Below are 57671 nucleotides of genomic sequence, written 5' to 3'. Positions count from 1 at the left end.
TCGACGGGCGACCCTCGGCGCCCTTCGACGCGTTGTGGGCGGGTTCGTCGTCGTCGGCGAAGGACAGCTTGGCCGCGTCGGGGCTCACCGACGGTGCGTCGGAGGCGGGGAAGCTCTCCTCGTTGGCCTCGTCGACACCATTGTGGGCAGGGGTGTTGCCCTCTTCGACGTAGTTGTGGATGTCCTTGCGGAACGCATTCTTGGCGTCCCAGAGCTCGATGCGGTCCTGCGGGCGCTTCGGGCCGGCGATGGACGGGACGACCGTCGACAGGTCGAGCTCCATGTACTCGGAGTACTGGGCCTCTTCCGCGTCCTTTTCCAGCCACATGCCCTGTTCCTTGGCGTAGGCCTCGACGAGGTCCAGGGTCTCCTGCGAGCGACCGGTCAGCTTGAGATAGTTGACGGTCTCGGAGTCGATCGGGAACATCGCGCAGGTGGAGCCGAACTCGGGGCTCATGTTGCCGATGGTGGCGCGGTTGGCCAGCGGCACCTCGGCGACGCCGTTGCCGTAGAACTCGACGAACTTGCCGACCACGCCGTGCTTACGCAGCATGTCGGTGATGGTGAGTACCACGTCGGTGGCGGTGACACCCGGCTTGGTGGCGCCGGTCAGCTTGAAGCCGACCACGCGCGGGATCAGCATCGACACGGGCTGGCCTAGCATCGCGGCCTCGGCCTCGATGCCGCCGACGCCCCAGCCGAGCACGCCGAGCCCGTTCTCCATGGTGGTGTGCGAGTCGGTGCCGATGCAGGTGTCGGGGTAGGCGACACCGTCGCGCACCATGACCGACCGGGCAAGGTGCTCGATGTTGACCTGATGGACGATGCCGGTGCCCGGCGGGACGACGCGGAAGTCGTCGAAGGCGCCCTGGCCCCACCGCAGGAACTTGTAGCGCTCTTCGTTGCGCTGGTATTCGATCTCGACGTTGCGTTCGAAGGCCTGTGCGTTGCCGAAGGCCTCGATGATCACGGAGTGGTCGATGACCATCTCGGCGGGGGCGAGTGGATTGACCTTGTCCGGATCCCCACCGAGCTGCTTGACGGCATCGCGCATGGTCGCGAGGTCGACGATGCACGGCACGCCGGTGAAGTCCTGCATGATCACGCGGGCCGGGGTGAACTGGATCTCGATGCTCGGATCGGCGTTCGGATCCCAGTTCGCGATCGCCTCGATGTGTTCGGAGGTGATGTTGGCACCGTCTTCGGTGCGTAGCAGGTTTTCGGCGAGGACCTTGAGCGCATAAGGAAGCTTGCCGGTGCCCTCGACGGCATTCAGTCGGTAGATCTCGTATGAATTGTCGCCCACCTCGAGGGTGCCCTTGGCGCCAAAGGAATCGATACTCACGTCTTGTCCACTCTCCTCAACGTGCCGGCGGGCTGCGCCGGCCTGCTCATCCGACGGGCTGCGTCGGTGGTTACAGCAACGTGTGACCTCGCTGCGTTGGCTGCCACCGCCCGATGTCCGACCAGCGTTGACGCTGTTCGTCGGCAGGTGGCGACAGTTCCGATGTTAACAGTACGCACGTACTGTTAACAAACAGCCTCGCTCGCCTCGTGTCGGATCGGGGCGCGCGAAGCCGACCCGGGATTCTCCGGACCATCCCATTCTGTCGTACGGTGCTGCAGGAGGTTTGGTGGGCCACCGCTGTGCGTGCGAATTTAATGCTCGCGAAACCTTGCCGGCGAGCTGATGCCTTGCGTGTCGCGGTGTGCGACCCTCAGGTGCCCAGAGATGTGAGGATGGCCAGATGAGTCCGGATGCGACGACGCAGCATGTCTTGGCCCTGCCGCCGATGGGCGTGATGGCGCCCTCGGTCATTCCCGAGAGCGTGGACATGCCCGCGATCCTGCGCGACATCCAGGAAGACGGCGTCGCCGCGCCGGCCGGCCAGGTCGCCGGCCTGCGCGCAGTGGTCGCCGAGGCTCAGGCCGATGGGCAAGAGGTCAGCTTCGTGGTGATCGATCGGCCCCTGAAGTTCGAGTACTACCGCGATATCGCCACCGATCTCCAAGCCGACGTCGGTGGGACCGTCATCGTGCTCGGTCCACAATCGGTGGGCAGTGCTTCGCCGCACTTCAGTCGCGTCCAGCAGGAAGAAGCGACCGACAATCTGACCCTGACCGATCCGCCACTCGCCGCGCGTCAGATGTGGGATCAGATGAACGAGCCGTCTCTGAACTGGACGGTCATCAGCCTGCTGCTCATCGTCATCGTGGTGGCCGGGGCGGCCATCGCCCGGCTGCGATCGACCCGTGCGGACCGCCGGGGAGCCGGTGGCGAGGGTGCGGCACCGGTGGAATCGACCGCGCAGGCGTCCGGCACCACCGACCTCTCGCGCGACCTACCCTGACGCGACCGCGTCGGCCCACTCCGTCGCAGACGCGCGTCCACTTCGGTGGAGAGGTAGCCCATACATCGCTTCGCCCGCATCAGTTGTAGGCGGCACGCCCGGATGCGCTCTTCGTTGCCGATTCGAGACCTTTGTCGATCGGCGCCCTTTCGGCAGTTCACGGCATTTTGCCTGGTAATCACGCCAATGTAATTCGTGACTGCTGTTTTCCGATGTGTTCGATGTGACGTACGGTTCTGTTGTCACGAGTGGTGCCCAAGTGATGGAGGGCACCACGAGTGGTGCATGGTGCACGTCGCGAGGCGGGTCGGGATCGGGCAGGCACCCATCACTTCACAGCGCGCGGACCGCGAGGTCGCATCCGCTGTGGCGGGTAAGCCGCGAACGACGAGGGAGAACTGGTGAGGCGAGCTACTACCGGCGTGGCGCGCGGTGGGTCACCGGCGCCGCGAGCGCAACGGTCCCGCCGACGCGCGATTGCGGCCCGGGTCGGCGCATTGCTGGCCATCACGGTGCTCGGGTTCGTAGGAGCCGGACAGGCCCAGGCAGCGCCGAAAACCGGAGCACAATCGCAGGTCTCCGGTCTGATCAATCAAATCGCCAAGGCGAACCAGAATCTGGCCGATCTCGACAACGCGGTCGCAGTCCGTCAGGAAAACGTCAATCGCGCACTGGTGGACTACCAGAACTCCGTGGCCGCCGAACACTTGGCGAGTGTCGCCGCGAAGTCGGCGAAACGTTCCCTTTCCGACGCGCGGCGCAAGGTCGCCGAGGCGCAGAAGGCCTTCGACGAGTTCGCGCGCGACGTCTACCGGCAGGGGAGTGCTCGCAGTTCCATGGCCGAGTACGTCTCATCGGACAACCCCGGTGCCGTACTGGACCGGATGACCGTCATCGACCGACTCGGCAAGCAGCAGCGCGACACCATCGAGCGGCTCGAGGTGGCCCGAAACCAACAGGCCAACCGGGTCTCCGCGGTCCAGGCGACGCAACGCCAGGCAGCATTCGCCACCCAGAGCGCAGCCAACCGCAAGGACGACGCGCTCGCCGCGGTCAGCCAGGCGCGTTCGGCGGTCGCCTCGGAGCAGCAGCGTCGGTCCGCCCTCATCCAGAAGCGCGACAAGGTCCAGCAGTCGCTCGACAAGATCCGGGGTGTCGCGCCGCGACGTACGGTCGAGGGCCCCACGGCCGGCGAGCTCTTGCAGAACCTCTTCCCCGATTCGCCGCAGACACCCGCGGCGCCCGGCGCGCCCGCGGAGCCCGGCGGCGACAACCAGGCCTTGGCCGTGGCGGCCACGGCTGCGGCCAAACTCGCTCTCGATGTCGGTCAGAAGGTGCTGGCCGAACTCGTCGGGCAACAGCAGATGCCGCATTCAGAACTCCTCGACGAGCTCGGCATCGGCGGTTCCGACATGACCGGTAGCGGCCCCGACTCGCTGAGCTCGGTGATCGGCAACGGCAGCCTGGGTTCGCTGTTCGGCAGTTCGTCCGGTGGCGGCGGCGGCATGGTAAGGCCCGGTCTCCGCGGTCCCCAGGCCATCGAGATCGTCGTGAATCGGGCGCTCTCGCAGCTCAACGTGCCATATGCGTGGGGTGGCGGCGACGCCAACGGTCCCACCCGGGGCATCCGTGACGGGGGTGTCGCCGACAGCTACGGCGACTACAACAAGATCGGGTACGACTGCTCGGGACTGATGATCTACGCCTTCGCGGGCGTGGGCATCGAACTGCCGCACTACACCGGCTACCAGTACACCTCCGGTCCACAGTTCCCGCTGTCGCAGATGCAACGCGGCGACATGATCTTCTACGGCCCGAACGCCAGCCAGCACGTCGCGTTGTACCTCGGCGACAACAAGATGATCGAGGCGCCGCAGTCGGGCAGTGTCGTCAAGGTCTCGCCGCTGCGCACCGCGGGAGCGATGCCCAACGTCGTTCGCCTGCTCTGAATCGACGCTGCCGGTCGCGGCACCTTCTTGGCCGCAGTTCAGCCAACGCGACTACGCTGGCACCGACAGGCCGCCCGGACGGGGCAGGTCCTACTGAGGCACGGCGCACGTGACCCGAGATTGCGCACGCAGATGGAACAGGAGTACCGGTTGACCTCATCGCAACCCCCGGCCGATTCCGCGGGCGGAGTCGGCCCCGACGGATCGGTCATGTTGTCCGACAGTGACGTCAAGCTGCTCGAACGCGCGATCTACGAGGTGAAGCGGGTCATCGTCGGGCAGGATCAGCTCGTCGAACGCATCCTCGTCGGCTTGCTGGCACGCGGACACATCCTTCTCGAAGGTGTGCCGGGCGTCGCCAAGACCCTCGCGGTGGAGACGTTCGCGACCGTGGTGGGTGGCACCTTCTCCCGCGTTCAGTTCACGCCGGACCTGGTCCCCACCGACCTCATCGGCACGCGAATCTACCGGCAGGGCAAAGAGGAGTTCGACACCGAACTCGGTCCCGTGGTGGCCAACTTCCTGCTCGCCGACGAGATCAACCGAGCCCCCGCCAAAGTGCAGTCCGCGCTGCTCGAGGTGATGGCCGAACGGCATGTGTCCATCGGCGGCACCACGTACCCGATGCCGGATCCGTTCCTGGTGATGGCCACCCAGAACCCCATCGAGAACGAAGGCGTCTACCCGCTGCCCGAGGCACAACGCGATCGCTTCCTGTTCAAGGTCCTCGTCGACTACCCGTCGGTCGAGGAAGAGCGCGAGATCGTCTACCGGATGGGCAACGTGCCGCCGTCGGCATCGCAGGTCCTCGACCCGGAGGCGATGATCCGGCTGCAGCGCACGGCGGCGAACGTCTTCGTTCATCACGCCCTCGTCGACTACGTCGTCCGGGTCATCAACGCCACTCGCCGTCCCGCCGAGTTGGGCCTGAGTGACGTCGCGGCGTGGCTGTCCTACGGGGCATCGCCGCGCGCGACTCTGGGTATCGTCGCCGCCGCCCGCGCGCTGGCCCTGGTCCGCGGCCGCGACTACGTGATCCCGCAGGACGTCGTCGAAATCGTGCCCGATGTGCTCCGGCATCGACTTGTGCTGAGCTACGACGCGCTCGCCGACGAGGTCGATGCCGATCAGGTGATCACCCGGGTGTTGCAGACAGTGGGACTGCCACAGGTCGGCGCACAACCGGTCAACACCGGTCCGGCGCCGGGACAACATCCGACTACCCCTGGGCCACAACAGCATCCGGGTCACCCGAACGGCGCGACGGTGAACCAGACGCCACGGTATGCCGGCCAATAGCGATCTGCCGTCGCTCGGTGCCGGCCTGCTGTCCGAACCGCAGCTGACCGCTGCGCTCAAGACGCTCGAGCTGACCGTGCGGCGCAAACTGGACGGCGTCCTGCAGGGCGAACACCTAGGTCTGATCCCCGGCCCGGGTTCTGAACCCGGCGAGGCGCGGGCCTATCAGCCCGGCGACGACATCCGACGGATGGAATGGTCGGTGACCGCGCGGACCACCCAGCCACACGTACGACAGATGATCGCCGACCGTGAGCTCGAGACATGGCTGGTGGTCGATGCGTCGGCAAGCCTCGATTTCGGCACAGTCAACTGCACCAAGCGCGACCTCGCGGTCGCGGCCGCGGCAGCCATCGTCCACCTCACCTCGGGCGGCGGCAACCGGCACGGTGCAATCGTCGTGACCGGCGATCAGGTGGTGCGGATACCGGCCCGCGCCGGCCGGGCGCACGCGCAGAATCTACTCAAGGCGCTCGCGACCACCACGCGGGCGTCGAGCGGCGTGCGGGGCGACCTGCACGCCGGTATCGAGGCGCTTCGCCGACCGCAACGTCGACGAGGTCTCGCGGTCGTCGTCAGTGACTTCCTCGGCCCGATCGACTGGGAGCGGTCGTTGCGGGCCATCGGTGCCCATCACGAACTGCTCGCGGTCGAGGTCCTCGACCCGCGTGATCTGACGCTGCCCGACGTCGGTGAGGTGAGTTTGGCCGACGCGGAGTCCGGCGAGGTGCGCGACATCACGGTCACCCCCGCGGTGCGGCGTGACTTCGCTGCCGCGGCCCGCGATCACCAACTGAAGGTGCATCGAACGGTCCGCAGCTGCGGCGGGCCGGTGCTGAGTCTGCAGACCGACCGGGACTGGATCACCGACACCGTCAAATTCGTCGCGCAGCGTCGGCGCGGCCTGGCCGCCGGGGTCGGGTGAGCGGGTGTCGATTCTCGCGAGCCCGTGGTGGCTCCTGTTGCTGCTCGTCGTGGCCGGGCTGGCCGCCGCCTACATCTACGTTCAGCGGCTGCGGCGCAAGCGTGCGCTGAAGTTCGCCAATCTGGACCTGCTCAATCAGGTCGCGCCGGCGCAGCGCAACCGCTGGCGCCACGTTCCCATCGCGCTGCTCTTGGTGGCGCTCACCCTGCTCGTGGTCGCAGTGGCCGCGCCCCAGGCCGACCGACGCGTGCCGCGGAACAAGGCGACGGTGATCCTGGTGATGGACGTGTCGCGATCGATGAACGCGACCGATGTCGCGCCGTCGCGTATCCGCGCTGCGCAGGACGCGGCGCGCACCTTCGCCGACGAACTGACCGACGGCATCAACCTCGGTCTCATCTCCTACGCCGGTACCGCGTCGACCCTGGTGTCGCCGACGCCTGACCACAACGCCACCAAGGCTGCGGTCGACAAACTGCGGCTCGACGACCGCACGGCGACAGGGGAGGGGATCTTCGCGGCCATCCAGCAGATCAAGACCCTCAATGCGGTGCTCGGTGGGGACGAGGCGGCGCCGCCCGCACGGATCGTGCTGCTCTCGGATGGAAAGGAAACCGTCCCGGACGACCCGGACGATCCGCGTGGCGCATTCACCGCCGCGCGCAAGGCGAAAGAGGAGAAGATTCCGATCTCGACGATCTCCTTCGGCACGATGACCGGAACGGTTGACCTCGAAGGTGATCAGGTGCCGGTGCCCGTCGACGACGATTCGCTGCGCAAGATCGCGAACCTCTCGAGTGGTCAGTTCTTCACCGCGGCCAGCCTCGACGAGCTCAACAAGGTCTACGAGACCCTGCAGCAGCAGATCGGTTACGAGAAACGCCGTGGGGACAACTCCCGGCCATGGCTGATCGCCGGTACGTTGTTGGCGCTGCTCTCGGCGTTCGCCGCGCTGGCCATCAACCGACGCCTGCCCTGAGCCGCGCGACCGATCAAACCCATCCCACCGCCTCTGGCGCAGAGCACGAACGGATAAGTTGGCCCACATGGCAGACAGCAACGAAGCTCAGCAGGTCTCTCGCTCGGTCCTGGTGACCGGTGGCAATCGCGGTATCGGCCTCGCCGTGGCGCGGCGCCTGGCCGCCGACGGACACAAGGTGGCGGTCACCCATCGCGGCTCCGGTGCCCCCGACGGGTTGTTCGCAGTGCAGTGCGACGTCACCGACAACGCATCGGTCGAACGGGCGTTCGACGAGGTCGCCGAGCATCAGGGTCCGGTGGAGGTGCTGGTCGCCAACGCAGGGATCACCGACAACATGCTGCTGATGCGACTGTCCGAGGAGTCCTTCGAAAAGGTTGTCGACGCGAACCTCACCGGTGCATTCCGCTGCGCCAAACGCGCGACGAAGGGCATGCAGCGCGCCAAGTGGGGCCGGATGATCTTCCTCGGCTCGGTCGTCGCGACCTCGGGCATTCCGGGACAGGCCAATTACGCTGCCTCGAAAGCCGGACTGATCGGGCTGGCACGGTCGATCGCCCGCGAGGTGGGTTCACGCAACATCACCGCCAACGTCGTCGCCCCCGGCTTCATCGACACCGACATGACCGCTGCGATGGAGGACCGCTACGTGGAGATGGCCAAGCAGGCCATCCCGCTGGGCCGGACCGGCAAACCCGAAGACGTCGCCGCCGCGATCAGCTTCCTCGCCTCCGACGAAGGTGGTTACATCACCGGCGCCGTGCTGCCCGTCGACGGCGGCATGGGCATGGGCAACTGACATCGATGGCACGCCGAACCCACCACCTCAGATTCAGGAGCGAACCGTGACCGGAATTCTCGACGGCAAGACCGTCCTCATCACCGGCATCATCACCGATGCCTCGATCGCCTTCCACGCTGCCGCGATGGCTCAGGAGCAGGGTGCGAAGGTCATCATCACCGGTATTCCCGAGCGGTTGCGGTTGATCGACCGGATCGCCAAGCGCCTGCCGCAGGAGGTGCCGCCGGCCATCGGCCTCGACATCACCAGCGAGGACGACCTGGCCGCGCTCGCCGACCGCATCGGTGAACATGCCCCCGAAGGTGTGGACGGCGTGATGCACTCCATCGCGTTCGCTCCCCGCACGCTGATGGGGCCGGATGCCAAGCCGTTCCTGGAGGGTCCGGGACCTGACGCCGCCAAGGCATTCGAGATCTCCGCGTGGAGCTACGCCTCGCTGGCCCGCGCCGTGCTACCGGTGATGAACGAGGGTGGCTCCATCGTCGGTATGGACTTCGATCCACGCACCGCCCTGCCGTATTACAACTGGATGGGCGTGGCCAAGGCCGCACTGGAATCGGTGAACCGCTATGTTGCCCGGGAAGTGGGCACCGCCAAGCGGATCCGATCGAATCTCGTTGCGGCCGGGCCGATCAAGACGTTGGCGGCTAAGGCCATCGCGGGCACTGCCACCGACGATGCGAAACAGCTCAACATGCTCAACACCTACTGGGACGGTGCCTCGCCGATCGGCTGGGACGTCGAGGATCCGACCGTGGTCGCGAAGTCCGTGTGCGCGCTGCTGTCGGACTGGCTACCGGCCACCACTGGCTCGATCGTCTACGTCGACGGCGGCGCCAGCCACAACACCTGGTTCCCGGAGAACTTTTCGGCACAGTGAGCGATTCCGGAGAGGCTTTCGACGCCGTCCTGTTCCTCAGTTTCGGGGGACCGAACGGACCCGAGGACGTGATGCCGTTCCTGGAGAACGTCACCCGGGGCCGGGGCGTGCCGCCCGAACGTCTCGAGGCGGTGGCCGAACACTACCTGCACTTCGGTGGGGTGTCGCCGATCAATCGGCTCAATCTCGAGATGATCGACGCCCTGCGCGCGGTGTTTACCGCACGCGGCATTGGCCTGCCCGTGTACTTCGGCAATCGCAATTGGCATCCGTTGGCCGAGGACACCGTCGAGAAGATCTATCGCGACGGTCATCGCCGGGTGCTGGTCTTCCCCACGTCGGCATGGGCCGGGTACTCCGGGTGCCGTCAGTATCACGAGGACATCGCGCGTGCGCTCGCCGCCCTCGGGCAGCGCGTGCCCGCGAGTATCGACGACGACCCGATCCTGCTGCGCAAGATCCCGCAATACTGGGATGCCGAGGCGATGATCGCGGCCGCTGCAGACGCGATCGGACGAGCACGTGGAGAGCTGCCGGCCGTCGACGTCGCACCGCGACTGGTGTTCACAGCGCACTCGATTCCGTTGTCCGCGGACCGCGCGGCCGGCCCGGCCGCGGACGGGGGAGGGCTGTACTCGCGTCAGGTCGCGGCCGCCGCACGCGCGGTGGCCACCCGAGCCGGCTACCGTGAATTCGATCAGGTATGGCAGTCGCGTTCGGGGCCACCGCAGGTACCCTGGCTCGAACCGGATATCTGCGACCACCTGGAAAGTCTCCGGGCCCAAGGTGTTCGGCAGGTTGTCGTGCAGCCGGTGGGTTTCGTCTCGGATCACCTGGAGGTGGTCTGGGATCTCGACAACGAGGCTGCCGAGAAGGCGCGGGAGATGGGCTTGGATTACGTCCGTGCCGACACTGTCGGCACCGACCCGCGCTTCATCGAGATGATCGCCGATCTGGTGGCCGACTACGCCGACGGCGGTGGGGATTTGACGGCGCTGGGGTGTGCCGACAACGGCCGAACATGCCGCTCCGAGTGCTGCGTGCCGGTGTCACGACCGTCCGCCGCGCCTGGCGCAGTGGAGCCTACTTCGGCCGGCGATACTCGGCGATCACCTGATTGACCGCCGTCGCACGGGCGGACCGCGCCAGCGCACCGAGTCGGCGTAGGCGGGCGTCGGCGAGTTCGACGTGTCCCGCGGTCATCCCGAATGTCGGTGCCTGCGCGCCGGCGAGGGTGACGATTGCCTCCACACGCGCCGCCGAGTCGATCACCCTACCGGCCCGCGCGTCGTCGTGGGGTGGCAGCGTGATCTGGTGGCGCGCAGTGAGCATGGCCAAAGCCGAGCGCAGTGCGGACGGATTCATCCGGATTCCGCTGCTGCCCAGCGTGCCCACGATGTCGGCGGTCTCCCGGACAGCCTCTCGCAGGTCGTATTCGATCTGGCCCAACGAGTCCGACGCGGCGGCGGCCACCGGGCGGTCGTACCGGTGCGCCGACCATCGACACGTCTCGCCGACCAAGGTCGGTACCAGACCAAGGGTGGTGCCGTCGGATTGTTCCTCCACCAACAGAATCTCCCCGGCGATCAGCGCCGCGGCGGTGGCCGGACCCGGCGGCAGGCCTTGCGGATCACCGGCCGTCGGCAGCCGCACCGACAGTCCCTGGCCGCCACGGAGCAGGGCGAGGAGTCCGAGACGGGCGTGTTCGTCGGGCCCGTTGGTGTCGGCGGTGCGGACGACATCGTGCCGGTCGGCGAACTCGCTGAGGGTGTCGGTCACGTCGTCGGGCGCGCAGCGACCCGCCAACCACGCCGCGGCCCACGTTCCCAGCGCACAGCCGGGCCACGCGGGTGGTCCGGAGGTGATGAGGTCAGTACTGGTCATGGCTTCTCCACGATAGGTGAGTCACTGGATGGCAGCCGACTCGGCGTGCCCGCGCCGAATCGGCGGCGCGGGGTTCTACGGTGGCTCATCGTGAGCGAAGACCGATACGGACGTGATGTGCTGGCGAACCCGCGCCGCGCCAAACCTCGTGCACCGGAGGTCGCCGCCGAGCGCGATCTGGTCGTCGAGGACGCGGCGACCGGATTCTGTGGTGCTGTCGTCGGCCTGGAGAAGAGTTACTCCGGTGATCTCGTGCGGTTGGAGGACCGCCATGGCATCACCCGGGTGTTCCTCATGCATCCCGCCGCATTCCTGATCGACGGTCGGCCGGTGACCCTGGTGCGCCCGCGTACCCGGGGACCGCAGGTCTCGTCTACCACCGCGTCGGGGTCACGGTCGGCGCCACGCACCCGGGCCAGGACGGCACGGGCCAGTCGGATATTCGTCGAGGGGGTGCACGACGCGACGCTGCTCGAGCGGGTCTGGGGCGACGACCTGCGCGCCGAGGGTGTCGTCGTGGAGAGTCTCGACGGTCTCGACAATCTCGCCGGAGTGCTCGCCGAGTTCGGGCCGGCACCGCATCGCCGTGCGGGCGTGCTCGTCGATCACCTGGTCGCGGGATCCAAGGAGATGCGGTTGACCGGTGCCGTCGGCGAGCACGTGTTGGTGTGTGGGCATCCGTTCATCGACGTGTGGGAGGCGGTGAAGCCGGCGTCGGTCCGCATCGAAGCCTGGCCGCAGATCCCGCGCGGAATCGACTGGAAGACAGGCATCTGCAGCCAGTTGAGGTGGGGTACTCCGCAGGACGGGTGGCGTCGGGTACTGGCCGGTGTCAACGACTATCGCGACCTGGAGGTCGAACTTCTGCGCTCAGTCGAAGAGCTCATCGACTTCGTCACCGCCGCCGACGGGGATCAGTGACCGCTGCCCGATTCGGGCGAAACGCGCCGCCTGTGGTCTCTGGCACACTGGAGACATGACCGCACTGCTGTGGTTGGTGGCCGCGATGCTCCTCGTGATCGCCGAGATGTTCGTCGGCGATCTGGTCCTGCTCATGCTCGGTGGGGGTGCATTGGCGACGGCGGGTGTGAGCTTCGCGCTGGACACACCGATCTGGGTGGACGGTGTCGTGTTCGCGGTCACCTCGGTGCTGTTGCTCGGCGTGGTTCGCCCGGTTGCCCGGCGGCACATGCTCAATCGGCCCTCGGTGCTCACCAACACCGAAGCCCTCGAGGGGCGGCACGCGGTTGTCACCGAACGGGTGGACGAACACGACGGCCGGGTCAAGATCGGCGGTGACGTGTGGTCGGCGCGGACCCTCGATCCCGGTGAGGTCATCGAACCGGGTATCGAGGTCACCGTGGTGCAGATCGACGGTGCAACCGCGGTCGTATGGAAAGGCTGACCGGATGGAAGGGTTGACGTAGCTCATGGAGTACATCGGACTGATCGTGGTCGCCGTGCTGGTACTGCTCGTGGTGGTGGTGCTCGCGAAGTCGGTGGCCCTCATCCCGCAGGCCGAGGCCGCGGTCATCGAACGACTCGGTCGCTACACCCGTACCGTCTCGGGTCAGCTGACCCTGCTGCTGCCCTTCATCGACCGCATCCGCGCCCGAGTGGACATCCGCGAACGCGTCGTGTCGTTTCCCCCGCAACCGGTGATCACCGAGGACAACCTCACGCTGTCCATCGACACCGTCGTCTACTTCCAGGTGACCAATCCGCGGTCGGCGGTCTACGAGATCGACGACTACATCGCAGGTGTGGAGCAATTGACCATCACCACGCTGCGCAATGTCGTCGGCGGTATGACGCTCGAGGAAACCCTCACCTCCCGCGACTCCATCAACGGCCAACTGCGCGGTGTGCTCGACGAGGCCACCGGACGCTGGGGATTGCGTGTGGCCCGTGTCGAGTTGAAGAGCATCATGCCGCCGCCGTCGATCCAGGAATCGATGGAGAAGCAGATGAAGGCCGACCGGGAGAAGCGCGCGACCATTCTCTCGGCGGAGGGACAGCGTGAGTCGGCCATCAAGACCGCCGAGGGCAACAAGCAGAGTCAGATCCTCGCGGCCGAGGGCGCCAAGCAAGCCGCGATCCTCGGCGCCGAAGCCGATCGGCAGTCGACGATCTTGCGCGCGCAGGGCGAACGAGCCGCGTCGTACCTCAAGGCGCAGGGTGAGGCCAAGGCGATCGAGAAGACTTTTGCGGCGGTCAAGGCCGCCAAACCCACGCCCGAATTGTTGGCCTACCAGTACCTGCAGCAGTTGCCCGAGATGGCGAAGGGCGAGGGCAGCAAGGTGTGGGTGGTGCCGTCGGACTTCGGCTCGGCGCTCCAGGGCTTCGCCAAATCGTTCGGAGCACAAGGCGACGACGGTGTGTTCCGCTACGAGCCGACTGCCGACGAGCCGTCGGCGATCGACGAATCCGAGACCGAAGACTGGTTCTCGCTCGCGTCGGATCCGAAGGTGGCCCAGGCGGTCGCCGAAGCAGAGGCAGTGGCACGCAAACCGGTGGCGCCCGAGGTCACCGCACGGGCCACCCGTGCTCTGTCCTTCGAAGCCGAGCGGCAGCGGGGCGCGAGTCCGGCAGAGGATCTGTCCGACGCCGGTGATGAGAGCCCCACCAGCCGCTGAGAACGTGGCTTTACATTGCTCCCCGTGGAGCGTGTCCTCACATTGCTCCCTGAGGAACGAGGCGCCAGCCGAGTGTCACGAAGGGGCCGACACCGGCAGCCGCGCATCGAGGATCAGTCCGGTGATGCCGACCGCGAAGAAACACGCGCTGAGCACGAGCAGCAACGGATTGCGTTGCCCGGCCATCGCATCGCCGAGCAGAACCACCGCAACGGTCCCGGGAGCCATGCCGACGACGGTGGCCAACAGGTAGGGAATTGCGCGGACCGACGACAACGCCGAACAATAGTTGGCCACGGAGAACGGGCAGGCGGCGATCAGGCGCAGTGACCCCACGGCCAACCAGCCCCGCCTGCGTAGCCGGTATTCCACCGAGCGCACCACCGGCTTGGTCAGATAGGGCCGTACCCGCTCGCGGCCGATTCTGCGCACCAACCAGAACGACACCATCGCCGACACGGTCGAGGCGATCATCGCGCCGGTGATCCCGACGACCGGGCCGAACAAGATCCCCGACATGACGGTGAACGGGGACCGGGGGATCGGAAAGACGGTGATGGCGGCGTAGGCGCCGAAGAAGGCCCAGACGAAGGCGGGGCCGAGACCTTCGCCCCAGGTCCGGACTGCGGCGATCGACGGGATCGGGATCAGGTAGGAACCCACCAGCACCAGCGCTACCACTGCGGTCAGGGTGAGCGCGGGGCGCACCACCCGCCGATCGATGCGGCGACGCGTCGTCGAGCCGGACGCCGCGTCGTCGGACGGGCGCCGGTGGGCGGCGGTGGCAGGCTCGGATGGCACCGCAACACTCTAGCTGCGCAGGGGCAGTGTGCCTTGTCACAACAGCCCACCCGTGTGGGCCGAGCGAGCGTTCGGCTAAAGTCGGGTACGCGCTCGACCCGAGCATCACGGAGGTGCCAAGCCCCATGTCGCAGACCACTGCGTCGACATCCGACCGGCCCGACCGGTCGCTCGATGAGGTCTATCAGTCCTGGTCACAGGCTGCAGCCGCGGTCGTGGCGAAGTCTCGACGGACGACCGTCGAGGAGTTGCCCGCCACGGCCGAGGAGCTTCTGTCGACCGAAACCATCGACGGATTGCGTATCCGTCCGCTCTATACGCGCAAGGACGAGACCGCTGAGTCCGGCCTGCCGGGTGGGTTTCCGTTCGTCCGCGGTGCGGACCCCGACCGCGACGTGACCCTCGGATGGCGCGTCACCGAGCGGTTCGGTGATGACGACACCCCGCCGGGTGAAGTGAATCGGCAGATACTCGAAGCTCTGGAGAACGGCACCAGCGGTCTCTGGCTGCGTATCGGTGGTGCGCTGACCGTCACCGATCTCGATGCCGTGCTCGACGGGGTCTACCTCGACCTCATTCCGGTGACCGTGGACGCCGGAGCCGACGGCATCGCCGCTGCCCGCGCGCTCCTCGAGCAGCAACAACGAGCCTCGGCCGCACCCGAGGCGCCGACGCCCACCGTCGCCACCATCACTTCATTCGGTTTCTCCCCGCTCACCGCAGCATTCTCCGGCCGACCCGATGCGGACGTCGATGAAGCCACCGCCATCGCTGCCGAAGCGATCGCGGGCGTCCGTACCTTCCGGGTGGACGGCACCGATTTCGCGACCGCGGGCGCCGACCACGGATTGGAACTCGCACTGATCGTCGCCGCTGCGGTCACCCACCTGCGTGACCTGACCGCAGCGGGGATGTCGGCGGCGGACGCCCTGAATCAGATCACCTTCGCCGTGTCAGCGGGTGACGACCAGTTCGCCACCATTGCCAAGTTCCGTGCCCTGCGCAGGATCTGGTCGCGCGTTGCCGAGGTCGTCGGTGCCCCCGATGCCGGCGCGGCCGCGACCCACGCCGTCACGGATCTGTCGATGCAGACTCAGCGTGATCCGTGGGTGAACATGCTGCGCACCACGATCGCGGCCTTCGGAGCCGGAATCGGTGGCGCAGACCAGGTCACCGTCCTCGGCTTCGACGCCGCGATTCCGGCCGAACACCGCACGTCCAGTGCCACCTTCTCGCGCCGGATCGCTCGCAACACCCAACTGTTGCTGCTGGAGGAGTCCAACATCGGCCGCGTGCTCGATCCGGCCGGCGGCTCCTGGTTCGTCGAGACCCTCACCGACGAGATGGCCGCCAATGCATGGACGGTATTCGGTGAGATCGAGGCCGCCGGCGGCTACCGTCGGGTTCTCGAGTCAGGGTGGATCGGCGATCGCGTCGGCGCCTCCTTGGCGCGCCGTGACGAGTCGGTCGCCCACCGCACCATCGCGGTGACCGGCGTCAACGAGTTCCCGAACCTCGACGAGAAACCACTGGGTGCGCCGACCGCGGACACCGCAGACCTACCGCTGGGCACGCCACGGCTCGCACGGGTCGGACGGGTCTTCGAGGAGTTGCGGGATCGATCCGACGGCGTCCTGGCCGCTACCGGTGCGCGTCCGTCGGTGCTGATGCTGCCCCTCGGGTCGGTGGCCGAACACAATGCGCGGACGACCTTCGTCGCCAATCTGCTGGCAGCCGGCGGGATCTCGGCGATCAATCCGGGACCCGTCAGCGCGGACGAAATCGGCGAACTGGTCCGCGAGCACCAGGCCTCGATCGCGGTGCTGTGCGCGAGCAAGCAACGCTACGCCGACGACGGCGCGGCCGCTCTGGCCGCTGCGCGGGCAACCGACCTGTCCTCGGTCCTGATGGCCGGGCCGGAGAAGGAGTGGCCGGATGATCAACGGCCAGACGGGTCACTGCGCATCGGTATCGATGCCGTCGCCACCCTCCGCGGACTTCTCGATCAGCTGACCAACGCATCGGCGGGAGCGACATCATGACCCAGACCGAACCAACCCGCGCCGCCGAGGATTTCGGTGCCGTACCGAGTTTCGCCGGGGTCGACCTCAACTCGACCACCCCCGGTGGCGATCTGTCGCGGGGACCCGCCTTGGAGCGTCTGGCGCAGGCGCAGGGTCAGTCCGTCGACGAGATCACCTGGAGCACTCCGGAACAGATCGATGTCGCACCGATCTACACCCGGTCCGATCGCGATTCGGTGACCGCCGACGACGAGCATCCCTACCCGTTGGACTCTGTCCCAGGTGAGGCGCCGTTCATCCGCGGCCCGTACCCGACGATGTACGTCAACCAGCCGTGGACCATCCGCCAGTACGCCGGGTTCTCCACCGCCGCGGAGTCCAACGCGTTTTACCGCCGCAACCTGGCGGCCGGCCAGAAGGGCCTGTCGGTGGCCTTCGACCTGGCCACCCACCGCGGCTACGACTCGGATCATCCTCGGGTCGCCGGCGACGTGGGCATGGCCGGCGTGGCCATCGACTCGATCCTCGACATGCGTCAACTCTTCGACGGCATCGACCTGGGTTCGGTCTCGGTGTCGATGACGATGAACGGTGCGGTGTTGCCGATCCTCGCGCTGTATGTCGTTGCAGCAGAGGAACAGGGGGTGCCGCCGGAGAAGCTCGCCGGGACCATTCAGAACGACATCCTCAAAGAGTTCATGGTCCGCAACACCTATATCTATCCGCCGAAGCCGTCGATGCGGATCATCTCGAACATCTTCGAGTACACCAGCCAGAAGATGCCGAAGTTCAACTCGATCTCCATCTCCGGCTACCACATCCAGGAGGCAGGTGCGACCGCCGATCTGGAGTTGGCGTACACCCTCGCCGACGGTGTCGAGTACATCCGCGCCGGACTGGAAGCCGGGCTCGACATCGACAAGTTCGCGCCGCGGCTGTCGTTCTTCTGGGGTATCGGCATGAACTTCTTCATGGAGGTCGCCAAACTGCGTGCCGCGCGACTGCTGTGGAGCGAGCTGGTCGCCGAGTTCTCTCCGAAGAATCCGAAATCGCTGTCGCTGCGTACACATTCACAGACCTCCGGTTGGTCGCTGACCGCGCAGGACGTGTTCAACAACGTCGCGCGCACGTGCGTCGAGGCGATGGCGGCGACACAGGGGCACACCCAGTCGTTGCACACCAACGCGCTCGACGAGGCCATCGCGCTGCCCACCGACTTCTCGGCCCGCATCGCGCGCAACACCCAGTTGCTGTTGCAGCAGGAATCCGGGACCACCCGTTCGATCGACCCGTGGGCCGGCTCGAACTACGTCGAGTGGTTGACGCACCAGCTGGCGCAGAAGGCGCGCGCGCACATTCGTGAGGTCGAGGAGACCGGCGGGATGACGCAGGCCATCAACGAGGGGCTGCCGAAGTTGCGCATCGAGGAGGCGGCTGCCCGCACCCAGGCTCGTATCGACTCCGGACGTCAGCCGCTCGTCGGCGTAAACAAATACCAGGTCGCCGACGACGAGGAGATCGAGGTCCTCAAGGTCGAGAACTCGAAGGTGCGTGCCGAACAGCTGGAGAAGCTGCAGCGGCTGCGTGCCGAGCGTGACGAGACCGCTGTGCAGGCCGCCCTGGCCGATCTCACCCGCGCGGCGGCGTCCGACGAGGGTGGGCTGGAGAACAACTTGATGGCCCTGGCCATCGAGGCCGCTCGCCACCAGGCGACCGTCGGTGAGATCTCCGAGGCGATGGAAAAGGTCTATGGTCGCCATCAGGCAGAGATCAAGACCATCAGCGGGGTGTATCGACATGAGGCGGGCGAGGTGAAGAGCGTCGACGCGGCGACCGAGGTCGTCCGGCAGTTCGCCGACGCCGAGGGACGTCGGCCTCGTGTGCTGGTCGCCAAGATGGGACAGGATGGTCACGATCGCGGTCAGAAGGTGATCGCCACCGCGTTCGCCGACCTCGGCTTCGACGTCGACGTGGGCCCGCTGTTCGCCACCCCCGAGGAGGTTGCCGCGCAGGCGGCCGACAACGACGTGCACGTGGTGGGCGTTTCTTCTCTCGCAGCCGGTCACCTGACCCTGGTGCCGGCGCTCAAACAGGCACTCGCCGACGTCGGCCGGCCCGACATCATGATCGTGGTGGGCGGCGTCATTCCGCCCGGTGACTTCGACGAGCTCTACGCGGCAGGTGCGTCGGCGATCTTCCCGCCGGGCACTGTGATCGCCGACTCGGCGGTGGAACTGGTCACCAAGCTCGCCGCCGGTCTGGGACACGAACTGGCCGGGGTCGCCGCCGAGTGACCTCCGACCCCAACGGCGCGACGGCGGCCGCGCGACGGCGTATCGACGTCGACGCGCTCGAGAAGGGCGTGCTCGACGATCGGCGCGCCGACCTCGCGCGTGCCATCACACTCGTCGAGTCCACACGCGCCGATCATCGAGCGGCCGCTCAGGAATTGCTGTTGCGGCTGACACCACGGTCGGGCCGGTCGTTCCGGGTCGGGATCACCGGGGTGCCCGGGGTGGGCAAGTCGACGACGATCGAGGCCCTGGGCATGCATCTGATCGACCAGGGCCACAAGGTCGCGGTGCTGGCGGTCGATCCGTCGTCGACGCGGACCGGCGGATCGATCCTGGGCGACAAGACCCGAATGGGTCGACTCTCGACGAACCCGAACGCCTACATCCGCCCATCGCCCACCTCCGGCACACTGGGCGGCGTCGCGAAGGCCACACGCGAGACGATCGTGCTGGTCGAGGCCGCCGGATTCGACGTGGTGCTCGTCGAGACCGTCGGGGTGGGACAGTCGGAGGTGACGGTCGCCAACATGGTGGACACCTTCACCTTCCTCACGCTGGCGCGTACCGGGGATTCGTTGCAGGGCATCAAGAAAGGCGTGCTGGAACTCGCCGACGTCGTGGTGGTGAACAAAGCCGACGGCAAACACCTGAACGAGGCCAAGGGTGCTGCGCGAGAGTTGACGAACGCGCTGAAACTCATCTATCCGCACGACGCGCTGTGGGTTCCGCCCGTGCTGACGATGAGTGCGCTCGAGCAGACCGGCGTCGCCGAGTACTGGGACGCGGTGTGCGAACACAACCAGACCCTCTCGGACGCAGGCGAGTTCGCGGCCCGCCGAAATCAGCAGCAGATCGACTGGACCTGGGCGATGGTGAACGATTTCGTGCTGACGCGCCTGGCCGACAGCCCGCAGGTGCGCGCGATCCGGCGCGACGTCGAGCAGCAGGTGCGCACGGGCGATCTGACGCCGGCGCTGGCAGCCCAACAGATCGTCGACGCGTTCGATCAGCGTGACGAGTGACCACCGGAATGTAGCGCCCGGCCGGCGGGGGCGGTGTCAGCTGATGAGTGGCGCGAGGGTCTGGCCGAGAAGTGACACCCGCCCGGGCACGTGGCCGTTGGCCGGAGCGTTGACGGTGAAACCGTCCACGCCGGTGGCCAGCAACTCGGCGTAGCGGGCGCCGACCTCATCCGGATCGCCGACGACGGCGGATCCGCGGCGCACCTCGGCAGCCGGATTGCGGGCCAGATATGCCTCGTACTCCGCGACGGCCTCGTCGTGGGTGGGTGCGATGCATGCCGAGGTCTGGAGGCTGACGCTGATCTCCGACCGGTCGCGGCCGAGGCGTGCACAGTGCCCGGCCAACGCCTCGAGTTTGCGACCGATGTCCTCTACGGCGCAGATCAGGTTCGACTCGTCGGCGTACTGGGCGACCAACCGCAACGTCTTACGCTCACCGCCGCCGCCGATCATGACCGGGATCTTTGACAGCGGTGCAGGCACATTGACGGCCTCGTGCGCGCGATACCACTTGCCGTCGAGACTCGGCCGAGCGCCGTCGAACATGCCCAGCACGATCTGCAAGGACTCCTCGAGCTTCTCGAACCGATCGGAGAAGCTGCCGAACTCGAAACCGAGGGAATCATGTTCGAGTTCGAACCAGCCGGCACCGATGCCGAGCTGGCCGCGGCCACCCGACACGATGTCCAGTGCGGTGACCGTCTTTGCGAGCAAGGCGGGATTACGGTAGGTGTTCCCGGTCACCAGCGACGACAGACGAACCGTCGAGGTGTGCTGAGCGAGCGCCGACAGCAACGTGTAGCACTCGAACATCGGCTCGTCGGGTTCGCCCAGGATGGGCAACTGGTAGAAGTGGTCCATCACCAGAACGGTGTCGAAGCCCGAGTTCTCGGCGTCGACCGCCTGGGCGACGACAGTGCCGAACAGCTGGTCGGGCGCAACGCCGGGATAGGTGAAATTGGGGATCTGATAGCCGAGTCTGGTCACACCTCGACGCTACGCCCGCACCCGACCTCAGTGCACCGGATCGATGCCCCCTCCGGTCACGATGCCCGGATTGCCTGATTGGGCAACCGATTTGGCGAAACCGCCGATCGTCTCGATCAGGTCGTCGAGCACGGCCTCGACGTCGGTCGACGTGGCGATACGGGCATTGGGCTCACCGGTCATGGAGCGTTCGTCGGCGACGGTCATTCCCCGGGTGAGCCTTCCGACCAACTCGACGTCGACCCGCGCCGGTACCGTCTCCACGATGTCGGGAGCCAGCGCCACCATCACCGCGAACGGGTCGTGCAGGTGGGCGAGGTAGCCCTCGTCGTGGGCGTGGTGGAACTCGAGATAGAAGCGCAGGGCGTCGACCAGGTGACGGATCACCTCATTGTCGGCAACGGATCGCAATCCTGGTTCGTCGGTGGGATCGGGACATTCCACCGGCTCGCTGCCGGCCGCCGCGGCCAGTCGGACGAGATGATCGGGGGTGAGCGCCACCGACTCCGTCAGATCCAGAGGGCACACGATCGGGGCGCCGACACCCTCCGAACCACACGCCGCGAACACCTCGGCGGCCGCCTCCGGGTCGACCGCGATGTTCCATTCCGATGTCGGCGTCGTGTTGCCGTGCACGTGGAACGCGCCGCCCATGATCACCAACCGGGCGAGGCGGCCAGGCAGCGCCGGGTCACGACGGATCGCGGTCGCCAACGACGTCAGCGGTCCGGTCACCACGCCGATAAGCTCTCCCGGGTGTGTCGCCGCAGCCTCGATCCACGCATCGGCGGCATCGGTGGTACTCGGGCCGGCGGTGGCCACCGGGAGTTCGGCGTAGCCGACGCCCAACGGCCCGTGGGTGTCCTCGGTCGTCATGAGTTCGGCCACCAGCGGTACCGGCGAACCCACATGGACCGGCACATCGGTCCGGCCGCACAACTCGAGCCACGCGAGATTGTTGGCCGTCACCACATCGACGGGTACGTTTCCGGCGGTTGAAGCTATCCCGACCACGTCGGCGTCGCGTCGTGCCAACAGATAGAGCAGCGCCACCGAATCGTCGATGCCGGTGTCACAGTCGAGGAACATGCGGATCACGTGACCATTGTCGCCTGTGGCGAGTAGTCGTCCACCTTCGCTGGCGCGCGCCGAAGGGCCGACATCGTGAGATTCGCCTCATCTGGTCCGGTCACGACGAGATCACGGCGGTGCGCGCGTCGTCGGTGGTGGACATGCGGCGTGTCATCCGTACGGTCGGTGCCATGACGCCTCAACTCATCGCTTTCGAATGGACGGAGACTAATCGCGAGTGGCTGATCGAGAACCCGATCCGGATCGTCGCGTACGTGGTGGTGGCGCTGATCGTGCGCTACCTGTTGCACCGGGTCATCGACCGGATGACGCGGCGGCCCAAGCCCGCGGCGCCGGACACCTCCGTGGAGTCGCGCAGACCGCCCCTGATCCGGCACCTGCGTGATCGGACTCCCGCCGGCGTCCGCGGAGGCGCAGCGGCCGCCGAACGCCGTGCGCAGCGTGCTCAGACCATCGGGTCGGTACTCAAGTCGACCGTGTCCATCATCCTGCTCGTGTGGGTGGTGCTGTCGATCCTCAGTGTGCTCGGCGTCAACATCGCACCGTTCATCGCATCCGCCGGGGTCGTCGGGTTGGCGATCGGCTTCGGCGCGCAGAACCTCGTCCGAGATTTCGTCTCCGGAGTGTTCATGCTGTTGGAGGATCAGTACGGCGTCGGTGACATCGTCGACCTCGGAGAGGCGATCGGCGAGGTGGAGACAGTCGGTCTGCGGATCACCACGCTGCGCGACATCGACGGCACGCTCTGGTACGTACGTAATGGCGAGATCCTGCGCGTTGGCAACATGAGTCAGGAGTATGCGGTGGCACGCATTGAGGTTCCGGTCTCGTTGTCGGCCGACATCGACCTCGCACAGCAGGTGGCGCTCGAGGCCGCCACCGCGTCTGTCACCGCGCCGGAGGTCGCCGACGACGTCCTCGGGCAGCCGGAGATGCTTGGCGTGCAGGAGGTGTCGCCGGACATGGTGACCCTGCGGATGACGCTCAAGACCAAGGCGAACTCGCAGTGGGCGCTGCAGCGGCGCATCCGCAAGGACATCCTGCGCGCCTACGAGGAACACGGCATCGAGCTGCCGTACCCGAAGGGGCGCCTCGCCGGTCTACTCGGAAACGGAAACGGCACACCGTGACATGCCCGCCCTGACGAACAGGAGAACCCCGGTCGATGACCGGGGTTCTCTTAGTGGTGTCCGAGGGGGGACTTGAACCCCCACGCCCGTTAATAGGGCACTAGCACCTCAAGCTAGCGCGTCTGCCATTCCGCCACTCGGACCTGCGTTCGCAGCGGGGACAACCTTAACCGAGGTTGCCCGTCTATCCCAAATCCCGTAGGAGTGGGGTGTGACTTCCCAGCGTGCGGGTGCCCGCGCAGTCGACGAAGTGGTCGACATCGTCAGTCAACTCATCCGATTCGACACCACCAACACCGGCGAGCCGGACACCACCAGGGGTGAGGAAGAGTGCGCCAAGTGGGTCGCGCAACAACTCGAAGAGGTCGGCTACACGACTCAGTATGTTGAGTCGGGGCGTCCGGGACGCGGCAACGTGTTCGCGCGATTGGCCGGCCCGCCGGACGCCGAGCGCGGCGCTCTTCTGATTCACGGGCATCTCGACGTGGTGCCCGCCGAGCCGTCCGACTGGAGCGTGCATCCGTTTTCCGGATCGGTTTCCGACGGCTACATCTGGGGTCGCGGCGCCGTCGACATGAAGGACATGGTCGGGATGGCCCTGGCATTGGCCCGACAGTTCAAGCGAGACGGGACGGTGCCGCCACGCGAACTCGTCTTCCTGTTCACCGCCGACGAGGAGGCCGGTGGCACGTGGGGTGCCCACTGGCTCGTCGACAACCGTCCCGATCTCTTCGAGGGCATCACCGAGGCGGTCGGTGAGGTCGGCGGCTTCTCGTTGACCGTCGACCGGCCCGACGGCGAGCAGCGCAGGCTCTACCTCGTGGAGACGGCCGAGAAGGGTCTGTCCTGGATGCGGCTGACGGCGAGCGCGAAAGCCGGCCACGGATCGTTCCTGCACGACGACAACGCGGTGACCGAGATCGCCGAGGCAGTGGCACGGATCGGCCGACACACCTTCCCGCTCGTCATGACCGAATCGGTCAGCGAGTTCCTCGCGGCGGTGGGTGAGGAGACCGGCCTCGACCTGCGGCCGGACGCCCCTGACCTGGACACCACGTTGTTCAAGATCGGCAACATCGCCCGCATCATCGGCGCAACCCTGCGGGACACTGCGAACCCGACGATGCTCAAGGCCGGCTACAAGGCGAATGTGATCCCCCAGAAGGCGGAGGCCGTTGTCGACTGTCGGGTGCTGCCCGGACGCCAGGCCGCCTTCGAGAAGGAGATCGACGAGCTGATCGGGCCCAACGTCACGCGCGAATGGGTAACTCATCTCGACTCGTACGAGACGACCTTCGACGGCCACCTCGTCGATGCCATGAACGATGCGATCCTGGCCCACGATCCCCAGGGCAGAACGGTGCCCTACATGCTCTCCGGGGGCACCGATGCGAAGGCATTCGCCAAGCTGGGTATCCGCTGCTTCGGTTTCGCCCCACTGCAACTTCCGCCCGAACTCGACTTCGCCGCGCTGTTTCACGGCGTCGACGAGCGGGTACCGGTCGATGCGGTCGTTTTCGGAACCAGAGTCTTCGAACACTTCTTGATGCACAGTTGACCAGGCGCGTCCCGCGCTCACGTGAGAAAGGTGATCCATGTCGTCCAACCCGTACGATTCCCTTCCGAATCTCCCCGGTTTCACACTGACGTCGCAGAGCTTCACCGACGGCCAACCCTTGCCGAACAAGCAGGTCAGTGGCCTGATGGGGGCCGGTGGCGAAGACTTGTCGCCGCAGCTGAGTTGGTCTGGGTTTCCTTCCGGCACCAAGAGTTTCGCCGTCACTGTGTACGATCCCGACGCACCTACAGCCTCCGGGTTCTGGCACTGGGCGGTCGCCGACATCCCGGTCTCGGTGACCTCGCTGGACGAGGGTGCCGGCGATGAGGACGCAAGCGGATTGCCGCAGGGTGCTGTCACCTTGGCCAACGACGCGGCGATGAAGCGTTTCGTCGGTGCTGCACCGCCTCCCGGTCACGGACCGCACCGCTATTACGTGGTCGTGCACGCGGTCGACGTCGAGTCGCTGGGACTTCCCGAGGCCGCCACACCCGCCTATCTCGGGTTCAACCTGTTCTCGCACGCGATCGCCCGGGCCACGCTGGTCGGTACCTACGAACAGCCCTCGGAAAACGTCTGACACCCCGTCGTTTTCGTAGTACGGACCGGCGTCTTCTGTCCGGTCCGTACTACAAGATCGGGGTCAGGAGTTGCTGGCGTCGCTGCCGACCGCGTCGGCCAAGGATGCGAAGCCACCGGCGCGTACACGTCGGGCGATCCCCTCGTGGATCTCTTTGGCCCACAACGGTCCGCCATAGATGAATCCGGTGTAACCCTGCAGCAGGCTCGCGCCCGCGCAGATACGCTCCCATGCCTGATCGGCGGTCTCGATGCCACCCACACTGATCAGCACGACCTCGGTGCCCGTGCGCGCGTACAGACGACGCAGGACAGCCAGGGAACGGTCGGCCAGCGGCGCCCCGGACAACCCGCCGGCGCCCAGCGCGGCGACCTCGTCGGCCGGCGAGGTCAGCCCGCCGCGGGAGATCGTGGTGTTGGTGGCCACGATCCCCGACAGCCCGAGTTCAACGGCCAGATCGGCTACCTGATCGATGTCCTCGTCGGCGAGGTCGGGGGCGATCTTGACCAGCACCGGCACCGTGACCTCCTCGAGGACGGCCTGCAGGATCGGTCGCAGCGAATCGACGGCCTGCAGGTCACGCAGTCCCGGCGTGTTGGGAGAGCTCACGTTGACCACCACGAAGTCGGCCAGTGGTCCCAAAGCGCGAGCGCTGAAGCGGTAATCGTCGACGGCGTCCGCAACCGGGACGACCTTGGTCTTGCCGATGTTGGCCCCGATTGGCACGGCGATCGGACCCGGCCGCGGGCCGGCCAGGTGTGCGGCCGCAACCGTGGCGCCAGGGTTGTTGAAGCCCATTCGGTTGATCAGCGCGCGGTCGGCAGGTAGACGAAACAATCGGGGCGTCGGGTTTCCGGGCTGAGGTCGACCGGTGATGGTGCCGATCTCGGCATAGCCGAATCCCAGTTGGCCCCAGGCGTTCACCGCTGATGCCGACTTGTCGAAGCCGGCCGCGAGACCGAGCGGGGCGGGGAAGTCGACGCCGAAAACGCGCTGACGCAGAACCGGATCGTGCGTGGCGAACACCTTGGCCGTGAGGTCGCGGAGTCCCGGAGTGCGCCCGGTGATCCCGATGATGCGGGCCGCGATCGTGTGGATGCGCTCCGGTGACAGCAGGAACATCGCCCGCAGCACCACCGGATACAGGACGCGGTTGACCCGGCTCAGCATGCGGTTGCGTCCGAGTCGGGGTAACCGGGGACGCCAACCGTTCGCTGTCGGCCGTTTGGCTCGCCGTCACCGCGCGCCCGCGGGGGTTTGCGCCGCCGCAGGAGCACCTTACGAGTCCCGTCGGAGTATCGGCGAACGCGTTTGAGTTCCCACCCCCCGAACTCGGCCTCGATCGACAAGCGCATCGATGCGGTCACCCGGGTCACATCCGGCGGCAGGGTGAGCAACACGCATTCGTGCTCGTCGGTGGACACCTCCCAACCCTGGGGGTGGCGCGAACCGAACCTGGCCTCACGCGACATCGTCACTCACCGTTTCCGATGATCTGGAGACCACCTCGCTGCGAAAGCACGTAGACGGTGCCAGTGGCGTCGTCGACGGCGATGGTGTCCGGTTGGGCGACCGCCTGGAGCCGTCGCATCTCTGCGGGCTCCCCACCGGACAGGTCATAGGCCACCACCTCGTTGTTCGCCGTCGTCGACACCCACATCAGGTTGCGTTCGTCGTCGTAGTCTACGGCGTAGGGCCCGCCCGGGACCGGATAGCGGAATCGCATGACCAGCGGGGATCCGAAGAACCCGATGATCTCACCGTCGCGGGTGTTGGCCACCAGCACCCGACCGAAGTGATCGACAGTCGAGTTGGTCGCACCGTTGCCGGCGCGCAGGGCAGGCCCGAGATCGCCGTCGGTGAGGTTGATGGGGGTCACCGACGATTGTGCGCGGTCGAGGACGACGACCTGTTCGCTGGACAGGTCGGCGCTGTCCGGGGCCACCGTGATGTCGTCGACCCGCACGAATCCGTCGATCTCGCGCACCGGCGACAGGTCGGTGTCGAGTACCAACACACGCCCGTCGGCGGTGCCGACCAGCACGTCGCCGTTCGCGGTGCGGGCCAGCGCGGTCGGGTCGTTCGTGTCGACCTCGGTGGTCGTGACCGTGCCGTCGCCGGCCACTTCGACGACGACCCCGGGACCCACCCCGAGAAAGGCGCCGTCGCCGGAGCCGATGAGCCTGGCCAGAGCCGGGGTCTGGACAGGCTGCGGGGCCGCGGTGGGGTCGTTCGCCCGCAAGCGCAGCACTGTGGTGCCCGCGGGGTCGAGGACTGCGACGAGGTCACCGGACAGGGCGAGACCGCGACTTCCGACCGGGGTGGCCACCACGGTGCCGGCGGGGGAGGCCGCCGCGCCGGCCGGGGCGGGCGACGCGCTCGCCGGTGTGACAGTGGGCACATCGGGTGTCGACGAGTCGTCGCCGGAACCACACCCGGTCAGTAATACGGTCGCCGCGATCACGCACAGCGCTCCGAGACGCAGGCGAGACCGCTGCACCTGCGGAGATGGTCTGGGCACGGTCGTGGATCTCGGCAGACGCATGCCACCATCTTGCGGGAGGCCCGCTCGGACCGATGATCGGGGTCGGCGACCAGACCGCGCCGGATCCGCCGGTGATGCCAGGGTTCGGGTCGTGCGGCGGCACGGTGTGGGCCACGGTTTCCCGTAGCATCTGCGGCCGTGAGCGACACCATGACCTGGGCCCAGGCGATCGTGCTCGGCGCGCTGCAGGGCGTCACCGAGTTCTTGCCGATCTCGTCGTCGGGACACCTACGGATCGCCTCCGAGTTGATGTTCGGTGACGACGCCGGGGCATCGTTCACCGCGGTCAGCCAGTTGGGCACCGAGGCCGCGGTTCTTGTGTACTTCGCGCGCGACATCATCCGCATCGTGGCGGCCTGGTTCCGTGGGCTCACCGATCGCGCCGAGCGCGGACTGGATTACCGGATCGGGTGGTACGTGATCTTCGCGACGATCCCCATCGGTGTGCTCGGCTTCCTGTTGAAGGACCAGATCCGCACCGTGGGCCGAAACCTGTGGCTCGTCGCCACGGTGTTGATCGTGTTCGCCGGCGTGATCTGGCTCGCCGAGCGCTACGGCACCAAGCAGCGTTCCATGCAGCAACTCACCCTGCGAGACGGCCTGGTGATGGGTCTGGCCCAGTGTCTCGCGCTGATCCCGGGTGTGTCGCGCTCGGGCGCCACCGCGAGCGCCGGTCTGTTCCTCGGCCTGGAACGCGAGGCTGCTTTCCGCTTTTCGTTCTTGCTCGCCATCCCAGCGGTCACCGCGTCCGGACTGTTCAGCCTGCCGGACGCCTTCGACCCCAGCGGCGAAGGTATGGAAGCGACCGGTCCACAACTGCTTGTCGCGACACTGGTCGCGTTCGTGATCGGCTACGCATCGATCGCCTGGCTGCTGCGGTTTGTCAGCTCGCACTCGATGAACTGGTTCGGCGCCTATCGGGTGATCCTCGGACTCACCGTGATGGGTCTGCTGTCGGCGGGCGTGATCAGCGCGACCTGAGGCACGACCGATACCGGTCGCCGGTGACGCCTATGGTTGAGACATGACCGTGATTCTGGTGCGACACGGACGTTCGACCGCCAACACTTCGGGGGTGCTCGCCGGCCGGACGCCCGGGGTGGGTCTCGACGACAAGGGCCGCGACCAAGCACAGGCTCTGGTCGATCGTCTCGGCGTCTGTATCGGCGAGATCGCGGCCGTCGCCCGGTCGCCGCTGGAGCGCTGTGCGCAAACTGTGGCTCCGCTGCTCGCGACCTTGCAGACCGAACTCGGGCGTGACGTCCCCGAGGTGGTGGTTCCCGATCTCGCCGAGATCGACTACGGGGCGTGGACCAACCGGCCGCTCAAGGACCTCGTCACCGAACCCCTCTGGAAGACCGTGCAGCAGCAACCGTCGGCGGCGGTCTTCCCCGACGGCGAGGGCCTCGCGGCGGTGCAGTCGCGTGCTGTCGCCGCCATCCGTGACCTCGACCGTCGCTACGGTGGAGACGACGGCAGCGGTGTGTGGATCGCATGCTCGCACGGAGACGTGATCAAGTCGATCATCGCCGACGCCATGGGGACACATCTCGATGCATTCCAGCGCGTCGTCGTCGAACCCGCATCGATCAGCGTCATCCGTTACGGCTCCACCCGGCCCTATGTGCACACGGTCAACTCCACCGCCGTACTGTCGGTGCCCGCCCCACCGAAACGACCCGTGGACTCACCGGAGCATCACACGGGGGAGGCTGCGGCGGCCGAAGACGCGGTGGTGGGTGGCGCCACCGGCGTCGACGGCCACCACCGCGACGCCCACGCTGACGAGACCTCGCTGGCGCGCGGATAATGGACCAGACAGTCAAGGAGGTGTGATGTCACGCGCGATTCACGTGTTCCGCAGTCCGGATCGATTCGTCGCCGGCACCGTCGGTCAGCCGGGGGACCGGACGTTCTACCTCCAGGCCGTACACGAGAGCCGGATCATCAGTGTGTTGCTGGAGAAGCAACAGGTCGCGATCCTGGCGGACCGTATCGGTGCGTTGCTCGAGGAGATCCACCGACGATTCGGGACACCGGTGCCGCCGGAGATCGAGCGCGTCGGTGACCTGAGCCCGCTGGTGATGCCGGTCGACGCCGAGTTCCGGGTGGGCACCATGGGACTCGGATGGGATGCCGAGTCCGAAGCCGTCGTGGTGGAGTTGCTCGCGATCACCGAGGGCGAATTCGACGAGAGTGTCGTTCTGGACGACACCGATGAGGGGCCCGACGCGGTCCGTGTGTTCCTGACCACCGACGCAGCCCGGGAGTTCGCTGCTCGGTCCTCGAGGGTCATTTCGGCGGGGCGTCAGCCGTGCCCACTCTGTCATGAGCCACTGGATCCGGACGGGCATCTCTGTGTGCGCACCAACGGATACAAGCGAGGTGCGGAGCTGTCCAAGTCGCTGGACTTCGTCGACCCCGACGTGTTCCGGAACCTGGCGATGCAGGATGACACGGACTACCTGGAGACCGATCCGGACGACGAGGCCGACCCCGGCTCGGACAACCAGGACTGATGTGACCGTCGGCGAACCGACAGATGCGGGCGGTGGCCAGGCGGAGGCGCGCTCGACTTCAACGCCGCGCGGCGATGCGCCCACCATCCCCACTGCAGACCCGTTGCGCGACGGCGAGCTGGTCATTCTGGGACGCATCCCCACCGCGAGCAATGCAACCCTGGTGTGCGATGCCGTCCTCGACGGCGCCGAGGTGCGCTGTGTCTACAAGCCGGAACGTGGCGAGGTGCCGTTGTGGGATTTTCCGGACGGCACGCTCGCCGGCCGGGAGGTGGCGTCCTTCTTGATCTCCGACGCGCTCGGCTGGCAGGTCATCCCGACCACCGTGTATCGCGACGGCCCGCTGGGCCGGGGGATGGTGCAGCGCTGGGTGCTCACCGCAGACAACTCCGATCCCGGCACCCGACACGATCCGGCGCAGGAGTTGCCCACTCCCAAGGTCGACCTCGTGGATCTGTGCCCGGCCGATACGGTGCCGGTCGGATATCGGCCGATCGTGCGGGCGCTGGACGGGATGGGCGAACCGGTGGTGCTGGTGCACGCCGACGACCCACGATTGCAGCGGATGGCGGTCCTCGACGTCATCCTCAACAACGCCGACCGCAAGGGCGGGCACGTTCTGGAGGGACTCGACGGCGGTGTGTACGGGGTGGACCACGGGATCTGTCTGCATTCCGACGACAAACTGCGCACGGTCCTGTGGGGATGGGCCGGCGAGACCATTCCCGGGCACCTGGTCGCCGACCTCGCCGGCCTCGCCGATCACCTGGCCACGTCTGATCACCCGGTGACCACAGAGCTGGGTGAACACATCACCGAGATCGAGATCATCGCGCTGGCCGAGCGAGTGACAGAGCTCGCGACCCGCGGCACGATGCCGCACCCACCGGGACACCGACCCATTCCCTGGCCGCCGTTCTGAACGGTCCTGTTCACCTGGCTGATCAGGCCGGGCTCACGGTCGGAATCGGCGGGCCAATACAGTGGACCCATGCAGTCTTGGCCTGACCCCGCCCTGCCGGTGATCCCGGGTACCGGGCCGGCACTTCGTCTTCATGACACCTCCGATGCACAAGTCCGCCCGGTCAGCCCCGGCGCCACCGCGACCATGTACGTGTGCGGGATCACCCCGTATGACGCGACCCACCTGGGCCACGCCGCCACCTACGTGACCTTCGACGTGGTGAACCGGGTGTTGCGCGATCTGGGCCACGACGTGCACTATGTGCAGAACGTCACCGACGTCGACGACCCGCTGTTCGAGCGAGCCGACCGGGACGGTGTCGATTGGCGTGACCTCGGGGCGCGGGAGACCCAGTTGTTCCGTGAGGACATGTCCGCCCTTCGGGTCTTGCCGCCGCGTGACTACATCGGGGCCGTGGAATCCGTCGATGAGGTGATCGAGGTGGTTGACAAACTGCTCGCCTCCGGCGCGGCGTATGTCGTCGACGACGCCGAGTACCCCGACGTGTACTTCCGGGTCGATGCCACCGAGCAGTTCGGATACGAGTCCGGATATGACCGCGCCACGATGGACCGCTTTTTCGCCGAGCGTGGTGGAGATCCCGACCGAGCCGGAAAGCGCGATCCGCTCGACGCGTTGCTGTGGCGCGCGGCGCGTCCCGGTGAACCGTCGTGGGATTCGCCGCATGGCCCGGGGCGACCAGGCTGGCACATCGAGTGCTCGGCCATCGCGTTGAACCGGCTCGGTGTCGAGTTCGACATTCAGGGCGGTGGCAACGATCTGATTTTCCCGCATCATGAGTTCTCGGCCGCGCACGGTGAGGCCCTGACCGATTCCCGGCGGTTTGCCCGGCACTACGTCCACACCGGGATGGTCGGCCTCGACGGCGAGAAGATGTCGAAGAGTCGCGGCAATCTGGTGTTCGTCTCGCACCTACGCCGTGACGGGGTGGATCCGGCCGCGGTGCGGCTGGCGTTGTTGTCGGAGCACTATCGTGGCGATCGGATGTGGACCGACGGCGTTCTGGATGCGGCCCGCGAGCGCCTGCGTCGCTGGCGGGCGGCGGTGACCGCTCCGAACGGTCCCGATGCCGCGTCGACCATCGCCCGCGTGCGTCAGCATCTGGCCGACGACCTTGACACCCCGAAAGCGCTGGCCGCGATCGATGCCTGGTGCAGCGATGTCGACCTCGGTCTCGGCAGCTCGGCCCAGGCGCCGGCGGACATGGCGCGGGCCGTCGACGCACTCCTCGGCGTCGACCTCACGTAGGCGACCGGCCGCGCATTGTGCCGCTGATTCGGGTCGAAAGGCGACTCGGATTCACGGCACTTTCTCCCCGCCTGGGCAAACACCCCCGGCGAATTGCCCGGCATTGCCTTGTAAGGTTCTCCCGTGGCACGCACGCAGGAGATCGCACCCGAGACCACCGCGGGCGTTTGGACGGTGGTGACCCGTACCTCGACCTATCTGCTGGATTTCGAGGAGATGACCCTTCTCCGAGCCCCCGGCGTCGGCGGCACTGACAGCGAGGAATGGGCCGTCAGCCGACTGCGGCGAGACTCCGAGGACATCCCGCTGCTGGGTGTGAAATCGTGCCGGATCGGCGAGTCCGCCCAATTCTGGGTGCGCGCCGCCGACGATCCGGACGTGCGGACCTGGCGGATCACCACTCCGGTGGTGTCCATCGAGCGCATCGGCTGAACGGGATTCTGCCGGATCGTGCTCGGCTCCTTCTGATGGCCGAGGACCCTCTTCCTGCAGGTTGAGGACCCTCTTTCTGCTGGCCGAGGACCCTCTTTCTGCTGGCCGAGGATCCTCTTTCTGCTGGTTGAGGATCCTCTTTCTGCTGGTTGAGGACCCTCTTTCTGCTGGCCGAGGACCCTCTTTCTGCTGGTCGAGTAGCTGCGAGGCGCTAGCCGAGCAGCGTATCGAGACCCCCGCACCGAGCCCCCGCACCGATCACCGGAACGAGCCAGGCCCCGAACCCGGGCCCGGGCCACGGCGCTTGAGGTACCGCTCGAACTCGGCGGCGAGCGCATCGCCGTCGATCTTCGCCATCACCTCATCGGCGTCCATCTCCGCGTCCCCGCGCTCCTCGAGTCCCCGGACGTAGTCGGCGATGTCCTCGTCGTCCTCGGTCATCTCGGTGACCGCCTGTTCCCACTCCTCGGCCTGCTCGGGCAACGTACCCAGCGGTACCTCGATGTCGAGGACCTCCTCGACACGGTTGAGCAAGGCCACAGTCGCCTTGGGGTTGGGTGGCGTCGACACGTAGTGCGGGACGGCGGCCCAGAAGGACACCGCCGGCAGCCCCGCCTGCACGAACAGGTCCTGCAGCACCCCGGTGATCCCGGTGGGACCCTCGTAGCGGCTTTCGGCGAGGTTGAACCGTGCCGCGGATTCACTGCTGTAGGCGGCGCCGGTGACCGGTACCGGACGCGTATGAGGGGTGTCGGCAAGCAGCGCGCCGAGCATCACCGTCGTCTCCACCTCGAGGTCGCGGGCGAGGTCGACGATCTCCGCGCAGAAGCCGCGCCAACGCATGTTCGGTTCGATCCCGCGAACGAGTACGATGTCACGGTCCGCACCCTGGGGGGTGCAATACGAGACGGACGTGGTGGGCCAATCGATCCGGCGGGTCACCCCATCGATCTGCTTGACGATCGGCCGGTTGACCTGGAAGTCGTAGTAGTCGTCGGAATCGATGTCGGCCAACGAGACGGCATCCCAGGTCAGCGCCAGATGCTCGATGGCGCTGCTCGCCGCGTCCCCGGCGTCGTTCCACCCCTCGAACGCGGCCAACAACACAGGCCTGCGCAGCTGGGGAAGGTTCGACCTCTGCTCAGCGTTCACTGAACCAGCCTACGACCGAACCCCGAGAGAGGGCGAACTACGCTGTCATCCATGTCGACCCGCATCACCGACCCGGACAATCGGGCTCGCTCGCCGCGCCCGTCCGATTACGACACGACGTTGCTCACCGCCATGTCGCGTCGCGTGCTGATCGGCGACGGTGCCATGGGCACGATGTTGCAGGCCGCCGATCTCACCCTCGACGACTTCAACGGCCTCGAGGGCTGCAACGAGATTCTCAACGACACCCGCCCCGACGTCCTCGCCGACATCCATCGTGCCTATTTCGAGGCCGGGGCTGACGCCGTCGAGACCAACACCTTCGGCTGCAACCTGTCCAACCTCGGCGACTACGACATCGCCGACCGCATCCGGGAGCTCGCCTACAAGGGCACCGGCATCGCCCGCGGAGTGGCCGACGAGATCGGTCCGTCGGCCGACGGCACTGCACGGTTCGTGCTCGGATCGATCGGACCGGGTACGAAGTTGCCCAGCCTCGGACACACCACTTTCGACGTGATCCGCGATGCCTATTACGAGTGCGTCACCGGCATGCTGGAGGGTGGCGCCGACGCCGTCCTGGTGGAGACCTCGCAGGACCTGCTGCAGGTCAAGGCCGCGGTTGTCGCCGCCCGGCGCGCGATGAGCGACATGGGCCGTCACATCCCGATCATCAGCCACGTGACCGTGGAGACCACCGGGACGATGCTGCTCGGATCGGAGATCGGTGCGGCACTCGCGGCCATCGAGCCGCTCGGCGTGGACATCATCGGTCTCAACTGCGCGACCGGGCCTGCCGAGATGAGTGAGCACCTGCGCTATCTGTCCAAGCACGCCCGCATCCCGGTGTCGGTGATGCCCAACGCAGGTCTGCCGGTGCTGGGCGCCAACGGGGCCGAGTATCCGTTGCAGCCCGATGAGCTGGCCACCGCCCTCGGCGATTTCGTGAGCGATTTCGGGTTGTCCTTCGTCGGCGGATGCTGCGGCACGACCCCCGAACACATCCGACACGTCGCCGAGCGGGTCGCTGAGATGACACCCGCCGAGCGCACGCCCGATCATGTCTCGGAGACGTCGTCGCTCTACAGCGCGGTGCCGTTCGACCAGGACGCCAGCTTCCTGGTGATCGGCGAACGGACGAACACCAACGGGTCCAAGGCTTTCCGTGAGGCGATGATCGCCGAGGACTATCAGAAGTGCCTCGACATCGCGAAGGACCAGACGCGCGACGGCGCGCACATGCTCGACCTGAACGTCGACTACGTCGGTCGCGATGGTTCGGCGGACATGACCGCGCTGGCCGGTCGGTTCGCGACCTCGTCGACGCTGCCGATCATGCTGGACTCGACCGAGCCCGAGGTGATCCAGGCGGGTCTGGAATCACTCGGCGGCCGTTGTGCGGTCAACTCGGTGAACTACGAGGACGGCGACGGTCCCGAGTCGCGTTTCACCCGCATCATGGAGTTGGTGGTGGAGCACGGCGCGGCCGTCGTCGCGCTCACCATCGACGAGGAAGGTCAGGCCCGCACCGCCGACTGGAAGGTGCGCGTCGCCGAGCGGCTCATCGCCGACATCACCAGCAACTGGGGACTCGCCGAAGAGGACATCATCATCGATGCCCTCACCTTCCCGATCTCCACCGGACAGGAAGAAGTCCGCCGCGACGGTATCGAGACCATCGAGGCGATCCGGCGTCTGCACGAGGCCCATCCGGAGGTGCACTTCACCCTGGGCATCTCGAACATCTCGTTCGGCCTGAACCCGGCCGCCCGGCAGGTGTTGAACTCGGTGTTCTTGCACGAGTGCGTGCAGGCCGGCCTCGACACCGCGATCGTGCATGCGTCGAAGATCCTGCCGATGGCGCGGATCCCGGAGGAGCAGCGTGAGGTTGCGCTGGATCTGGTGTACGACCGCAGACGCGACGGTTACGACCCGCTGCAGAAGCTCATGGAGTTGTTCGAGGGTGTGTCGGCGGCATCGGCGCGCGAGTCGCGGGCTGCCGAGCTCGCCAAACTGCCTCTGTTCGAGCGGCTCGAGCGCCGCATCGTCGACGGCGAACGCAATGGTCTCACCGAGGACCTCGACGAGGCGATGACCGAGAAGCCGCCGCTGGTGATCATCAACGAGACATTGCTGTCGGGTATGAAGACCGTCGGCGAGCTGTTCGGTTCCGGTCAGATGCAGCTGCCCTTCGTGTTGCAATCCGCAGAGGTCATGAAAACCGCTGTTGCGCACCTGGAACCGCATATGGAGTCCACAGGCGAGGACGGCAAGGGCCGCATCGTGCTCGCGACCGTCAAGGGCGATGTGCACGACATCGGCAAGAACCTCGTCGACATCATCCTCTCCAACAATGGCTACGAGGTGGTCAACCTCGGCATCAAGCAGCCGATCAACACGATTCTGGAGGCGGCTGCCGACAAGCGCGCCGACGTGATCGGTATGTCCGGGCTGTTGGTGAAGTCGACCGTGGTGATGAAGGAGAACCTGGAGGAGATCAATGGCCGCGGGGTGGCCGACAGCTACCCGGTGCTGCTCGGCGGCGCCGCGCTCACCCGCACCTATGTCGAAAACGATCTCGCCGAGATCTACGAGGGTGATGTCCACTATGCGCGGGACGCTTTCGAGGGTCTGCGTCTGATGGACGAGATTATGGCGACCAAGCGGGGGGAGGGGCCCGACCCCGACAGCCCGGAGGCGCTCGCCGCGCAGAAGAAGGCGCAGGAACGCAAAGCGCGGCATGAGCGTTCCAAGCGGATTGCGGAGAAGCGCAAGGCCGCCGAGACACCGGTCGAGGTCCCGGCACGCTCGGATGTGGCCGCCGACAACGCGATCCCGACACCACCCTTCTGGGGCACCCGGATCGTCAAGGGGGTACCGGTCGCCGAATACCTGCAACTGCTCGACGAACGTGCTCTGTTCTTAGGGCAGTGGGGGTTACGCGGCGTCCGCGGGGGTGAGGGCCCGTCATACGAGGAGCTCGTCGACACCGAGGGACGGCCACGACTGCGGTACTGGATCGACCGGTTGTCGACCGAGAATATCCTGCAGCACGCCGCTGTCGTCTACGGCTACTTCCCGGCGGTCAGCGACGGCGACACGGTTCATGTGCTCACCGAGCCACGCCCCGATGCACCAGTGCGGCACAGCTTCACCTTCCCGCGCCAGCAACGTCCCCGATTCCTGTGCGTGGCCGACTTCATCCGGTCACGGGAGGACTGCGAGAGTGTCGGGCAGGTGGATGTGCTGCCGTTCCAGCTGGTGACGATGGGTCAGCCGATTGCCGACTTCGCGAACAAGCTGTTCGCTGACGACGCCTACCGCGATTACCTCGAGGTGCACGGCATCGGTGTGCAGCTGACCGAAGCGTTCGCCGAGTACTGGCATCAGCGAGTACGTGGTGAACTGACCGTCGAGGGAGCCTCCTTCGCGGGCGAGGACCCGGAGAACGCGCAGGGCTTCTTCGATCTCGAGTACCGCGGTGCGCGTTTCTCGTTCGGCTACGGTGCGTGCCCGGATCTCGAGGATCGGGCCAAGATGATCGACCTGCTCGAACCGGGCCGCATCGGTGTGGAACTGTCCGAGGAACTGCAACTGCATCCCGAACAGTCGACCGACGCCTTCGTGCTGCATCACCCGGAGGCCAAGTACTTCAACACCTGAGGTACGTGACGCCGCGCAGTGCGGTCAACGTGCCGGTATCCGCAACATTCACCGCACTCCGCCGTCATCGAGGTGCCGGCGGGGTGAGGGAAGCTGCGCTCGATCTCGACGGTAGGTGTGCGCGACTCAGTTGTGCATCTACAATAGTTGTATGAATACAACTGAGCGGGGTGTCGGCGGTGCGGAAGCCGAGGCGCCGGAGACCGCACCATCGGCCACCGAGTTGTGGTTCACCATGAACAGTCTGGTGCGCGACCACGCCGCAGAGTCGCGAAGTCGGATTGATGCCCGTATCGACATGCCGTTCAGCAGGTTTCGCGCATTGCGCCGGGTGGCGACACGTGAACTCACGCAATCCGAGCTGGCCCGGCGTCTGGGCATCGACGCACCCGCGACGAGCGTGATCGTCAACGACCTCGTCGATCGCGGTCTGGTGTCCCGAGAACCACGCGCCGACGATCGCCGGTTCAAAGTCGTCGCGATCACCGATGCGGGGCGAGCCGTGGTGGATTCCTTGGTGAGCGACCCGGCGATCGCCCCGGACATGTTCGACGCCCTCGACGAGGCTCAACGTCGCGAACTCGCCGGCCTGCTCGGTCTGCTGCGCGCCCGGGCCGACGCATGAGCGGGGCAACCGTCACCCGCGGCGCATCAGAGGCCGGCGAATTGAGTCGGCGGCGACAGTTGGCGGTCCTCGCCACCTGTTGTCTGAGTCTGTTCATCGTCGGGATCGACACCTCTGGCGTCAACGTCGCGCTTCCGGCCATCGGTGCGGCTCTCGGCGCATCGTCGTCGCAGCTGCAGTGGGTCATCGACTCCTACACGTTGGTACTCGCCAGTCTGCTGATGCTCGGCGGCTCCCTGGGTGACCGGCTCGGTCGCAAACGAGTGTTCCAGGTCGGCCTCGGCGTTTTCGGCATCGGATCCGTGCTGTGCTCGCTGGCCGCGACACCCGAAATGCTCATCGGCGCCCGGATGCTGCAGGCGATCGGGGGCGCGATGATGAACCCTGTCGCGATGTCGATCATCACCAACATCTTCACCGAGCCCCGCGAGCGGGCGCGAGCCATCGGACTGTGGGGTGCGGCCATCGGCGTGAGCATGGCCCTCGGTCCGCTGGTCGGCGGCATTCTCGTCGACGGGATCGGCTGGGAGGCGATCTTCTGGCTCAACGTGCCGGTGTGTGTCGTCGCGATCACCCTGACCGCCGTTCTCGTCCCCGAGTCCAGGGCGCCGCACATCCGGCGCCCCGATCCGGCAGGCCAGATCCTCATCCTGGTGTTTCTGGCTGCGCTGACCTACGGCATCATCGAGGGCCGAACACTCGGGTGGTCGTCGGTGCCGGTGTCGGCTGCGTTCGTGCTGGCGGCGACTGGCCTGGCGGGTCTGATCGTCGTCGAATCGCGACGGCGCGAACCACTGCTGGACCTGCGATTCTTCCGCAGCGTCCCATTCAGCAGTTCTGTCATCGGCGCGATCGTGGCCTTCAGTGCGATGGGTGGCTTCCTGTTCCTGAACACGCTCTATCTCCAGCAGGTCCGCGGCCTGACTCCCCTGCAGGCGGGTTTGATGACCTTGCCCATGGCGGTGGCCAACGCGGTGTTCTCACCGCTGTCGGGGCGGCTGGTGGGCGACCGTGGCGCGCGCCTCCCGATGGTCGGCGCCGGCCTCATGGTGCTGGTGAGCGGCGTGATGTTGACGCGCGCCGGCACCGAGACGAGCATGTGGTACCTCGGTTGCGCCTACCTCGCATTGGGCGTCGGGATGGGGCTGGTCAACGCCCCGATCACCAACGCAGCGGTCTCGGGTATGCCCCGCGCGCAGGCCGGGGTCGCCTCGGCCATCGCCTCGACGAGTCGGCAGGTCGGTATCTCGCTCGGCGTTGCGGTGTTCGGCGCCGTCGCGTTCTCCGGTGTCACCGGATCGGTGGTCGATGATCTGGCCGACGCCGCGCATCCGGCTTGGGTGTTGATGGCGCTCTGTGGTGCGGCGCTGGTGGCCGTCGGGTTCGTGTCGACCACGAGGTGGGCGACTGCCACCGCCGAGCGAACGCGCGAACGCATCCAACGCGACCCGATGTGAGCACGCACCCGCGTCCGACGCCCCGACGGTTCATGATGAGCCGCCCGGATGGACACCAGCACCGATCTCATAGCTCGCTGACATCGGGTTGCCAGGCTGTGGCAGGACAGTGGTCGCATGGCATCCCCAACCCTCGCACCAGCGCCGCCGGCGAGCGCAGAGCACACCGCCGAAGCCGCACGCACGACGCCGCCACGGTGGCTCCGCTGGGCCACCCTCATCACGCTCATCGTGGTGGCGCTGGTCATCCGCATACAGTTCCTCGACATCGAGACCCTTGACTATCGAGCCTTTCTGAGCCGCTGGTACGAGACTCTCGACACGCAGGGCTTCGGCGCATTCCGGGAGAAATTCGCGGACTACAACTACCCCTACCTGTATCTGATCTGGATACTCACGGCGCTCAACATGCCGGCATTGATCGGCATCAAGGTCATCTCGATCGCCTTCGACGTCCTGCTGGCTTTCTTCGCCTACCGCATCGTCGCGCTGCGCACACCACGATTCTCGCTGCGGGCGTTGGCGTTCGGCATCGTGTTACTGCTGCCGTCGGTGATCGCCAACAGCGCGTACTGGGGGCAGGCCGATGCCATCTATTCGGCGTTCGTGCTCGGTGGCGTGTACTTCCTGATGAGGGCGATGAGGGCTACGCCGCAGTCGTCACGAATGAACTCGATCTGGGCATGCGTCATGTTCGGTGTCGCGATCGCGTTCAAGTTGCAGGCGGTCTTCGTCATGCCGGTGCTGCTGTGGTTGCTGATCCGACAGCGCCTGCCGTGGTACAGCCTGCTCGCCATCCCGATCGTCTACGTGCTCCTGGACCTGCCGGCTCTGGTCGCTGGGGCTCCGTGGCACGAGGCTCTCACCGTGTACCTCGATCAGACAGGCTCCTACCAGCAGTTGACTCTGGGCGCGGCCAACCTCTATCAACTGATTCCGGTCTCGGGCGACGTCACCTGGCTGGCCCAACTCGGTATCGCAGTTGCCGCCGCGATCATCGTCGCGTTCCTAGTGTGGTCGGTATGGAAGCGCCCGGCGGTCACCCCCACGTCGATCCTCGCGGTCGCGACGGCGTCCTCGGTGCTGGTGCCATTTCTGTTGCCGGCCATGCACGATCGATACTTCTACACCGCGGAGATCCTCAGCGTGGTACTGGCCTTCTACCTACCGCTGCGGTTCGTGCTCATCCCGATCCTGATCCAGGCTGCGGCGATCGGGGTGTATCACGCATCGCTCACGGGCGACCAGGGACAGCTGATGGGTGGACCGGGCGGCGGGGCCGCGGCGCGACCCGGCGGGCCGGGCGGCGGCGCCGCATTCGATGGCACGGTGGCCGGCGGGCCGGGTCGCGGCGACAGGGGTGCGTCGTCGGGGCCGGGATCGTCGGGCCAGGGACCGTCGCGCGGCGACGATGGCTACAGTTCGGGTCGCGGCGACGCCGCGTTGTCGATCTACGCCTCGATGATGGGTCTGGCCGCGCTCGGGGTGGTGTACGCGGTGTTCGATATCGTTCGGCGCGGTCGCGCTCGGAACGAGCGGGATACCGGGAGTCCCTTTCGAAATCGCCTCTGAACTGCGGTGATCATTCTTGTCGGTGGTCTGTTCTAGATTGGTGTGTGCAGGATGAGTTGATGCGAAACGGGTGGGCGCGAACTCGCTGAATCCGGTCTCGGGGTCGGGTTGGTCATGGCGGGTGGCATATCGGAAGTGATCCTGCATCAGTTGGTTGTGATCAGATCCGTGAGGGGTCTTTCGTGTCGTCCGTGTTGTCCTCGCCGTCGCCGTGGCCGCAGTTGCCGCGTGACTATCTCGGTGGTGTGGATGCGGCCTACCCGGACGAGGACCCGACCAACGACTTGCTGTTGGGGATGGCCGAGCTTGACCGCGGTCGCGCCTATCTCGCGTACGCCGAATATCGTTCGGTGGCCGTGCTCTACGACCGGCTGGTCGCTGCGCGTGAAGACACCGACGGTTTCGTCGTCGACGGCTTCGCGGACGCCGCTGCACGTATCGCCAAACTCCGCGGCACCTCGCGGGGTGCTGCCGAGACGCTGTTGAATGATGCGGTGGCGCTACGTGACCGGCTGCCGGAGGTGTCGGAATGTTTGCGTGACGGCGTGATCGGGCCGTGGCACGCCCAGAAGGCGGTCAGCCGTACCGACCTGCTGGCCGAATCATCAGCCGCCCCGGCGGTGGATGCCGACATCGCCCGAACACTACGCACCAAACGCGGGACGTGGAGCAAAGCCAGGTTCCGCGACATGCTAGACCGCATCGTGTTTCGTCATGACCCCGACGCGGTGCGGGAACGTCGGCAGCAGGCCCTTGATGACCGCCGGATGTGGACCCACCCGCGCGAGGACGGCACCGCCGAGATCACCGGGGTGATGTCGGCGGAGAACGTGCGGATCGCCGCCGCCGCGGTGGCCGCATTGGCCGACAGTGTGTGTGAACACGATCCGCGCACCAAGCCGCAACGACAATCCGATGCCATGTTCTGCCTGCTGTCGGGCACCGCGTTCGAATGCGACTGCGGTAGTGACGACTGCACCGCGGTCATCCCGGAGCCCGGGGTGGTGCCGCCGGTGGACTGCAAGGCCGTCCTCCACGTCGTCGCCGACGAGGCCACCGTGAAAGGGATGGCGAACCATGCCGGTTTCATGGACGGCCACGGAGTGATCTCGGGCGAGCATGTGCGCGACATCGCCGCGCGTGCCGACACCAAGGTCTCCTATCTGGTGCCGCCGAACACGCAACCGGAACCCGATGGCACGTTCACGTTGCCGGCGCATCTGCCGTCGGATCCGTATCGCCGTCGGCGGCGTTGGATACCTTCATCCGGCTGCGCGATGGCTATTGCACCGAACCGGGATGTCTGACCTCGGCGTGGCGTGGGGATCTCGACTATGTCGATGAGTACGACCACGCGTGTCCGCACAGAGGTGGGCAGACCACTGAGGTGGGGTTGAACGCGAAATGTCGTCCCGGACACTTGTTGAAGACCTTCGGCGATTGGGTCGATGATCAGTGGCGCGACGGTGACGGGCGGGTGGTCACCGAATACATCACCCCCGAAGGCCTGGTGTTGCCCGGCGAAGCCGAAACCCAGGAAGATCTGTTCCCCGGACTGCGCAGGATCCGGTTCACCGCACCCGCCCAGGCCCCACCCCCGCGCACCGGCAGCACGATCGAACGCAGCACCCGCGTCAACACACGGGTGACGAACAAACACGCCCGCAGACGCGCCGAACGCGCCCGCAACCGCAAACGCGTCACCGACGCCGGCCCACCACCGTTCTAACGCCGATCTCCGGTAGCGGCTTGCCGCGCGTCGTCGATCTCATCGGGTCGGCCATTTATCATGGGCCCATGACGGCGGATGTCGGCACCATGTTGCGCCAGTGGCGATCACAGCGATCGATGAGTCAACTCGACCTCGCCTACGAGGTGGGTGTGTCACCCAAACACCTGAGTTTCGTCGAGACAGGCAAGTCGATACCCAGCCCGAACCTCATCGAGGCATTGTCGGTGCGTCTGGACATTCCGTTGCGCGAGCGCAATGCGCTCCTCGTCGCCGCTGGTCACGCGCCGAGATATTCTGAACAATCGCTCGATGCCGCGTCGATGGATCGGGTACGGACATCGGTGCAGCGGGTTCTCGACGCGCACAATCCGTTTCCTGGGCTGGCACTTGACCGTGCTTGGAATGTTGTGCTGGCCAACGAATCTGCGCGGTCGCTGGCCGCGATGTTGCCGCCCCATCTCACCGGTCCGCCGTTCAACCTCTTCCGGGCGTCGCTGCACCCAGACGGGTTCGCGAAGATCACCGTCGACTTCGACATCTGGGCCTCGTACCTGCTGACGACGCTGCGCCGGCTCGTCAGCATCACCGGCGATCCGCGTCTGGTCGACCTTGAGCGTGAGGTGACCGGTTACCCGACCGTGGACGACCTGGAACGGCGTAGCCCACGCACCGCGGAGCGGGATCCGGGCCTGCTGGTGCCATTCGCGATCCGGTCTGGTGAGAACGTGTTGTCTTTCTTCACGACGCTGACCACGTTCGGTTCACCCCGAGACATCACGCTCGAGGAGATGACGATCGAGCTGTTCTATCCCGCCGATGACACCACCGAGCGCGCCTTCGCGCGCTGATGGACCTACATTCTCGGATCTCAACCGCCTGCCGACGTGCGCGGGGCGTACCGCAGAAGAGCCGCAATCCCGTCCTTCGGCGCAAGGCGTTCATCCAGACTGACCAGGTCCGAATGGGTGCACACCGCGACCATCGGCAGTGCTTCATCCGCTCGTACCACGTCGTTCGGAGGGGCACCCAGCTCGGACAGGTTCTCGGGTGAGGGCGCCACCATCATCAGGTCCTCTCCGACGACCACCGTGGCATCGTCGATGTCGCCGATCAGCAGAGTCTGAACCTCGCCGGCGCGTAGCGCACCGCACACGGCTGTCAGGCCCTCGACTGCCAGACCCGAGGACCGCCCCTGTTCGGCGCGAAAGCGATCGGTGACTTCGGCGAGGACTCGGTTGTGCCGTCGCAACCACTCTGCGTCGACGGCGCCGGAGATCTCGCTGTCGGCAACGCTACCGCGCGCTCCGAGGCCGAGATTGACCACGACGTCCTCGATGCGTTGCGGCAATTGCGCGGTCAGATCGCTGACCGACCGCGATTCACCGACCACGAAGAGCACGTCCGGTCGTTCTCGATCGACAAGGGAGGTGAGCCGGTCGACGACGTCACGGATATTCTGGCGTGCCTGCTCTTCGGCGCGTGGCTGCGGGTCACCGTATCCTGGGGTTTCTGCGCCGGTTGCCTTGTGCACCGGATGGCCCTCGCCGGCGACGGTTTCGGAGTAGGCGACATCATCGCCGTGGACAATCTGGATGTCGGCGCCGCGGTGATCAACCACAGCGATCATATGAGAGCCGACGTCGCGGGCATGGGTCACCAGCGGAACCAGAAAGGGCAATGTCGAGTACCGCGCGACAGATGCGGTAGGCGGACGGATGAGCTGCTGGTCCAGGACTACCCGCTCCGCGGTGGCCACCAACCCGCGACCACTGACGCCAACCGGACGCTCGCCGTCCAACAGGGCGGTCTGAATGTGGTCCAATGCAGCTGTCGGGGCGCCGTCTGATTCCAGCTGCTCGCGAAGGCTGCGCCACCGCAATTCCATACTGTGCGTGGCATTCTCGGTATTGTGCGAGCCATCCACATAGACAGAGACGAACGGCCCCGAATCGGTCGGCAGCTCCCGGAACAGGTCGGTGTGCATGCGTATCTCCTTCGATCGCGTTGTCCTGGTTGCCGGGTTGCCACATGTCTGTTCGCCAAAACATGAGCGAGCCGATGCCCCGGGCGCCGGCATGCGGTTTCGGGTGGGGTTGTGCGGGTACCCCAACTGCATGACCGAAGATCCCTCTGCAACGCCGATGGAGCCGGCCCGTGATCGCGGAACGGAAGTCGATCAGAGTCGGCAACGGCGCGACGTCGAGAAGCGTTGGGACGACCCGAGCGCGCTCCGTCGGGCCGCGCTGTACGTGGTCGGTGTCGTCGGGGTGGCCGCGATGGGCGTCGTGGCATTCATGAGCACGGGACGAGACAACCTGGTGTGGGCGGTCGTTGGGCCGGCGGTGCTCGGGCTCGGCGGACTCGCCGCGCTCGTCATCGCCTATCGCGTGTACCGCGGCGGCGGCACCTGGCCTATCTGGCACGGTGCCGCATGGTTCCTGCTGGCATTGATGCTGCTCGCTCTCGGGTTCCCGATGCTCGCGATCGAATAGAACGTGCCTACGGCTGTCGCGAATGAAGGCTTACGCAATGCGATGATGCTGACGTGACCGACCGACCGACGACCTCAGCATCGACCCCTGCCGCGGGTGGCTCAACCTTCTCTGCTTCGTCCCTGTCCGGCCCGGCCGCCGTGCTCTGGGACATGGACGGGACGCTCCTCGACTCCGAACCGCTGTGGGACGTGGCCATGGCCGACCTCGCGCTACGGCACGGGATCACGATGAGCCCGGCGCTACGCGAGTCCACCCTGGGCAACGCACTTCCCGATGCGCTGAGCAAAGTGTACGCCGCAGCGAGAATCCCCGCCGCCGAACAGGACCGTGCCGGCGATGAACGGTGGTTGCTCGACCACGTCGCCGCGATGTTCGACAAGGGGCTGCCGTGGCGTCCGGGCGCCGACGCCGCCCTCGAGCTGGTCCGATCGGCGGGCCTGCCCATGGTGTTGGTCACCAACACGGTGCGGGAGCTGACCGATGTGGCACTCGAGACACTCGACGCCACGCGCTTCGTCGCGACCGTGTGTGGCGACGAAGTGGCCCTCGGCAAGCCCCATCCCGACCCGTACCTACGCGCGGCGTCACTCGTGGGCCTGCGGCCCGACCAGTGTCTGGCCGTCGAGGATTCGCCCGCGGGAACCGCGGCGGCGACCGCAGCGGGCTGCCCGACCCTGGTGATCCCGTCGGCGGCCCCGGTGCCTCAGGGCAGTCTGCGCAGCTTTCGGCGCTCGCTGGTCGGCCTGACGATCGCCGACGTCGTCGATGCATGGACCGGGCAACACCCCGGCCATCTTCCAGCCGGGCGTGACATGCAAAGATGAGGGACCGTGAAGACTTTCGAGGAGCTGTTCGCCGAGCTGAGCGACAAGGCACAGACTCGTCCCCCCGGTAGCGGGACGGTCGCCGCCCTCGACTCCGGAGTTCACACACTGGGCAAGAAGATCATCGAGGAGGCCGGCGAGGTCTGGCTCGCCGCCGAACACGAATCCGACGAGTCGCTCGCCGAGGAGATTTCTCAGCTCGTCTACTGGCTGCAGGTGATGATGATCAAGCGGGGTCTGACGCCGGCCGACGTGTACCGACATCTGTGACCGGGCGCCCCGGACACCGACATCGTCAGACACAGATCGACACCTCGACCACAGACCCCCACCTAATCCAGAAGGAACTCGACATGCTGCGTGTGGCCGTGCCCAACAAGGGGGCACTCTCCGAATCTGCGGCCGCCGTCCTCGCCGAGGCCGGCTACCGGAAACGTACTGACGCCAAGGACCTCACAGTCCTCGACAACAACAACGACGTCGAGTTCTTCTTCCTGCGCCCGAAAGACATCGCCATCTACGTCGGCGCCGGCACGCTCGATCTGGGCATCACCGGCCGCGACCTGGCGCGGGACTCGGGGGCGTCGGTCGACGAACAACTGTCGATGGGCTTCGGTTCATCGACCTTCCGTTACGCAGCCCCCGCGGCGGAGAGCTGGTCGGTCGAGTCGTTGGCGGGCAAGCGCATCGCCACGTCGTACCCAAATCTCGTGGCAGTTGATCTCGCCGGTCGCGGGGTCGAGGCCACCATCATCCGCCTCGACGGCGCCGTCGAGATCTCCATCCAGCTCGGTGTCGCGGATGCGATCGCCGACGTTGTGGGTTCCGGGCGGACGCTGCGTGCGCACGGGCTGGCCGCCTTCGGCGAGTCGCTGTGCGACTCGGAGGCCGTGCTGATCTCGCAGGCCGGGATCACGCAGACCAAGGCCGCGCGGCAGTTCGTCGCCCGCGTTCAGGGCGTGGTGTTCGGCCAGCAGTACGTGATGATCGACTACGACTGCCCGCGGACACTGCTCGCCGAGGCATCGAAACTGACGCCTGGCCTGGAATCACCGACCGTCGCGCCGATGGCGGACCCCGATTGGGTCGCGGTACGGGCCATGGTGCCGCGTAAGATCCACCAGAGCCTGATGGACGAACTGTCCGAACTCGGGGCCAAGGCGATCCTCGCCACCGACATCCGGTCCTGCCGGTTCTGACGGTCCGGCACCGCGCCTCAGGCCATCCGATTCAGCAGGACGGTCTGCGCCGATCGGCCGATGAAGCCGTGGCGGTCGTGGAGGTCACCGAACGTCGCGCCGAAGCCGTCGGGCCCCTGCACCATGTCGGCGTCGATGCCGACCCACGGGCCCGACGGGATGCGGGTGAGGTGGACGGTGGTGTCGGTGTTCATCCACGTCCACTGATCGGTGCGTAGCCGGGTGCCCAGACCGTTGGCGATGTCGATGACGGTGAACATCGACTCGAGGTCGGAGATCTCCTCGCCACCCACCAGAGCGATCGCCGGCCGGACCCACACCGCCGGGGTGTCGCCGGTGCGGCCCGGTGCCGTCGCCGACTCGATCGAGCCAATGAAACCAATTGTGCCCCAGTCCACTCCGAGATCAGAGTTCTCGGTGACGCCATGCACCGGGGTCAGGTCGTCGGGGGTCGGCGTCAACGCCTCGGGGGCTTCGGCGATGTCGGCGGTGTCTGCGGTGCGCAGCCGCCAGCCCACCGATCGAGCCGCGAGGCGAAACGAGCCATCAGCCTGCTGCACCTCGAGATCGGTGCCGACCAGGCTGATCTGGCGGCCGGGCCGGATCACCTCCGCGCGGATCCGATTCACACCCAGTCCGATCGGCCCGAGGATCTCGGTGGTGACGCGGGTGAACTGCTGGCCCGGCTGGGCATCGCAGCGCAGCAGGGAGCGCATCATCAGACCCGACGGTGGCCCGCCGTGTTGCATCGTCGACGCCCACACGCTCTGGGTGGCCTCGGTGGGTTGGAAGTATTCGTGGCCGGTGTTGCCGGCAGAGGCCGGCGGATCGATCGGCACGTAGTAGCAGGACTCCACGACAATCACAGTATGCCTACCGTCATAACCGACGCGGTCGGGGGTCGGGCTGCGTGACCTCAGCTGGTCATCCGGTGAAGCCCGGCGGCGGCCCCGGATACGGGGGGATCTCCCCGCCGAACTCCGGACAGCGGTGCTGGTGCTCGCACATGCGACACTGCCGGGAGCGGTGCGGGCGGAAGTCGCCGGTGGCGACCGCGGCGCGGATTGCCGTCCAGATGGCCTTGAGCGTGCGGGCGAAACGTTCCAATTCTTCGCGGTCGGGTGTGTAGCTGAGCTGTTGACCATCGGACAGGTACATCAGCTGCAACCGCGCCGGGACCACGCCGCGGATACGCAGCACGGCCAGCGCGTAGAACTTCATCTGAAACAGCGCCTTGGCCTCATAGGCCTCGCCAGGGGATCGGCCGGTCTTGTAGTCGACCACCCGTATCTCGCCGGTCGGCGCGACATCGATCCGATCGATGAAACCCCGCATCGCCACGTCGTCGGCGGTGATCTCGACGTGCTCCTCGCAGGCGTCCGCCTCGAAGGCGGTCGGATTCTCCATCGTGTAATAGGTCGCGATCAACTTCTGCGCATCGGCGACGAATCGGTCGGTGCCGCTTTCACCGATGATCTCCGCCAGCAGGGGATCGGCCTCACACAACGCCGCCCAGGCGCCTTCGACCAGCAGATCCGCCGACTCTTGGGTGCGCAGCTCAGCCGGCATGTCGAAGAGGTTCTCGAGCGCGGCGTGCACCACCGTGCCGCGGGTCTGAGCTGGGGTGGGGGTCTCCGGGAACCGGTCGATGGCGCGATATCGGTACAACAGCGGACACTGTTTGAAGTCGGCAGCGCGTGATGGGGACAACGCCAACGGTCGGCGCACCACGCTCGACCCGGGTGTTGCGGTGTCGTCGCCGGTCTGCTGAGGCGACCCAGCGTCCATCGTCATACTCACATTTGGCAGGGTAGGTCGCGACAGTGACAGGTTCGCGAAACGACACCCGTGCGACCAGCCGGAAGGACTCCAGCCCGATGCCGACGACCGGCCCCTTCGCCGTGGGTGACCGCGTGCAATTGACCGACGCCAAAGGTCGCAAGTTCACCGTTCACCTGGAGGAGGGCAAGCTCTTCCACACCCATCGGGGAGCCATCGCCCACGACGATCTGATCGGAGCGCCCGAGGGCAGCATCGTCGCAGCCACCAGCGGCACGCAGTATCTGGCGCTGCGGCCGCTGCTGGTGGACTACGTGCTGTCGATGCCGCGAGGGGCGCAGGTCATCTATCCGAAGGACGCCGCTCAGATCGTCACCGAAGGCGACATCTTCCCGGGCGCCCGCGTCCTCGAAGCAGGCGCCGGCTCCGGTGCGCTGACGTGCTCGCTGCTGAGAGCGGTCGGAGATCGGGGCACGGTCACGTCCTACGAGATACGCGCAGACCACGCCGAACACGCGATCCGCAATGTCGAGACCTTCTTCGGTGGCCGGCCCGGCAACTGGGAGATCGTGATCGACGACCTGGCCACGTTGGACGCCGATGCAGTGGCCCCCGACCAGCGATTCGACCGCGTGATCCTCGACATGCTGGCGCCCTGGGAACCCCTGGACGTGGTGCGTCGGGCGATAAAACCAGGCGGGGTCGTGGTGATTTATGTGGCGACTGTCACACAGTTGTCCCGCGTGATGGAAGCACTGCGTGACCAGGAGTGTTGGACCGAGCCGCGAGCCTGGGAATCGATGGTCCGGGACTGGAGCGCAGTGGGTCTCGCCGTGCGGCCGGAACACAAAATGCAGGGCCACACGGCATTTCTGATCACCACGCGCCGCCTCGCCGACGGCGTCACGACCCTGCGTCCACAACGTCGTCCCACGCGCGGATGACGACATCTCGCCGCTGATCCGACCCTGCCGGAAGACTCGGCGAAACGTCGCGAATACGTTGCGAAGACGTAGATTTAACACGTCGTCAACACCGAGTGTTGCGCGGTGCAGGGCGATTTCCGGTTCACACCGGTAGCGTGGGGTTACGGCGCAAACACTCCATGAAGACACCATGAGAGAAGTGTTTGCCGGGGAGAGGAGTCAGCAATGACCGAATCTGACCGCCAGGGCGCCAGCGGCGCCGACCACCTCGGGTTCTCGGGTGCGCGAGACCACGGACCCGAACAGGACGGCACCGGCCAGATGCCCGAGGATAACTTCGTCCCTGCCTACACGGCCCCTCTGGCCCGTCCGGAATCGCTGCGCGGCGGCGCACGCCCCGGCACCGGCCGCCCTGCTGATGTGACCGAACTCCAGGAGCGGGTCGATAACCTGACCACCCGGAATGCGAAACTGCTCGACACGCTCAAGGAGGCGCGCCAGCAGTTGGTCGCGCTGCGCGAAGAGGTAGACCGGCTCGGCCAGCCGCCGAGCGGGTACGGCGTACTCCTCGAGATCTATCCCGACAGTACCGTCGACGTGTTCACCTCCGGCCGCAAGATGCGCCTGACGTGTTCACCGAACATCGAGGTCGAGACCCTGCACAAGGGTCAGACTCTTCGTCTCAACGAGGCCTTGACGATCGTCGAGGCCTGCGAGTTCGACTCCGTCGGCGAGATCAGCACGCTGCGCGAGGTCCTCGGCGACGGCCGCCGCGCGCTCGTGGTCGGACATGCCGACGAAGAACGAGTGGTATGGCTGGCCGAACCCCTCCTCGGCGAGGTCGACGGCGAGGACGGCAAGAAACGCACGTTGCGACCCGGTGATTCTCTGCTCATCGACACCAAGGCCGGGTTCGCCTTCGAACGGGTACCCAAGGCTGAGGTCGAGGACCTCGTGCTCGAAGAGGTGCCCGACGTCGGCTACGAGGACATCGGCGGCCTTGGCCGTCAAATCGAGCAGATCCGCGACGCCGTGGAGCTCCCGTTCCTGCACAAGGACCTGTTCCGCGACTACGCGCTGCGTCCTCCCAAGGGTGTCCTGCTCTACGGTCCGCCCGGATGCGGCAAGACGCTCATCGCCAAGGCGGTGGCCAACTCGCTGGCAAAAAAGATCGCACAGGTGCGCGGCGACGACGCCAAGGAGGCAAAGTCCTACTTCCTCAACATCAAGGGCCCCGAGCTGCTCAACAAGTTCGTCGGTGAGACCGAGCGACACATCCGCCTGATCTTCCAGCGTGCGCGGGAGAAGGCGTCTGAGGGCACCCCGGTGATCGTGTTCTTCGACGAGATGGACTCGATTTTCCGTACCCGCGGTTCGGGTGTGTCGTCCGACGTGGAGACAACCGTCGTCCCGCAGCTGCTCAGCGAGATCGACGGCGTCGAGGGACTCGAGAACGTCATCGTGATCGGTGCGTCCAACCGTGAGGACATGATCGACCCGGCCATCCTGCGTCCGGGCCGTCTCGACGTGAAGATCAAGATCGAACGTCCCGACGCGGAATCGGCGATGGACATCTTCTCGAAGTACCTCACCGAGCAATTGCCGGTGCACGCTGACGACCTCAACGAGTTCGGCGGCGACCGGACGGCATGCGTCAACGCGATGATCGAGAAGGTCGTCGAGCGGATGTACGCCGAAAGCGACGACAATCGGTTCTTGGAGGTCACCTACGCCAACGGCGACAAGGAGATCATGTACTTCAAGGACTTCAACTCCGGTGCGATGATCCAGAATGTCGTCGACCGGTCCAAGAAGTACGCGATCAAGTCGCAGCTCGACACCGGTGCGCCGGGTCTACGGGTGCAGCACCTGTTCGATTCGATCCTCGACGAGTTCGCCGAGAACGAGGATCTGCCGAACACCACCAACCCCGACGATTGGGCACGGATCTCGGGCAAGAAGGGGGAGCGGATCGTCTACATCCGTACCTTGGTCACCGGCAAGAGCGCGGGTGCCAGCCGCGCCATCGACACCGAGACCAACACCGGGCAATACCTGTAGGTCACGGGCTCCTCAGAAATCGGGGCGGTCGCACCACTGGTGTGACCGCCCCGACCTCTGAGGTCCGTAGGCGGGTCAAGCAGGCTCGGGCAGCGAGCCGGAGCCGCTCCCCGGACCCACGTCCTCGGCCGTGCCCACCGGATAGCGCACCAACCCAAGTTCGGCATCGTCGGAAAGCTGCGGGTGGCGCGGGAGAACCCGTGCGGTATAGCCGTGGCGACCAGAACGCGTGGGCACCACGGTGGCCCGGAACAGCGTCCGGCCGGAGGGATCGGTCTCCGATGTCGGTGACATCTCCACCACCTCGGGGTCGATGATCTCGCCGTTGCCGTCGACCCGTCCGACCAGTGCCTGCACACACACCCGCTGCGGACTCAACTCGCCCAGCGCGACGTGTGCGGTGAAGGTGAGGTTGACCCGTTGCGGGCCGTCGGCGTCGAGCGAGTCCCCCGCACCGGATTCGTCGATGCCGGCGATCTGCACCGCAGGCCACGAGCGCTCGAGTTGGTGGCGATATTCGGCGAGATCGCGGGCCGGTGCGAAGTCATCGGCGCAGATGGATGCGAGTTGGTCGGCGGCCGGCACATAGAGTGCGGCGGTGTAGTCCCGGACCATCCGTCCGGCCTGCACCTGCGGGCCCAGCCGGGTGAGCGTGTGACGCACCATCTGGACCCATCGTTCGGGCACCCCACTCGCCGAGCGGTTGTAGAACAGCGGGATGACCGTCTCCTCGAGCAGTGTGTAGAGGGCCTCGGCCTCCAGGTCGTCGCGACGGTGATCGTCGGCAACACCCTCGGCCGACGGAATCGCCCAGCCGTTCTCCCCGTCGGCCATCTCATCCCACCAGCCGTCGAGGATCGACAGGTTCAACCCGCCGTTCATCGCCGATTTCATGCCGGATGTTCCGCACGCCTCCATCGGACGCACCGGATTGTTGAGCCACACGTCGCAACCGGCGTAGATGTCGCGGGCCATCGAAATGTCGTAGTCCGGCAGGAAAACGATGTGCGTGCGCAATTCGGGATCCTCGGTGAACCGCACGACCTGCTGGATCAGTGCCTTGCCGCCGTCGTCGGCCGGGTGTGCCTTTCCCGCGATGACGAGCTGGACCGGACGCTGCGGATCGGTCAGGATGCGGCGCATACGCTCGGGATCACGCAACATCAGCGTCAGGCGTTTGTAGGTGGCCGCGCGCCGAGCGAAACCGATCGTGAGTGCGTCGGTGTCGAAGAGTTCGGCCGTCCACCCGAGTTCGGCCTCGGTGAATCCGCGGCCTCGGGCGCTGTCGTGGGCGCGGCGTCGGACCTCCTCGACCAGACGCGTGCGCAACTCCGATCGCACCTGCCAGATGTTCTCGGGCGACATCGCCGCGATGGCCGCGGCCTGCCCGGCCTCGTCGTCGACCGCCAGATCGAGCCATGTCCGCGCCGTCCAGGTCGGTCCGTGCACACCGTTGGTGACCGAGCCGATCGGCACCTCGTCCGCGTCGAATCCCGGCCACAGGTCGGCGAACATCTCGCGACTGACCGCACCGTGCAACCGAGACACACCATTGCTGCGTTGGCCGAGTCGAAAACCCATGTGCGCCATGTTGAACACACCGGGGTCGGCCTCGTCGCCCAGATCGAGGACGGTGGCGACCGGCAGGCCGGGCAGCAGCCGCGACATCCCCGCGTCGTCGGCATCGAGGTAGTAGCGCACCATGTCGCGTGGGAAGCGGTCGATTCCGGCGGGCACCGGGGTGTGGGTGGTGAAGACGTTCGACGCCCGCACCACCGCCTCGGCGGTGTCGAAGTCCAGCGCTTCGGTCCCGGGGCGGCCGACCATTTCGCGGATGCGCTCCACACCCAAAAAGCCCGCATGGCCCTCGTTCATGTGGAACACGGCCGGCTCGGCCCGACCGGTGACGCGGACATACTCCCGCACGGCCCGAACACCACCGATGCCGAGCAGGATCTCCTGCTTGATCCGATGGTCCTGATCGCCACCGTAGAGGCGGTCGGTGATGCCGCGCAGTTCCTCGTCGTTGTCCGGTAGGTCGGAGTCGAGCAACAGCAGCGGGATCCGGCCCACGGTGGCGACCCAGATCCGGGCGGACAACTGCCGGCCACCCGGCATTGAGATCGTCACTATCACGGTCTCACCGGCATCGGTGAGCAGCTCCAATGGCAGTGAGGTCGGATCGTTGACCGGATACCGTTCGACCTGCCAGCCGTCATGGGACAGACTCTGGTGGAAGTACCCGGAGCGATAGAACAGACCGACCCCGGTCAGCGGTAAACCCAGGTCCGAGGCTGCTTTGAGGTGATCGCCGGCGAGGATGCCGAGGCCGCCGGAGTAGATCGGTAGTACCTCGGAGATGCCGAACTCCATCGAGAAGTAGGCGATCCCGGTCGCGGCCAGGTGCGCCGAGCCCAGTTCGTCGGTGGTGTCGCCGAACCATCGCGACCCGGCCAGATAGCTCTCGAGATCGTTGCGGACGGCGGTCAGGCGTTCCCGGAAGGCGGGGTCGGCGGCGAGCGCGGCGAATCGCTCCGGCTCGACATCTGCGAGTAGTCGCAGCGGGTCGCCGGTGGCGTCCCACAATGCTGGGTCGATGGTGGCGAACAGATCCTGGGTGGGTGCATGCCACACCCAGCGCAGATTGTGCGCCAGCACGGTGAGGTGGGTGAGTTCGGTGGGCAGCGGCACCCGAACGGTGAACCGGCGGAAGGCTTTCACCCCAGTAGACGCTACCCAGAGCAGGACGACGCTGCGACCGCTCACAGATGAACATCTAGGCTCGTAGCATGCAGCGAATCATCGGCACCGAGGTCGAGTACGGGATCTCCGCGCCCGGGGACCCGACCGCGAACCCGATCATGACGTCCACCCAGGCCGTGCTGGCCTATGCCGCGGCCGCGGGCGTGCCCCGCGCCAAGCGCACCCGATGGGATTACGAGGTGGAGTCGCCGCTGCGTGATGCCCGCGGGTTCGACCTCGGTCGCGGCAGCGGACCGGCGCCGATCATCGACGCCGACGAGATCGGCGCGGCGAACATGATCCTCACCAACGGCGCACGGCTCTACGTCGACCACGCTCACCCGGAGTACTCGGCACCAGAGGTGACCGATCCGATGGATGCGGTGATCTGGGACAAGGCCGGTGAGCGGGTCATGGAGGCGGCCGCACGCCATGTGGCGAGTGTGCCGGGTGCGCCACGCCTACAGCTCTACAAGAACAACATCGACGGCAAGGGCGCATCCTACGGGACCCACGAGAATTATCTGATGAACCGGGAGACGCCGTTTACCGCCGTCATCGCCGGACTGACGACATTCTTCGCCTCCCGGCAGATCATCTGCGGAGCCGGCCGCGTCGGCATCGGACAATCCGGCGATGAGGCGGGCTATCAGTTGTCGCAACGGTCGGACTACATCGAGGTCGAGGTCGGCCTGGAGACCACCCTCAAGCGCGGGATCATCAACACCCGCGACGAACCGCACGCCGATCCCGAACGCTACCGTCGGCTGCACGTCATCATCGGTGATGCGAACCTCGCAGAGACCGCGACCTACCTGAAGGTGGGAACCACCGCACTCGTCCTCGACCTCATCGAGGCCGGCGTCGACTTCTCCGACATCGAACTCGCGCGGCCGGTACAGGCGGTGCACACCATCTCCCACGACCCGAGCCTCGCCGCGACCGTCGCACTCACCGACGGCCGAGAGCTCACCGCGCTTGCCCTGCAGCGCGAGTACCTCGAGCGTTGTATGAAGTTCCACGAGTCCGAGCACAGCGACGACACCCGGGCCGCCCACGTGTTGGAGACCTGGGCCGACGTCCTCGATCGGCTCGAGCGCGACCCGATGGAATGTGCCGACATCCTGGACTGGCCCGCCAAGCTGCGGTTGCTGGAGGGCTTCCGGCAGCGTGAAGGCCTCGGGTGGTCCGCGCCACGTCTGCACCTGATCGACCTGCAGTACTCCGACGTGCGGCTCGACAAGGGCCTCTACAACCGGCTCGTCGCGCGCGGATCGATGAAGCGGTTGGTGGACGAGAGCGATGTCACCCGCGCCATCAGCGAACCACCGCAGAACACCCGTGCCTATTTTCGCGGCGAGTGTCTGCGCCGCTTCGGTGCCGACGTCGCCGCGGCGAGCTGGGATTCGGTCATCTTCGATCTGGGCGGCGACTCGCTGGTGCGTATTCCCACCCTCGAACCGTTGCGCGGCAGCCGGGCACACGTCGGCAGGTTGCTCGACTCGGTGGACTCGGCGGCCGAACTCGTCGATCAGTTGACCACCACCTGACCGGGCCCAGCGACTGCCCGCAGCGCGGCCGGTCGCTTCCACCCGCGGCGGCTCGCACACCGGTAGTGTGTGAAATACGCGGTTTTTCAGATCCGGTGACCCATAGCCGGATCGGCGCCCGTCAGGGTGGATCGGGCCGGATTCGCAGTTTGTGTGTCCGGCGAGATGAAGGAGGCAGCAGATGGCGCAGGAACAGACCAGGCGTGATGGCGGCGGCGACGACGGTGACGTCGGCTCGGACGGCAGCGCCGGTCAGGAACGCCGCGAGAAGCTCGCCGAGGACACCGACGACCTGCTCGACGAGATCGACGACGTGCTCGAGGAGAACGCCGAGGACTTCGTACGTGCCTACGTACAGAAGGGCGGCCAGTGAGCGATCGGTTCGGTTCACTGCACACCCACAACTCACCCGCACGACCCATCCCGGCCACCACATCGTCGTTGGGTGCCGACATCTCGTCGTTCACCGACTACCTGCGCAACCATGCGCCCGAGCAGTTGCCGCAGCATCGGTGGGACGGTATGAGCGCGCACGCCACAGATGAGATCCCGCATGGCACAACCATCGTCGCGGTGTCCTATCCCGGCGGCGTGGTGCTCGCCGGCGATCGTCGTGCCACCGCGGGCAACCTCATCGCCACCCGCGATGTGAAGAAGGTCTACATCACCGACGAGTACTCGGCGTGCGGTATCGCGGGCACCGCGGGAATCGCGATCGAGATGGTGCGGTTGTTCGCGGTCGAACTCGAACACTACGAGAAGATCGAGGGCGTCCCGCTGACCCTGGACGGAAAGGTCAGTCGGCTGGCATCGATGGTGCGGGGCAACCTCGGCGCCGCGATGCAGGGCCTGGCCGCCATTCCGCTGTTGGTGGGGTACGACATCGACCACGACGACCCCACCGAGCGTGGCCGGATCTTCTCCTTCGACGTCGCCGGTGACCGGCACGAGGAGTTCGGAGGCTATCAGGCC

Annotated in this window: 50 protein-coding genes, 1 tRNA gene and 1 pseudogene (2 of these 52 cut by a window edge); 38 read left to right on the top strand and 14 right to left on the bottom strand. The window is 66.5% G+C overall.

All coding sequences use genetic code 11. The features are described from left to right. Positions 1 to 1345, bottom strand: partial view of an aconitate hydratase gene (locus L1892_RS17305; RefSeq protein ID WP_235724875.1) — the start only. It extends 1472 nt beyond the left edge of the window; only the first 1345 of its 2817 coding nucleotides appear in the window; its start codon is at positions 1343 to 1345; the stop codon falls past the left edge of the window. Positions 1346 to 1748: 403 nt separating this feature from the next. Between L1892_RS17305 and L1892_RS17300 the strand changes: the two genes are divergently transcribed. The 8 genes from L1892_RS17300 to L1892_RS17265 all read left to right on the top strand — a co-directional run bounded on the left by L1892_RS17300 (position 1749) and on the right by L1892_RS17265 (position 10306). Continuing rightward, on the top strand, positions 1749 to 2351 hold the full coding sequence (locus L1892_RS17300) for an Rv1476 family membrane protein (RefSeq protein WP_235724874.1): 603 nt from the start codon (positions 1749 to 1751) through the stop codon (positions 2349 to 2351). 401 nt (positions 2352 to 2752) lie between these two features. Then, positions 2753 to 4300 (top strand): NlpC/P60 family protein, encoded by a 1548-nt coding sequence (locus L1892_RS17295; RefSeq protein ID WP_235724873.1) that lies wholly within the window; start codon positions 2753 to 2755, stop codon positions 4298 to 4300. A gap of 150 nt (positions 4301 to 4450) precedes the next feature. Then, a complete protein-coding gene (locus L1892_RS17290; protein ID WP_372475162.1) occupies positions 4451 to 5599 on the top strand; it encodes an AAA family ATPase in 1149 nt (382 codons plus the stop codon). Further along, positions 5586 to 6524, top strand: coding sequence for a DUF58 domain-containing protein (locus L1892_RS17285; protein ID WP_235724872.1), 939 nt, complete (start codon positions 5586 to 5588; stop codon positions 6522 to 6524). The genes L1892_RS17290 and L1892_RS17285 overlap by 14 nt, the downstream gene beginning before the upstream one ends. Positions 6525 to 6534: 10 nt before the next feature. Continuing rightward, positions 6535 to 7503, top strand: coding sequence for a VWA domain-containing protein (locus tag L1892_RS17280; RefSeq protein ID WP_235724887.1), 969 nt, complete (start codon positions 6535 to 6537; stop codon positions 7501 to 7503). 67 nt (positions 7504 to 7570) lie between these two features. Beyond that, a complete protein-coding gene (gene fabG1 / locus L1892_RS17275) occupies positions 7571 to 8302 on the top strand; it encodes a 3-oxoacyl-ACP reductase FabG1 (RefSeq protein ID WP_235724871.1) in 732 nt (243 codons plus the stop codon). A 46-nt stretch (positions 8303 to 8348) separates the two neighbouring features. After that, positions 8349 to 9185, top strand: coding sequence for an NADH-dependent enoyl-ACP reductase InhA (gene inhA, locus L1892_RS17270; protein ID WP_235724870.1), 837 nt, complete (start codon positions 8349 to 8351; stop codon positions 9183 to 9185). Further along, the gene (locus L1892_RS17265; RefSeq protein ID WP_235724869.1) at positions 9182 to 10306 is read left to right on the top strand and encodes a ferrochelatase; all 1125 of its coding nucleotides are present in this window, start codon (positions 9182 to 9184) and stop codon (positions 10304 to 10306) included. The genes inhA and L1892_RS17265 overlap by 4 nt, the downstream gene beginning before the upstream one ends. Here the strand turns inward: L1892_RS17265 and L1892_RS17260 are convergent. Next, entirely contained in the window at positions 10269 to 11069 is an 801-nt protein-coding gene (locus L1892_RS17260) for an Rv1486c family protein (RefSeq protein ID WP_235724868.1), read from the bottom strand. The two genes, L1892_RS17265 and L1892_RS17260, sit on opposite strands and share 38 nt — an antisense overlap. Before the next feature lie 90 nt (positions 11070 to 11159). Here L1892_RS17260 and L1892_RS17255 point away from each other — a divergent pair, with 90 nt between their 5' ends. From L1892_RS17255 to L1892_RS17245, 3 genes are read left to right on the top strand one after another with little or no spacing between them, the layout of a single operon-like run. Continuing rightward, positions 11160 to 11990, top strand: a complete 831-nt coding sequence (locus L1892_RS17255) for a DUF3097 domain-containing protein (protein WP_235724867.1) — start codon at positions 11160 to 11162, stop codon at positions 11988 to 11990. 55 nt (positions 11991 to 12045) lie between these two features. Then, the gene (locus L1892_RS17250; RefSeq protein ID WP_235724866.1) at positions 12046 to 12474 is read left to right on the top strand and encodes an NfeD family protein; all 429 of its coding nucleotides are present in this window, start codon (positions 12046 to 12048) and stop codon (positions 12472 to 12474) included. 25 nt (positions 12475 to 12499) lie between these two features. Continuing rightward, complete coding sequence (locus tag L1892_RS17245; RefSeq protein WP_235724865.1) at positions 12500 to 13705, top strand: SPFH domain-containing protein; 1206 nt, start codon at positions 12500 to 12502, stop codon at positions 13703 to 13705. Between the two features lie 75 nt (positions 13706 to 13780). Here L1892_RS17245 and L1892_RS17240 read toward each other — a convergent pair whose 3' ends face one another. Beyond that, positions 13781 to 14506, bottom strand: coding sequence for a TVP38/TMEM64 family protein (locus tag L1892_RS17240; protein WP_235724863.1), 726 nt, complete (start codon positions 14504 to 14506; stop codon positions 13781 to 13783). Between the two features lie 125 nt (positions 14507 to 14631). Between L1892_RS17240 and L1892_RS17235 the strand changes: the two genes are divergently transcribed. From L1892_RS17235 to meaB, 3 genes are read left to right on the top strand one after another with little or no spacing between them, the layout of a single operon-like run. After that, the gene (locus L1892_RS17235) at positions 14632 to 16548 is read left to right on the top strand and encodes a methylmalonyl-CoA mutase family protein (protein WP_235724862.1); all 1917 of its coding nucleotides are present in this window, start codon (positions 14632 to 14634) and stop codon (positions 16546 to 16548) included. Continuing rightward, the gene (gene scpA / locus L1892_RS17230; RefSeq protein WP_235724860.1) at positions 16545 to 18824 is read left to right on the top strand and encodes a methylmalonyl-CoA mutase; all 2280 of its coding nucleotides are present in this window, start codon (positions 16545 to 16547) and stop codon (positions 18822 to 18824) included. Before L1892_RS17235 ends, scpA begins: the two co-directional genes overlap by 4 nt. Continuing rightward, positions 18821 to 19846 (top strand): methylmalonyl Co-A mutase-associated GTPase MeaB, encoded by a 1026-nt coding sequence (gene meaB, locus L1892_RS17225; protein WP_235724858.1) that lies wholly within the window; start codon positions 18821 to 18823, stop codon positions 19844 to 19846. The genes scpA and meaB overlap by 4 nt, the downstream gene beginning before the upstream one ends. A 36-nt stretch (positions 19847 to 19882) precedes the next feature. On the opposite strand, the gene L1892_RS17220 is transcribed toward meaB, so the two are convergent. Together L1892_RS17220 and L1892_RS17215 are read right to left on the bottom strand one after the other, a co-directional pair. Then, the gene (locus L1892_RS17220; RefSeq protein WP_235724857.1) at positions 19883 to 20833 is read right to left on the bottom strand and encodes an LLM class F420-dependent oxidoreductase; all 951 of its coding nucleotides are present in this window, start codon (positions 20831 to 20833) and stop codon (positions 19883 to 19885) included. 27 nt (positions 20834 to 20860) lie between these two features. Beyond that, complete coding sequence (locus L1892_RS17215) at positions 20861 to 21922, bottom strand: nucleoside hydrolase (RefSeq protein ID WP_268900424.1); 1062 nt, start codon at positions 21920 to 21922, stop codon at positions 20861 to 20863. A 173-nt stretch (positions 21923 to 22095) separates the two neighbouring features. On the opposite strand from L1892_RS17215, the gene L1892_RS17210 reads away from it, so the two are divergent. Next, positions 22096 to 23055, top strand: coding sequence for a mechanosensitive ion channel family protein (locus L1892_RS17210; RefSeq protein WP_235724855.1), 960 nt, complete (start codon positions 22096 to 22098; stop codon positions 23053 to 23055). Positions 23056 to 23109: 54 nt separating this feature from the next. Here the strand turns inward: L1892_RS17210 and L1892_RS17205 are convergent. Next, a tRNA-Leu gene (locus L1892_RS17205) sits at positions 23110 to 23198 on the bottom strand. A gap of 68 nt (positions 23199 to 23266) precedes the next feature. Between L1892_RS17205 and L1892_RS17200 the strand changes: the two genes are divergently transcribed. Both L1892_RS17200 and L1892_RS17195 read left to right on the top strand, forming a co-directional pair. Beyond that, complete coding sequence (locus tag L1892_RS17200) at positions 23267 to 24613, top strand: M20/M25/M40 family metallo-hydrolase (protein WP_235724853.1); 1347 nt, start codon at positions 23267 to 23269, stop codon at positions 24611 to 24613. A 37-nt stretch (positions 24614 to 24650) separates the two neighbouring features. After that, on the top strand, positions 24651 to 25193 hold the full coding sequence (locus L1892_RS17195) for a YbhB/YbcL family Raf kinase inhibitor-like protein (RefSeq protein ID WP_235724852.1): 543 nt from the start codon (positions 24651 to 24653) through the stop codon (positions 25191 to 25193). 63 nt (positions 25194 to 25256) lie between these two features. Here L1892_RS17195 and L1892_RS17190 read toward each other — a convergent pair whose 3' ends face one another. The 3 genes from L1892_RS17190 to L1892_RS17180 are packed head-to-tail and all read right to left on the bottom strand — an operon-like array spanning position 25257 to position 27738. Further along, positions 25257 to 26363 carry a quinone-dependent dihydroorotate dehydrogenase gene (locus L1892_RS17190; RefSeq protein ID WP_235724851.1) on the bottom strand — a complete coding sequence of 369 codons (1107 nt, stop codon included), beginning with the start codon at positions 26361 to 26363 and terminating at the stop codon, positions 25257 to 25259. Further along, positions 26357 to 26665 (bottom strand): DUF5703 family protein, encoded by a 309-nt coding sequence (locus L1892_RS17185; protein WP_235724850.1) that lies wholly within the window; start codon positions 26663 to 26665, stop codon positions 26357 to 26359. The genes L1892_RS17190 and L1892_RS17185 overlap by 7 nt, the downstream gene beginning before the upstream one ends. Positions 26666 to 26667: 2 nt before the next feature. Continuing rightward, positions 26668 to 27738, bottom strand: a complete 1071-nt coding sequence (locus L1892_RS17180; RefSeq protein WP_372475158.1) for a YncE family protein — start codon at positions 27736 to 27738, stop codon at positions 26668 to 26670. A gap of 138 nt (positions 27739 to 27876) precedes the next feature. Here L1892_RS17180 and L1892_RS17175 point away from each other — a divergent pair, with 138 nt between their 5' ends. The 6 genes from L1892_RS17175 to L1892_RS17150 all read left to right on the top strand — a co-directional run bounded on the left by L1892_RS17175 (position 27877) and on the right by L1892_RS17150 (position 32922). Beyond that, on the top strand, positions 27877 to 28719 hold the full coding sequence (locus L1892_RS17175) for an undecaprenyl-diphosphate phosphatase (protein ID WP_235724847.1): 843 nt from the start codon (positions 27877 to 27879) through the stop codon (positions 28717 to 28719). Positions 28720 to 28762: 43 nt separating this feature from the next. Beyond that, positions 28763 to 29548, top strand: coding sequence for an Rv2135c family putative phosphatase (locus L1892_RS17170; protein WP_235724846.1), 786 nt, complete (start codon positions 28763 to 28765; stop codon positions 29546 to 29548). Between the two features lie 25 nt (positions 29549 to 29573). After that, positions 29574 to 30257, top strand: coding sequence for an Rv2134c family protein (locus tag L1892_RS17165; protein ID WP_235724845.1), 684 nt, complete (start codon positions 29574 to 29576; stop codon positions 30255 to 30257). Position 30258: 1 nt separating this feature from the next. Continuing rightward, positions 30259 to 31179 carry an Rv2133c family protein gene (locus tag L1892_RS17160; protein ID WP_372475157.1) on the top strand — a complete coding sequence of 307 codons (921 nt, stop codon included), beginning with the start codon at positions 30259 to 30261 and terminating at the stop codon, positions 31177 to 31179. Between the two features lie 69 nt (positions 31180 to 31248). Next, positions 31249 to 32490 carry a cysteine--1-D-myo-inosityl 2-amino-2-deoxy-alpha-D-glucopyranoside ligase gene (mshC, locus tag L1892_RS17155; RefSeq protein ID WP_235724844.1) on the top strand — a complete coding sequence of 414 codons (1242 nt, stop codon included), beginning with the start codon at positions 31249 to 31251 and terminating at the stop codon, positions 32488 to 32490. Positions 32491 to 32613: 123 nt separating this feature from the next. Continuing rightward, entirely contained in the window at positions 32614 to 32922 is a 309-nt protein-coding gene (locus L1892_RS17150) for a hypothetical protein (protein WP_235724842.1), read from the top strand. A gap of 258 nt (positions 32923 to 33180) precedes the next feature. On the opposite strand, the gene L1892_RS17145 is transcribed toward L1892_RS17150, so the two are convergent. Further along, positions 33181 to 34074 carry a PAC2 family protein gene (locus L1892_RS17145; protein WP_235724840.1) on the bottom strand — a complete coding sequence of 298 codons (894 nt, stop codon included), beginning with the start codon at positions 34072 to 34074 and terminating at the stop codon, positions 33181 to 33183. A gap of 51 nt (positions 34075 to 34125) precedes the next feature. Between L1892_RS17145 and metH the strand changes: the two genes are divergently transcribed. The 6 genes and pseudogenes from metH to L1892_RS17115 all read left to right on the top strand — a co-directional run bounded on the left by metH (position 34126) and on the right by L1892_RS17115 (position 43971). After that, positions 34126 to 37737 (top strand): methionine synthase, encoded by a 3612-nt coding sequence (gene metH / locus L1892_RS17140; protein WP_235724839.1) that lies wholly within the window; start codon positions 34126 to 34128, stop codon positions 37735 to 37737. A 151-nt stretch (positions 37738 to 37888) separates the two neighbouring features. Further along, positions 37889 to 38362, top strand: coding sequence for a MarR family winged helix-turn-helix transcriptional regulator (locus L1892_RS17135; RefSeq protein WP_235724837.1), 474 nt, complete (start codon positions 37889 to 37891; stop codon positions 38360 to 38362). After that, positions 38359 to 39819 carry an MFS transporter gene (locus tag L1892_RS17130; RefSeq protein WP_235724836.1) on the top strand — a complete coding sequence of 487 codons (1461 nt, stop codon included), beginning with the start codon at positions 38359 to 38361 and terminating at the stop codon, positions 39817 to 39819. The genes L1892_RS17135 and L1892_RS17130 overlap by 4 nt, the downstream gene beginning before the upstream one ends. 117 nt (positions 39820 to 39936) lie before the next feature. Continuing rightward, positions 39937 to 41391, top strand: coding sequence for a putative hexosyltransferase (locus L1892_RS17125; protein WP_235724834.1), 1455 nt, complete (start codon positions 39937 to 39939; stop codon positions 41389 to 41391). A gap of 182 nt (positions 41392 to 41573) precedes the next feature. Further along, positions 41574 to 43120: pseudogene (locus L1892_RS24910) on the top strand (DUF222 domain-containing protein). Positions 43121 to 43188: 68 nt separating this feature from the next. Continuing rightward, a complete protein-coding gene (locus L1892_RS17115; RefSeq protein WP_235724833.1) occupies positions 43189 to 43971 on the top strand; it encodes an MmyB family transcriptional regulator in 783 nt (260 codons plus the stop codon). Positions 43972 to 43991: 20 nt separating this feature from the next. Here L1892_RS17115 and L1892_RS17110 read toward each other — a convergent pair whose 3' ends face one another. Next, on the bottom strand, positions 43992 to 45107 hold the full coding sequence (locus tag L1892_RS17110) for an Rv2629 family ribosome hibernation factor (protein ID WP_235724832.1): 1116 nt from the start codon (positions 45105 to 45107) through the stop codon (positions 43992 to 43994). 130 nt (positions 45108 to 45237) lie between these two features. On the opposite strand from L1892_RS17110, the gene L1892_RS17105 reads away from it, so the two are divergent. The 4 genes from L1892_RS17105 to hisG all read left to right on the top strand — a co-directional run bounded on the left by L1892_RS17105 (position 45238) and on the right by hisG (position 47641). After that, positions 45238 to 45615 (top strand): hypothetical protein, encoded by a 378-nt coding sequence (locus L1892_RS17105; protein ID WP_235724830.1) that lies wholly within the window; start codon positions 45238 to 45240, stop codon positions 45613 to 45615. A gap of 122 nt (positions 45616 to 45737) precedes the next feature. Continuing rightward, complete coding sequence (locus L1892_RS17100) at positions 45738 to 46442, top strand: HAD family hydrolase (protein ID WP_268900419.1); 705 nt, start codon at positions 45738 to 45740, stop codon at positions 46440 to 46442. Between the two features lie 6 nt (positions 46443 to 46448). Further along, on the top strand, positions 46449 to 46712 hold the full coding sequence (locus L1892_RS17095) for a phosphoribosyl-ATP diphosphatase (RefSeq protein ID WP_235724829.1): 264 nt from the start codon (positions 46449 to 46451) through the stop codon (positions 46710 to 46712). Between the two features lie 83 nt (positions 46713 to 46795). After that, complete coding sequence (gene hisG / locus L1892_RS17090) at positions 46796 to 47641, top strand: ATP phosphoribosyltransferase (protein WP_235724827.1); 846 nt, start codon at positions 46796 to 46798, stop codon at positions 47639 to 47641. A gap of 17 nt (positions 47642 to 47658) precedes the next feature. Here the strand turns inward: hisG and L1892_RS17085 are convergent, their stop codons facing one another. Both L1892_RS17085 and L1892_RS17080 read right to left on the bottom strand, forming a co-directional pair. Next, positions 47659 to 48498: a thioesterase family protein gene (locus L1892_RS17085; RefSeq protein WP_235724826.1), complete on the bottom strand. Its 840-nt coding sequence runs from the start codon at positions 48496 to 48498 to the stop codon at positions 47659 to 47661. 67 nt (positions 48499 to 48565) lie between these two features. Then, positions 48566 to 49429 carry a RecB family exonuclease gene (locus L1892_RS17080; RefSeq protein WP_235724884.1) on the bottom strand — a complete coding sequence of 288 codons (864 nt, stop codon included), beginning with the start codon at positions 49427 to 49429 and terminating at the stop codon, positions 48566 to 48568. An 89-nt stretch (positions 49430 to 49518) separates the two neighbouring features. Between L1892_RS17080 and L1892_RS17075 the strand changes: the two genes are divergently transcribed. Together L1892_RS17075 and arc are read left to right on the top strand one after the other, a co-directional pair. Beyond that, positions 49519 to 50364 carry a tRNA (adenine-N1)-methyltransferase gene (locus L1892_RS17075; RefSeq protein ID WP_235724825.1) on the top strand — a complete coding sequence of 282 codons (846 nt, stop codon included), beginning with the start codon at positions 49519 to 49521 and terminating at the stop codon, positions 50362 to 50364. A gap of 303 nt (positions 50365 to 50667) precedes the next feature. Continuing rightward, the gene (gene arc / locus L1892_RS17070) at positions 50668 to 52407 is read left to right on the top strand and encodes a proteasome ATPase (protein ID WP_372475167.1); all 1740 of its coding nucleotides are present in this window, start codon (positions 50668 to 50670) and stop codon (positions 52405 to 52407) included. 75 nt (positions 52408 to 52482) lie between these two features. On the opposite strand, the gene glgP is transcribed toward arc, so the two are convergent. Further along, positions 52483 to 55128 carry an alpha-glucan family phosphorylase gene (gene glgP / locus L1892_RS17065; RefSeq protein ID WP_235724822.1) on the bottom strand — a complete coding sequence of 882 codons (2646 nt, stop codon included), beginning with the start codon at positions 55126 to 55128 and terminating at the stop codon, positions 52483 to 52485. A gap of 68 nt (positions 55129 to 55196) precedes the next feature. Between glgP and dop the strand changes: the two genes are divergently transcribed. The 3 genes from dop to prcB form a co-directional block, all read left to right on the top strand. Next, positions 55197 to 56699: a depupylase/deamidase Dop gene (dop, locus tag L1892_RS17060; protein WP_235724820.1), complete on the top strand. Its 1503-nt coding sequence runs from the start codon at positions 55197 to 55199 to the stop codon at positions 56697 to 56699. 181 nt (positions 56700 to 56880) lie between these two features. Continuing rightward, positions 56881 to 57072 (top strand): ubiquitin-like protein Pup, encoded by a 192-nt coding sequence (locus L1892_RS17055; RefSeq protein WP_235724819.1) that lies wholly within the window; start codon positions 56881 to 56883, stop codon positions 57070 to 57072. Further along, positions 57069 to 57671, top strand: partial view of a proteasome subunit beta gene (prcB, locus tag L1892_RS17050; protein WP_235724817.1) — the 5' portion only. The gene runs 279 nt beyond the window's last position; 603 of the gene's 882 nt are visible here — the first part of the coding sequence; it begins with the start codon at positions 57069 to 57071; its stop codon lies beyond the right edge, outside the window. The genes L1892_RS17055 and prcB overlap by 4 nt, the downstream gene beginning before the upstream one ends.

The organism is Gordonia tangerina, assembly GCF_021556435.1.
Classification (GTDB): Bacteria; Actinomycetota; Actinomycetes; order Mycobacteriales; family Mycobacteriaceae; genus Gordonia; species Gordonia tangerina.
This window is presented reverse-complemented; position numbering and strand designations above follow the sequence as displayed.

Excerpts from the sequence above, each read along its gene's own strand:
- L1892_RS17115 (WP_235724833.1), top strand. The coding sequence starts at position 43,189 with ATGACGGCGGATGTCGGCACCATGTTGCGCCAGTGGCGATCACAGCGA.
- L1892_RS17250 (WP_235724866.1), top strand. The coding sequence starts at position 12,046 with ATGACCGCACTGCTGTGGTTGGTGGCCGCGATGCTCCTCGTGATCGCC.
- L1892_RS17130 (WP_235724836.1), top strand. The coding sequence starts at position 38,359 with ATGAGCGGGGCAACCGTCACCCGCGGCGCATCAGAGGCCGGCGAATTG.
- L1892_RS17235 (WP_235724862.1), top strand. The coding sequence starts at position 14,632 with ATGTCGCAGACCACTGCGTCGACATCCGACCGGCCCGACCGGTCGCTC.
- L1892_RS17080 (WP_235724884.1), bottom strand. The coding sequence starts at position 49,429 with ATGGACGCTGGGTCGCCTCAGCAGACCGGCGACGACACCGCAACACCC.
- L1892_RS17075 (WP_235724825.1), top strand. The coding sequence starts at position 49,519 with ATGCCGACGACCGGCCCCTTCGCCGTGGGTGACCGCGTGCAATTGACC.
- L1892_RS17260 (WP_235724868.1), bottom strand. The coding sequence starts at position 11,069 with ATGACCAGTACTGACCTCATCACCTCCGGACCACCCGCGTGGCCCGGC.
- L1892_RS17185 (WP_235724850.1), bottom strand. The coding sequence starts at position 26,665 with ATGTCGCGTGAGGCCAGGTTCGGTTCGCGCCACCCCCAGGGTTGGGAG.
- L1892_RS17055 (WP_235724819.1), top strand. The coding sequence starts at position 56,881 with ATGGCGCAGGAACAGACCAGGCGTGATGGCGGCGGCGACGACGGTGAC.
- L1892_RS17110 (WP_235724832.1), bottom strand. The coding sequence starts at position 45,107 with ATGCACACCGACCTGTTCCGGGAGCTGCCGACCGATTCGGGGCCGTTC.
- fabG1 (WP_235724871.1), top strand. The coding sequence starts at position 7,571 with ATGGCAGACAGCAACGAAGCTCAGCAGGTCTCTCGCTCGGTCCTGGTG.
- arc (WP_372475167.1), top strand. The coding sequence starts at position 50,668 with ATGCCCGAGGATAACTTCGTCCCTGCCTACACGGCCCCTCTGGCCCGT.
- L1892_RS17215 (WP_268900424.1), bottom strand. The coding sequence starts at position 21,922 with ATGTTCCTCGACTGTGACACCGGCATCGACGATTCGGTGGCGCTGCTC.
- L1892_RS17180 (WP_372475158.1), bottom strand. The coding sequence starts at position 27,738 with ATGCGTCTGCCGAGATCCACGACCGTGCCCAGACCATCTCCGCAGGTG.
- L1892_RS17125 (WP_235724834.1), top strand. The coding sequence starts at position 39,937 with ATGGCATCCCCAACCCTCGCACCAGCGCCGCCGGCGAGCGCAGAGCAC.
- L1892_RS17135 (WP_235724837.1), top strand. The coding sequence starts at position 37,889 with ATGAATACAACTGAGCGGGGTGTCGGCGGTGCGGAAGCCGAGGCGCCG.
- L1892_RS17170 (WP_235724846.1), top strand. The coding sequence starts at position 28,763 with ATGACCGTGATTCTGGTGCGACACGGACGTTCGACCGCCAACACTTCG.
- scpA (WP_235724860.1), top strand. The coding sequence starts at position 16,545 with ATGACCCAGACCGAACCAACCCGCGCCGCCGAGGATTTCGGTGCCGTA.
- L1892_RS17105 (WP_235724830.1), top strand. The coding sequence starts at position 45,238 with ATGACCGAAGATCCCTCTGCAACGCCGATGGAGCCGGCCCGTGATCGC.
- L1892_RS17195 (WP_235724852.1), top strand. The coding sequence starts at position 24,651 with ATGTCGTCCAACCCGTACGATTCCCTTCCGAATCTCCCCGGTTTCACA.
- mshC (WP_235724844.1), top strand. The coding sequence starts at position 31,249 with ATGCAGTCTTGGCCTGACCCCGCCCTGCCGGTGATCCCGGGTACCGGG.
- L1892_RS17190 (WP_235724851.1), bottom strand. The coding sequence starts at position 26,363 with ATGCTGAGCCGGGTCAACCGCGTCCTGTATCCGGTGGTGCTGCGGGCG.
- L1892_RS17210 (WP_235724855.1), top strand. The coding sequence starts at position 22,096 with ATGACGCCTCAACTCATCGCTTTCGAATGGACGGAGACTAATCGCGAG.
- dop (WP_235724820.1), top strand. The coding sequence starts at position 55,197 with ATGCAGCGAATCATCGGCACCGAGGTCGAGTACGGGATCTCCGCGCCC.
- hisG (WP_235724827.1), top strand. The coding sequence starts at position 46,796 with ATGCTGCGTGTGGCCGTGCCCAACAAGGGGGCACTCTCCGAATCTGCG.
- L1892_RS17300 (WP_235724874.1), top strand. The coding sequence starts at position 1,749 with ATGAGTCCGGATGCGACGACGCAGCATGTCTTGGCCCTGCCGCCGATG.
- L1892_RS17285 (WP_235724872.1), top strand. The coding sequence starts at position 5,586 with ATGCCGGCCAATAGCGATCTGCCGTCGCTCGGTGCCGGCCTGCTGTCC.
- metH (WP_235724839.1), top strand. The coding sequence starts at position 34,126 with ATGTCGACCCGCATCACCGACCCGGACAATCGGGCTCGCTCGCCGCGC.
- L1892_RS17165 (WP_235724845.1), top strand. The coding sequence starts at position 29,574 with ATGTCACGCGCGATTCACGTGTTCCGCAGTCCGGATCGATTCGTCGCC.
- L1892_RS17245 (WP_235724865.1), top strand. The coding sequence starts at position 12,500 with ATGGAGTACATCGGACTGATCGTGGTCGCCGTGCTGGTACTGCTCGTG.